Origin of the sequence: Palleniella muris (genome assembly GCF_004792655.1) — a bacterium.
Classification (GTDB): domain Bacteria; phylum Bacteroidota; class Bacteroidia; order Bacteroidales; family Bacteroidaceae; genus Prevotella; species Prevotella muris_A.
In genome coordinates, this window is the sequence record NZ_SRZC01000012.1 from 1 (window position 1) to 57,671 (window position 57,671).

Annotated in this window: 55 protein-coding genes and 1 pseudogene (1 of these 56 running past the window's edge); 18 read left to right on the forward strand and 38 right to left on the reverse strand. The window is 45.9% G+C overall.

The window, feature by feature from the left end:
• Positions 1–723: 723 nt before the first annotated feature.
• From E5358_RS08110 to E5358_RS08140, 7 genes are all read right to left on the reverse strand, one after another.
• Positions 724–2,148, reverse strand: coding sequence for an OmpA family protein (locus tag E5358_RS08110; protein WP_123482758.1), 1,425 nt, complete (start codon positions 2,146–2,148; stop codon positions 724–726).
• Positions 2,149–2,176: 28 nt separating this feature from the next.
• On the reverse strand, positions 2,177–3,652 hold the full coding sequence (gene mobV / locus E5358_RS08115) for a MobV family relaxase (RefSeq protein WP_123482813.1): 1,476 nt from the start codon (positions 3,650–3,652) through the stop codon (positions 2,177–2,179).
• A gap of 228 nt (positions 3,653–3,880) precedes the next feature.
• Complete coding sequence (locus E5358_RS08120) at positions 3,881–4,747, reverse strand: hypothetical protein (RefSeq protein ID WP_135939735.1); 867 nt, start codon at positions 4,745–4,747, stop codon at positions 3,881–3,883.
• Between the two features lie 16 nt (positions 4,748–4,763).
• Positions 4,764–5,378, reverse strand: a complete 615-nt coding sequence (locus E5358_RS08125) for a hypothetical protein (protein WP_123482756.1) — start codon at positions 5,376–5,378, stop codon at positions 4,764–4,766.
• A gap of 23 nt (positions 5,379–5,401) precedes the next feature.
• Positions 5,402–5,755, reverse strand: coding sequence for a hypothetical protein (locus E5358_RS08130; RefSeq protein WP_123482755.1), 354 nt, complete (start codon positions 5,753–5,755; stop codon positions 5,402–5,404).
• An 18-nt stretch (positions 5,756–5,773) separates the two neighbouring features.
• Positions 5,774–6,223 carry a hypothetical protein gene (locus E5358_RS08135; protein ID WP_123482754.1) on the reverse strand — a complete coding sequence of 150 codons (450 nt, stop codon included), beginning with the start codon at positions 6,221–6,223 and terminating at the stop codon, positions 5,774–5,776.
• 20 nt (positions 6,224–6,243) lie between these two features.
• Positions 6,244–7,296, reverse strand: coding sequence for a hypothetical protein (locus tag E5358_RS08140; protein ID WP_123482753.1), 1,053 nt, complete (start codon positions 7,294–7,296; stop codon positions 6,244–6,246).
• 397 nt (positions 7,297–7,693) lie between these two features.
• Between E5358_RS08140 and E5358_RS08145 the strand changes: the two genes are divergently transcribed.
• The gene (locus E5358_RS08145; RefSeq protein ID WP_123482752.1) at positions 7,694–8,320 is read left to right on the forward strand and encodes a recombinase family protein; all 627 of its coding nucleotides are present in this window, start codon (positions 7,694–7,696) and stop codon (positions 8,318–8,320) included.
• Positions 8,321–8,389: 69 nt separating this feature from the next.
• Positions 8,390–9,697 (forward strand): hypothetical protein, encoded by a 1,308-nt coding sequence (locus E5358_RS08150; protein WP_123482751.1) that lies wholly within the window; start codon positions 8,390–8,392, stop codon positions 9,695–9,697.
• A gap of 96 nt (positions 9,698–9,793) precedes the next feature.
• Here the strand turns inward: E5358_RS08150 and E5358_RS08155 are convergent, their stop codons facing one another.
• The 9 genes from E5358_RS08155 to E5358_RS08200 all read right to left on the reverse strand — a co-directional run bounded on the left by E5358_RS08155 (position 9,794) and on the right by E5358_RS08200 (position 15,966).
• Positions 9,794–10,159, reverse strand: a complete 366-nt coding sequence (locus E5358_RS08155; protein ID WP_123482812.1) for a hypothetical protein — start codon at positions 10,157–10,159, stop codon at positions 9,794–9,796.
• A 455-nt stretch (positions 10,160–10,614) separates the two neighbouring features.
• The gene (locus E5358_RS08160) at positions 10,615–12,327 is read right to left on the reverse strand and encodes a ParB/RepB/Spo0J family partition protein (RefSeq protein ID WP_123482750.1); all 1,713 of its coding nucleotides are present in this window, start codon (positions 12,325–12,327) and stop codon (positions 10,615–10,617) included.
• Positions 12,328–12,758: 431 nt separating this feature from the next.
• Positions 12,759–13,274 (reverse strand): SLOG family protein, encoded by a 516-nt coding sequence (locus E5358_RS08170; RefSeq protein WP_123482749.1) that lies wholly within the window; start codon positions 13,272–13,274, stop codon positions 12,759–12,761.
• Entirely contained in the window at positions 13,264–13,836 is a 573-nt protein-coding gene (locus tag E5358_RS08175) for a phosphoribosyltransferase (RefSeq protein ID WP_123482748.1), read from the reverse strand. Before E5358_RS08175 ends, E5358_RS08170 begins: the two co-directional genes overlap by 11 nt.
• A gap of 392 nt (positions 13,837–14,228) precedes the next feature.
• Positions 14,229–14,702, reverse strand: a complete 474-nt coding sequence (locus tag E5358_RS08180) for a hypothetical protein (RefSeq protein ID WP_135939736.1) — start codon at positions 14,700–14,702, stop codon at positions 14,229–14,231.
• Between the two features lie 37 nt (positions 14,703–14,739).
• Entirely contained in the window at positions 14,740–15,021 is a 282-nt protein-coding gene (locus tag E5358_RS08185; RefSeq protein WP_123482746.1) for an LPD28 domain-containing protein, read from the reverse strand.
• A gap of 22 nt (positions 15,022–15,043) precedes the next feature.
• A complete protein-coding gene (locus E5358_RS08190; protein ID WP_185155197.1) occupies positions 15,044–15,439 on the reverse strand; it encodes a hypothetical protein in 396 nt (131 codons plus the stop codon).
• Positions 15,436–15,681, reverse strand: a complete 246-nt coding sequence (locus E5358_RS08195) for a hypothetical protein (RefSeq protein WP_123482811.1) — start codon at positions 15,679–15,681, stop codon at positions 15,436–15,438. Before E5358_RS08195 ends, E5358_RS08190 begins: the two co-directional genes overlap by 4 nt.
• A gap of 12 nt (positions 15,682–15,693) precedes the next feature.
• Positions 15,694–15,966 (reverse strand): hypothetical protein, encoded by a 273-nt coding sequence (locus E5358_RS08200; RefSeq protein ID WP_094401825.1) that lies wholly within the window; start codon positions 15,964–15,966, stop codon positions 15,694–15,696.
• Between the two features lie 658 nt (positions 15,967–16,624).
• Between E5358_RS08200 and E5358_RS08205 the strand changes: the two genes are divergently transcribed.
• The 5 genes from E5358_RS08205 to E5358_RS08225 are packed head-to-tail and all read left to right on the forward strand — an operon-like array spanning position 16,625 to position 20,211.
• Complete coding sequence (locus E5358_RS08205; RefSeq protein ID WP_123482745.1) at positions 16,625–16,969, forward strand: DUF3795 domain-containing protein; 345 nt, start codon at positions 16,625–16,627, stop codon at positions 16,967–16,969.
• 10 nt (positions 16,970–16,979) lie between these two features.
• Positions 16,980–17,639, forward strand: coding sequence for a hypothetical protein (locus tag E5358_RS08210; protein ID WP_260403679.1), 660 nt, complete (start codon positions 16,980–16,982; stop codon positions 17,637–17,639).
• A gap of 57 nt (positions 17,640–17,696) precedes the next feature.
• Positions 17,697–18,710, forward strand: coding sequence for an alpha/beta hydrolase (locus tag E5358_RS08215; protein ID WP_123482744.1), 1,014 nt, complete (start codon positions 17,697–17,699; stop codon positions 18,708–18,710).
• 35 nt (positions 18,711–18,745) lie between these two features.
• Positions 18,746–19,528, forward strand: coding sequence for a helix-turn-helix transcriptional regulator (locus E5358_RS08220; RefSeq protein WP_123482743.1), 783 nt, complete (start codon positions 18,746–18,748; stop codon positions 19,526–19,528).
• Positions 19,529–19,587: 59 nt separating this feature from the next.
• Positions 19,588–20,211, forward strand: a complete 624-nt coding sequence (locus E5358_RS08225; protein WP_123482810.1) for a CatA-like O-acetyltransferase, family 2 — start codon at positions 19,588–19,590, stop codon at positions 20,209–20,211.
• Positions 20,212–20,615: 404 nt separating this feature from the next.
• Here the strand turns inward: E5358_RS08225 and E5358_RS08230 are convergent, their stop codons facing one another.
• The 16 genes and pseudogenes from E5358_RS08230 to E5358_RS08305 all read right to left on the reverse strand — a co-directional run bounded on the left by E5358_RS08230 (position 20,616) and on the right by E5358_RS08305 (position 40,023).
• The gene (locus tag E5358_RS08230; protein ID WP_123482742.1) at positions 20,616–21,149 is read right to left on the reverse strand and encodes a hypothetical protein; all 534 of its coding nucleotides are present in this window, start codon (positions 21,147–21,149) and stop codon (positions 20,616–20,618) included.
• A 12-nt stretch (positions 21,150–21,161) separates the two neighbouring features.
• Positions 21,162–21,356, reverse strand: a complete 195-nt coding sequence (locus E5358_RS08235; RefSeq protein WP_123482741.1) for a hypothetical protein — start codon at positions 21,354–21,356, stop codon at positions 21,162–21,164.
• A 475-nt stretch (positions 21,357–21,831) separates the two neighbouring features.
• Positions 21,832–26,844, reverse strand: a complete 5,013-nt coding sequence (locus tag E5358_RS08240; RefSeq protein WP_135939737.1) for an N-6 DNA methylase — start codon at positions 26,842–26,844, stop codon at positions 21,832–21,834.
• 913 nt (positions 26,845–27,757) lie between these two features.
• Entirely contained in the window at positions 27,758–27,925 is a 168-nt protein-coding gene (locus E5358_RS15100) for a hypothetical protein (RefSeq protein ID WP_160246875.1), read from the reverse strand.
• Between the two features lie 26 nt (positions 27,926–27,951).
• Positions 27,952–28,221, reverse strand: a complete 270-nt coding sequence (locus tag E5358_RS08245) for a DUF7688 family protein (protein WP_123482809.1) — start codon at positions 28,219–28,221, stop codon at positions 27,952–27,954.
• A gap of 4 nt (positions 28,222–28,225) precedes the next feature.
• Positions 28,226–28,474, reverse strand: a complete 249-nt coding sequence (locus tag E5358_RS08250) for a DUF6926 domain-containing protein (protein ID WP_094401911.1) — start codon at positions 28,472–28,474, stop codon at positions 28,226–28,228.
• 342 nt (positions 28,475–28,816) lie between these two features.
• A complete protein-coding gene (locus E5358_RS08255) occupies positions 28,817–29,215 on the reverse strand; it encodes a single-stranded DNA-binding protein (protein WP_094401813.1) in 399 nt (132 codons plus the stop codon).
• Positions 29,216–30,007: 792 nt separating this feature from the next.
• On the reverse strand, positions 30,008–30,184 hold the full coding sequence (locus E5358_RS08260; protein WP_094401811.1) for a ribonuclease P: 177 nt from the start codon (positions 30,182–30,184) through the stop codon (positions 30,008–30,010).
• A gap of 413 nt (positions 30,185–30,597) precedes the next feature.
• Positions 30,598–31,293 (reverse strand): hypothetical protein, encoded by a 696-nt coding sequence (locus E5358_RS08265; protein WP_260403680.1) that lies wholly within the window; start codon positions 31,291–31,293, stop codon positions 30,598–30,600.
• Between the two features lie 4 nt (positions 31,294–31,297).
• Positions 31,298–31,726: a hypothetical protein gene (locus E5358_RS08270; RefSeq protein WP_246863805.1), complete on the reverse strand. Its 429-nt coding sequence runs from the start codon at positions 31,724–31,726 to the stop codon at positions 31,298–31,300.
• A gap of 390 nt (positions 31,727–32,116) precedes the next feature.
• Positions 32,117–32,593 (reverse strand): hypothetical protein, encoded by a 477-nt coding sequence (locus tag E5358_RS08280; protein WP_123408028.1) that lies wholly within the window; start codon positions 32,591–32,593, stop codon positions 32,117–32,119.
• Positions 32,594–33,034: 441 nt separating this feature from the next.
• Positions 33,035–33,616 (reverse strand): hypothetical protein, encoded by a 582-nt coding sequence (locus E5358_RS08285; protein ID WP_123482737.1) that lies wholly within the window; start codon positions 33,614–33,616, stop codon positions 33,035–33,037.
• Between the two features lie 772 nt (positions 33,617–34,388).
• A pseudogene (locus tag E5358_RS08290) lies at positions 34,389–35,459 on the reverse strand (site-specific integrase); the annotation flags it as partial.
• 343 nt (positions 35,460–35,802) lie between these two features.
• On the reverse strand, positions 35,803–37,203 hold the full coding sequence (locus tag E5358_RS08295; protein WP_135939739.1) for a restriction endonuclease subunit S: 1,401 nt from the start codon (positions 37,201–37,203) through the stop codon (positions 35,803–35,805).
• A complete protein-coding gene (locus tag E5358_RS08300) occupies positions 37,200–38,006 on the reverse strand; it encodes a short-chain dehydrogenase (RefSeq protein WP_135939740.1) in 807 nt (268 codons plus the stop codon). Before E5358_RS08300 ends, E5358_RS08295 begins: the two co-directional genes overlap by 4 nt.
• Positions 38,007–38,010: 4 nt before the next feature.
• A complete protein-coding gene (locus tag E5358_RS08305; RefSeq protein WP_135939741.1) occupies positions 38,011–40,023 on the reverse strand; it encodes a type I restriction-modification system subunit M in 2,013 nt (670 codons plus the stop codon).
• Between the two features lie 1,376 nt (positions 40,024–41,399).
• On the opposite strand from E5358_RS08305, the gene E5358_RS08310 reads away from it, so the two are divergent.
• From E5358_RS08310 to E5358_RS08355, 10 genes are all read left to right on the forward strand, one after another.
• Positions 41,400–42,209 carry an electron transfer flavoprotein subunit beta/FixA family protein gene (locus E5358_RS08310; RefSeq protein ID WP_135939742.1) on the forward strand — a complete coding sequence of 270 codons (810 nt, stop codon included), beginning with the start codon at positions 41,400–41,402 and terminating at the stop codon, positions 42,207–42,209.
• Between the two features lie 15 nt (positions 42,210–42,224).
• Positions 42,225–43,265 (forward strand): electron transfer flavoprotein subunit alpha/FixB family protein, encoded by a 1,041-nt coding sequence (locus E5358_RS08315; protein ID WP_135939743.1) that lies wholly within the window; start codon positions 42,225–42,227, stop codon positions 43,263–43,265.
• A 115-nt stretch (positions 43,266–43,380) separates the two neighbouring features.
• Positions 43,381–45,135, forward strand: coding sequence for an acyl-CoA dehydrogenase family protein (locus E5358_RS08320; protein ID WP_135939744.1), 1,755 nt, complete (start codon positions 43,381–43,383; stop codon positions 45,133–45,135).
• A gap of 182 nt (positions 45,136–45,317) precedes the next feature.
• Complete coding sequence (locus E5358_RS08325) at positions 45,318–46,178, forward strand: enoyl-ACP reductase FabI (protein ID WP_135939745.1); 861 nt, start codon at positions 45,318–45,320, stop codon at positions 46,176–46,178.
• A 166-nt stretch (positions 46,179–46,344) separates the two neighbouring features.
• A complete protein-coding gene (locus tag E5358_RS08330) occupies positions 46,345–47,175 on the forward strand; it encodes a metallophosphoesterase family protein (protein WP_277821226.1) in 831 nt (276 codons plus the stop codon).
• A complete protein-coding gene (locus E5358_RS08335) occupies positions 47,156–47,869 on the forward strand; it encodes a hypothetical protein (protein ID WP_135939746.1) in 714 nt (237 codons plus the stop codon). The genes E5358_RS08330 and E5358_RS08335 overlap by 20 nt, the downstream gene beginning before the upstream one ends.
• A gap of 14 nt (positions 47,870–47,883) precedes the next feature.
• Entirely contained in the window at positions 47,884–48,264 is a 381-nt protein-coding gene (locus E5358_RS08340; protein WP_135939747.1) for an MmcQ/YjbR family DNA-binding protein, read from the forward strand.
• Positions 48,265–48,341: 77 nt separating this feature from the next.
• Positions 48,342–48,920: a Crp/Fnr family transcriptional regulator gene (locus E5358_RS08345; RefSeq protein ID WP_135939748.1), complete on the forward strand. Its 579-nt coding sequence runs from the start codon at positions 48,342–48,344 to the stop codon at positions 48,918–48,920.
• Positions 48,921–49,060: 140 nt separating this feature from the next.
• Positions 49,061–49,744, forward strand: a complete 684-nt coding sequence (locus E5358_RS08350; RefSeq protein WP_135939749.1) for a hypothetical protein — start codon at positions 49,061–49,063, stop codon at positions 49,742–49,744.
• A complete protein-coding gene (locus tag E5358_RS08355; protein ID WP_135939750.1) occupies positions 49,741–50,385 on the forward strand; it encodes a hypothetical protein in 645 nt (214 codons plus the stop codon). Before E5358_RS08350 ends, E5358_RS08355 begins: the two co-directional genes overlap by 4 nt.
• A 342-nt stretch (positions 50,386–50,727) precedes the next feature.
• On the opposite strand, the gene E5358_RS08360 is transcribed toward E5358_RS08355, so the two are convergent.
• The 6 genes from E5358_RS08360 to E5358_RS08385 all read right to left on the reverse strand — a co-directional run bounded on the left by E5358_RS08360 (position 50,728) and on the right by E5358_RS08385 (position 56,255).
• The gene (locus E5358_RS08360) at positions 50,728–51,255 is read right to left on the reverse strand and encodes a 3'-5' exonuclease (RefSeq protein ID WP_135939751.1); all 528 of its coding nucleotides are present in this window, start codon (positions 51,253–51,255) and stop codon (positions 50,728–50,730) included.
• A gap of 319 nt (positions 51,256–51,574) precedes the next feature.
• A complete protein-coding gene (locus E5358_RS08365) occupies positions 51,575–52,159 on the reverse strand; it encodes a hypothetical protein (RefSeq protein WP_135939752.1) in 585 nt (194 codons plus the stop codon).
• Positions 52,160–52,180: 21 nt separating this feature from the next.
• Entirely contained in the window at positions 52,181–52,675 is a 495-nt protein-coding gene (locus E5358_RS08370; RefSeq protein WP_135939753.1) for an RNA polymerase sigma factor, read from the reverse strand.
• A 326-nt stretch (positions 52,676–53,001) separates the two neighbouring features.
• Positions 53,002–53,661, reverse strand: a complete 660-nt coding sequence (aat, locus tag E5358_RS08375) for a leucyl/phenylalanyl-tRNA--protein transferase (protein WP_135939806.1) — start codon at positions 53,659–53,661, stop codon at positions 53,002–53,004.
• Between the two features lie 50 nt (positions 53,662–53,711).
• On the reverse strand, positions 53,712–55,937 hold the full coding sequence (locus tag E5358_RS08380; protein WP_135939754.1) for an AAA family ATPase: 2,226 nt from the start codon (positions 55,935–55,937) through the stop codon (positions 53,712–53,714).
• Positions 55,938–55,940: 3 nt separating this feature from the next.
• Positions 55,941–56,255, reverse strand: coding sequence for an ATP-dependent Clp protease adaptor ClpS (locus E5358_RS08385; RefSeq protein WP_135939755.1), 315 nt, complete (start codon positions 56,253–56,255; stop codon positions 55,941–55,943).
• Between the two features lie 389 nt (positions 56,256–56,644).
• Here E5358_RS08385 and E5358_RS08390 point away from each other — a divergent pair, with 389 nt between their 5' ends.
• Positions 56,645–57,671, forward strand: the 5' portion of a protein-coding gene (locus E5358_RS08390) for a site-specific integrase (RefSeq protein WP_135939756.1). Its footprint extends 461 nt past the window's final position; the window shows 1,027 of its 1,488 coding nt (coding positions 1–1,027); it begins with the start codon at positions 56,645–56,647; its stop codon lies off the right edge, out of view.

Below are 57,671 nucleotides of genomic sequence, written 5' to 3' on the forward strand. Positions count from 1 at the left end.
TTGACACAACTGTGGATAGCTGGAAAGGGTGGAACTATCTGGCATTCATAGTCATATTTGTTAAAAAATGTCTTAAATCCAATTAGTTTAAACAACTTCCATATTAAAGATACAAAATAATCCGCACATACACAAGTTTTTAGCGGATTATTTTCAATTTATTTTTCATGTGCTCGGATGCGAGCTGAATAAAAAACGCCTCGAAATTGTCCGAAACGACATAAATCTTTTGCAGATAGAAAAGACTATTACCTTTACACCCAATAGAAGCAACCAAGCCTCTTCGCAATGCTCAAATCGGCATATATTAGGTTATTTCAGGTTGTCCGCATACTTTTTCCCTTACTTTAATTTCCTAAAACCGAACATCAATATAAATCCTATGTCTCTTTCCAAAATTCGATGGACATGTATCGTTTTGACCGTAAACTCAGATTGATTCTATTATTTCCTGACGACAGGGAACAGGATGATTTAACCTTTGAAATTTTGATGATTTTTCAAGTGTAAAGCCGCCTTTGTTTATTGAAACGACCACAAGACATAGTAGTATCTAAACTCATTTTTTTTGTAAAATCAGGCGTTTTAAGCGCAAATATTTGTACCTCGACGTTCTCTTAATAGTCATTTTTTGTATGTCTGTTTATGCAAAAGACAGCCCTAACCTCACGGTCGGGACTGCCTGCAAAAAAATGAAAAAGTTAGCTTCTTAGTGCTCGTCTATTATGGCAAGAAAAGTCTGACGATGGTGTTTCTGTTTGCTTTTCCCGGTGTATAATCATCAATACCGCCCCTTGAGATTTTCTTGATATTGTTCTCCAGAATGCCTCGTTCTTTCAGGCATCCGGCGATAAAGGTGGCTCTTTGAGAACCGAGATTTGAATTGATCATTTCCGTACCAGTAGCTTTGTCGGCCGAACCTGTAATTTCAATTCTAAGGTTGTATTTCTTAGCGATACGTGCAATCTCGTCGATGTTCACCAGTTGTGATTCCTCTACAAGATTGTCGGTGCCGAGTTCAAAGAAGAAATATATGGGTGCACCGAGTGCGGCATTGCCGTTAATGACATCATCCGCATAACTGTTATTGTTCCCGTCACTGCCGACTTCTGCCTTGCTTCCGTTGCTTTCCCCGGACACTGCATTTTCTGACCGGTTATCCTTTTCGGGACTGCCGTTTTTGCCATCACGGAGGCGTTTTCTAAGTGAGTTAAGCCCGTTGTAGTCGTTCATGGTATAGCCTCCTGCCGAGGTATTACCGTGGTCATCGACACGTTCAAAACATCCGGCATATTTGTCAAGCAGTCCCTCGATTTCAAGAATCTTTCGGAGTTCGGCAATCAGCCTGGCTTTTGCTTCATTCTCTTTGGCAAGCCTTTCATTCTCTTTTTCTTGTTCGTATGCTGCAGCCTTCAGTCGCTCATTGAGGATGACATAAGGCCGTGCGTCAATGACCTTTTTCCATCCACGGTTCTTTCCGAAAGTCCATGAGACACCAGCCGAAAGCGTCAGTAGGTGGTCTCCGATTTCTCGTGCAGAACCAAGACCGTCGGCATCCTTGAACGTGGTCGCGTCACCGATTTCAGCGGTGATATGCAGTCCATCGGCAATGCGAAAACGCCCTTGGACACCATAATTGAAAGCGAAAGGATTGCGCCCGGCATCACGGTTGTCAATCAATCCGACACCGACAAAGGGAATAATATCCCACCGACATTCCTTATCACCCTTAGCTATCGACGGCATCAGGTTCACAAGGAGGTCGGCATGATAATGACGGTATTGTTGGTTCGTCAAAGCCCCGCTTTTCCACTCGAAGCCTTGAAATACGAGACGGTTTCCCACCGATGGTGTATGCCATTTGCCTAATGATATTTGTAAGGCAGGTTTGATGCGTCCGAACAGATCATCGCACCCCAACGGCGAACCGATAAAGGATGATGCGCCTCCCGAGACGCTTATAAACCAGTTGTCTGTCCATGAAGGAATGATTGCACCGGAGAGATATTTCGGCTTTTTGCGGAGCGTAATTTCCTTTTGTGCGGCTTCGATTTCCTTCAATTTCATCTCCGCATGGCTGACCGCATGGGCATTCGCGTCAAGCAGTGCCACAAAGGTCACAAGCATTGAAAATAAGATTTTCTTCATCGTTTGAATTATTTGAATTAGTGTTATATCATTTACGTTTTACAGATTTTCCGCCTGACGGACGCATCATTTTTGCCGCACGGAAGAGACAACGCCGTGCCCAAAGAAGGTCGTCCTCGTCATCTTTCCGTCCCCAGGGCAGGTCGCTTCCGCCTCCTCCGCCACCGTGTCCCTCGGCAAAAGTTGTGGCACCATCAACATATCCGGCGAACAACAGTCCGGCGCATTTTAGAATCTCCTCTCCACGTTCCGCAAGGTCTCCAAGCAGCGTGTTGTTAAATACTGAACCTGCATCGCCGAGCGTTGGCAAAGTGCTTTTAAGGCTGTCAATGACATTATTCACGAAAGCATCCGCAATGCGAAAACGAACCTGTTGGGCAAGGTCACCGGATGCCTCTCGGACATCTTTCTTGTAGTCCTCTGCCTGTTGCCGGTATTCGTTGGCTTTCTCTTTGGATTCTTCCTCCAGCTCCCGGTATTCAGATAATTTCCGACTTGCCTCGGTCAGTTTCTGACGCTTGTCCGTAAGGGAATCCAGCACTTTCTCATAGTCCTTGCTAAGCCTGTCAATGTTCTTTTGCAACTCGTCAGCATTTCCTTTTCCGGCTTGCAAATCGGTAGAGAGCTGTACCATTTCCTGCTCCAGTTCTGCTTTGCGGTTCTCCAGATTGGCTATCATTGTGGTCAGTCCTTTTACCCTTCTTTCAGCATGAGATACTTCAAGTTTCAACTGTTGCAGCAACGATTTGTCCGATTCGATTTGCGTCTCAAGGTCTGCACATTCCCTGCTCAACAGTCGTCTGTATTCATACGGAGGGATATTTCTTGCCCCGGTCTTAGTTATGTCGGATCCTCGCACCAATCCCCATTTCTCATTCACTTTGGCAAATTCATCGTGGAGCGACCGCATATAGTCCTTGTAGTCGTACAAGTCTTTCCCTCCGAATATTTTCTTGAAAGCGAAGCGTCCATCCCTTATCGGAAGCAGGGTGCAATGGCAATGTGGGTTCGTCTCATCGAGATGCACGACAAATCCGGCAATGTTCTCTTCGCCCCATTTGTCGGCGACAAAACGATACACATCCAGTGCCCATTTCTCAATGTCCGGACAGCGTTTTATATGGGAATTGTCGGCATCCTTATTCAGATTTACAGTCTGAGTTCCGAAAGCTAACTCGTGCATCCTTGCTCGTGAACCACCGAAAATAAAGTTCACCACCGTGCGGAATTTCGGCTCCGGCAATCCCTCGTTAGGGTCTTTGATTCCACGCGCCGACAGTATCTCACGGATGCGTTCAGGGATGGATTTTGTCTTATCAAGAGGAACGATTTTTCCCTTCACGATTTCAAAATTCAGGCCGTCGCGTGTGCGGTCGTAGGCTCCATATCCCGATGCCCGGCCCCATTTTTTATCGTCCCAGTTACGTTTATGCTCATCGCTTTGAGCTTCGGTGAAGCCCTTTGCAACCTTGAGATCCATGACTTGTTTTTGTGAATTTGCCATGATTTTTTCGTCGTTTTTTTGATTTTCCGAAGGCTTTTTGGGAGCCATCCGACTTCATTTTTTTTGAATTTTGCGAAGAAAATTCTTCCATAACTTCACAGCTTGCTGCCGCTTTTGGCGGTCTGTCCCGGTTTTCTGCTGAAAATCCGGGGTATTATGCTTCCCAACAGCCGCAAAGCGGCCTTTTTGGGCGTAGCCCGTCCGATAATGAGGCGGCAAGCCGCCGTGTTATCCCGTATGCGGAGTCGTATCGGTTCCTGTTTCGGGCGCAGCCCGTCCCTGATAGCCAAAGACGGTCGGATTGGTGAGGACACCGTGCCTTATAAAAGGAGAATAATATTCGAGGACCGCAGCGAGCCGTTGCATCGTAGTGTCCGGTAACGACGGCGGGAACTCCGTGTTGTCGCAGCGGTCATCTATCAGTTTGAGTCCACCGATAGTAAGCAAGGTGAAGAACCTTGCAAAATCGGAATCGCAATCATCAATGAACAGACAACGCAAGGCATCCGCCACACGGTCGTCTTTTGGAAAGAAACCGGAAGGATGCAACACAAGATGATTGACCAACCGGTGCAGCCGTCGTCCGATTTTAATGTCGTGCGGGTCGTCCGCATCCAACTTCTCGACATCATGTTCGGTCTTTGAAATCACAGAGTCGAACATGTCCGCCAGTTCCTCGATGGACATCGTGCCGAAGATGAAACGCAGACGGTCACGTTCTTCACGGGACGGAAGCCGTGTAAGTGTCGGAGTGCCGGACATGCATACGGGAATGGATATGACCGTCGCCTTCCCCCGGCGTTCAACCGAAATGGCCCCAGTCTTGGTCATCTCAAGAAAGAAATTGCGCACGTTGTCGCGTGACCATCCCCAAACGACAGCAAGCTCGCTATATGAAGTCACAAGCTGGCCAACGGAAAGATGAAATTCCTGTCCGAAGGATATTGCTGTGCTCGGCTCTTTGTTCGCACGTTCCAACAAATAGACAAACGCACTGTAACGTGACAGCCGTCCGCCATCAGCAGGCCTGTCTTCCTGAAGGCTGCGGAGCAGGGCCATATTTGTCGTGAGACTAAAAGTATCTTCTGATTTCATATTGTCTGGTTTATGATTACACTTCGTCCTGTTCATGTCCGATCTCTTCAAACTCTGCATCCTCTATCTCTTCGTTAAACACATGCTTCCGTTCTCGCTCGGATTCCTGCAACATAGAGTTTCCTGATTCATCCCAACGGAAATATAATTCGGAAAGCTCCAGCAGGTCTTCGTAGCAATCCGGGCGGTACGCACATTCCGTCAGGAGCATTAAGTCTCTGAGCAGACGGGACGGATAGAATACTGTTCCGCAGAGCAGTACACCGATGGAGAAGCCAAGAGGCATGAAGTGCGGAATGAAGAGGCACGTCAAGGAGAGAACCATGCCGACCCACAGGACACGGCAATCCTGAAGGAAGTAGATAAATCTTTCACAGAGACTGTGGGAGAACATCGCAAAGCACAGCACCGATGACGGGATGAGGTCATAATGGTTCTGGAAAATCGTCAGGTGATAGAAATGGAATGCCAGCAGAAAAAGCAGCAACATTTTGGTGTACACTTTCCTGAAAGCGAAACTCATCGCCATGTTACGGTAGAAGACGAGCATGGCAGGCCGTTTGTTTTTATACAGGAACGGTACGACAAGGAATGTCGGAAACATCAGTGAATAGAGAATCTTTATCAGCATGGTTGTGTTATTTGAGTTGTTAGTTATAAATCGGAAAGTTCGAGCCGGATGAATCCATAGGATGCACGGTTTATAATCTCTTCAATGTCATCAGGACTTATTGTTTCTTTGTTCCACCGCTCCTTGAAACGAGAACCGCGTTTGAGTGAGCGCACTGCCTTTTCAAGATTGTACTCCGGAATGTCCCACACATGGCCTTGCTCATACAGCCCGTGTTTACGCAGGGCGACAAGTGTAAGCACACGGCAACGTACTTCCCGAAGTTCACGTCCTACCTGAACCATCATGTTACGTTCCCTGTCGGCATGAAGCACGGTTATCCAGGTGCGCCTTGCACGGATTATCTCGACAATTCTGTTGTATGCGGTCTCTTTCATCCTATAAGTGGCTCTGGTTTATTTCATGAAGTCGCGCAGGAGATCTTCCTCCTTGCGGGCAAAGACGACCTTGCTTTTCGCCGTCTGGTCGTTAAGCTCGGCCTGCAAGTCAAGCCCGAAATTCTCAAGCGAATCATAAAGCGAGGCGTACAGGGTATCGCAGATGCCATTGTCATCACTGATACCGTTGACCTTGTACAGATAATCGAATGACGGATTGGAATAGGCACAGCACTGGTGTCCCATGACTGTTGCTTCAGACGGAATGATATGGTAAAGGATAATCAGTTCCATCTGGTCGTCGAACTCGTCAAGCAGGTCGCTTATGTTACAGGGCTTCGGTAACTTGAACTCAAGGATGGCCATACCGTCGAAGATTTCTGCACCGGCATAGTTCGCGCGTGACATCAGTGACGGCATCTGCATGGAGATGTATGTGAGGAATCTCTCAATTTTGTGTTTCAGCATAATTGTATTCGTTTTTCGTGTCAGAGATTTGTGATGGTGGTTTTGATGAGCAGCGAAGGAAGCTCATCCGTATCAATGGGGAACTGCGGTTTCCCAAGTTTGACCACGCACTTTGGCGTTTCTGTTGCCAATATCTTCAGTGTGCCTATTTGTGCTTCGCTCATAAGCGAGAGGGCGAAGCCGTCAAATGAAATCCATGGCTGTAACAGCATCCACAGATAGGCTGCCGCCTGATCTCCGCCCTTGACTTTGCGGTTGTTGATGTCGTTCACGCATTGCAGGGCATTCTGCAACAGACGTCGGTTATTGCGCATCGTAAGCAGTATGACAACTTCGGAAGTGGTAAATGCCGGATTATCTCCTTGGCACAACTCGACCATCTCTTTCATCAGGGCAGACGAGCTGTCGCGGACTTTGGCGAGAGGGATGCCACCGAGTGTCGGCAGATGAACGAGAAAAGAGCGGAAGGCTCTGTCCTCATTCCGAAGGAACAAGAACAGGTCTCGTTTTGTATGAATCCCACGGCGGGTTGCATCATCGAGGATGTCTTCATACCTGTGAATGGTAGAAACATTGTCCATGTTGAAAACAGGGACGGAATCCATCGAGGCATAGAATCTGTGTGCTGACATCATCAACTGGTTTGAGAGCGAGTCAAGTCTCGGTCTGTTGACGGCCAGCGAGAAGTCAAGATAATCCTGAAACGACCGCTTACGGCTGTCAACAAGCGAAGTCAGTTTATCGGTAATGGAATCGCGCAGGGAAAAATATGTCGAATCAACAACTGCACGGTTCGTATGTACGCTGTCACGGAACATGGCAGCTGTCACTGAATCATCGAGAGCTTTCCATTCCAAAACGGAAGATACAAGCTCTGAGTTTGAAAGTGTCTTCTGTTTAGATACAGAGCGCAGGAAGGCTTCGTAATCTTCCAACGCAGCATTGGCGTCAGAAAAACTTTTTGCTTCTGAATCACTGCCGTTGCAGGCGGAAACCAACATTCCCAGCAAGAACATTGGTAACAAGGCGGCAATCTGCCGCGCCATTGTCTTTTTTGACGGATAATCAGTCATATCAATATCTGTTTTTGTCGCACAAGCGATTGTTTGATGCTGCGAAAGTAGAGTATAATTTCGAGATATAAGTACAATCGTAATTATATTTATATTAAATTGAAATATCATACTCTAAATGCGATTTTTGCAAATGGCTGTAACTTTTGGGGTTGCAAAGGAAAGACATTGAAAGACAATCTGTAAATGAGTGTAATCATACTCATTTTTTGCTGTGAAAAATCTGTTGCTAACAGCATATAATAATCTGTGAATATGACTAACTTTATAACGTTTAGCAGTTATATCCGATAAATAATCATAGAAATGGCGTCAGAATGGCTGATTTTGGGAAGAGTCTGATAAGTTGTCGGATTATTTAGCTAACTTTGCAGACAAAATCATACTCTTATACACGATGGCAAAAATAGGATATATAATGACGGCTCCCGGTTACGAGGACTTCTCTGCGGACAGCGGATGGATGGAAGACTTCGGTTGTGTGGAGATTGTAAGAGAGGAACTGTTGTCTGCGGACAAGGCAAGGACAATGTGGGACAGCCTTATGGGGCGTGTCCAGTTCGGGGATACTGTTGTCATACCCAAACTGTCGAATGCTTTGCGTGGTGCGAGGCAGCTCGTCTTCTTTCTGGAGTTCTGCCGGGTGAAGAACATCAGACTGGTGTCCATCCGTGACAGGATTGATTCGGGCAACGAGCTTTTTCCCGGAACGCAGACAAGTGACGTGCTTACCGCCATTGCCCTGCTGCCGCAGGAAGCAAACGCTATCCGTAAGTCCTCGCACCATATAAGCAGGATAAAGAAGCATATTGAGAGCATTAGCGACAAAGCGATGGGGCGTGCCGAGCGTAACAAGCGTATTGTCAACATGTATCTCGAAGGATTCTCCATTGATGAAATTTTCAAGGAGTCTGGATTTAGTAGTCGGAGCAGCGTGTTCCGCATCCTGAACGAAGCCAATGTGCAGCTTGATCGCGGTCGCTGGAAAGGACCACTCGGCCCTCGAAAGAAGAAGGAGGACTGAGAGGGGAAGCATTGTCATACTGGACAATGTTGTGTCATATATCTCGAATGAAAATTTAGAAAAGGAAATATGGATTACAGACAAAAAGCTAATAGAGGTGAATATATACCCGCTTTCTTTGAAATGTATCTAAAGATTGATGGAGAAATTGATTTGAACAAGCTTTCGGAAAGAGACTTTTCTCTTTTCTTTCATGAATATATCCATTTTTTACAAGATATAACTACCACCTATGGACTAACCACATGCTACGCCTATGGAGAGTATGTTCAAAGTGTGGTCAATGATATATATGCAAAAGGTAAACAAGCCTTTGAAGTTCCGTATATATATGATGATAACAAAGATAATATCAGACTTAATGAACAGGTTCAAGATGTTACATTGGGAGACTGGGATACCAATATAAAAACCTTGGACAATGTAAGGGTTTCTGTAGAGAATTTTGAATTGAAATTCGGAAAAGAACAAAACTTACCAAGTATCCCGGCCGTTTGTATTCAAGCAAATGAAGATGATATAATATCTTTTGGCGCATCGGCAATAAAAGAGAGCATTGCCTATATAATGGAAAGACATTGTTGTAGAGAATATGAAGAATCTGATGATTTTCCATATTCTTCAGCGGAAAAAGTTGCAAGTGCCATATTCCCTGAGTTTGGGCAAAGGATATTAAATGTATTAGCATTGGCTGATTGCTCATTGATGTTTTCTAATCCTGGTCACGTTTTTGTTGATATGCTGTATCAGTTTAGAGATAAAAAATACAATCCAGAAAAGGCTCAAGATATATATTCTCAATTAGGAAACGCCAAGGTTAATACAGACATTAAACTATTTGATTTTTTTGAAGGTATTGCTAATGAGGCAAGAAAAAAACTGAAATCCTATTATAGGGTTCCTGAACATCCGGAATTACACGAAGCATATCAGGGATGGGTTGATACAGTTATTGATAAAGCATTGTATTTACGAAAACATAATCCATCATATTTATTAGATATTATTGCTGATTCACCTGCTTCAACCAGTGGATTATTTACTCAGATAGTAAATGATTTAGGTACTCCCATGATGAAGAATAAGCAGAAAGATTACTATACCGTTAAACCACAAGGGATAGCTGGTTGGAATGTGGAAGTTTTGAAATCTGTGCATCAAATATACAAGATCCTCCATGATGGGAATTTTCAATGTTCATTATATCCCTGGTGTGTACGAAGTTTCAATGAGCACCCTGAAGAAGGATTAAACCCAACAGAAGATAAATGTCTTCATACGCCATGGGTAAGAGCAAGTGAAGCTGAATTGTGTCCGCTTGGACTATTATGGAAAAACTGGAATTTAGCATCTTATTATCCGCAAAAGAAACAGTGATATAAAATGCTCTTATAAGTGGTATCATCAATCTGTAGCATATAAGGCGGTGGGACATCCTCGGACATCTCACCGCCTTGTATTTGTCATAAGCCATTAACCCGTCACGAGCTTCATCAGTTGGATGTTACAAAACTTATCGTATTCTTCTTGATTGTCTCCACGCTCGATATGGCGGTCAATCAGTTCTCCAAGTTCGTCAAAGCAGACTTCATCGCTGACAAGTCTCGTCTCGGTATCATTTGTGAGATAGACCTCGTAATAGTCGCTTCCGTTCAGGGCTATTACTACAAACCCCTTGAACAATCTTCCATTGACTTTAAGTTTCAATGCCGGCATGTCCTTGAACTCTGTGGCATATAAACCACTTATGCCCCATGACATAAGAACAGAAGTCCGGGTCATGCCAAATAGTTGTTGCTTTGCCGTTTCAGCAACAGACATCACATAATCTTTTTCCATATAGACGCTCATGTTTAAGTGTTTATGAATAATTTTTATTTCCCCTCACATCAGGAGCTTCGTTCCGTCCGGTCGGGATTTGATTTTTACTTGCGCCCATCACTGCGAAGACAGGAGAATATGCACAAGAAATCCGGACTTTATTTTATGGAACACCCGATTTGGCTACAAATCGAGGAAGGCTTCCGCAAAATAAAGTCTGGATAGTATGGCGGTACTTGGGCCAAATTCACCTCGCAGTAACTTTGCAAGAGAAAAACAGAGCCGACAGGACGGTTGATATGATACAACACCAGCGTGTATAAATGGAGGAAGCCCAAAAGGATTAGTATAAAAGTTTATAACTGGAGGATGAATCGAGAATTAGTATAACAGGAAGTGTCGCCGCCCGTTGTTGTCTGACGGTATGTTAAGCATACAGGCAGGACGGATTTCTCCACCCTGCCTGTTGCTCATTATGCCGCAGCTTCTTCCGGCTTCGCATCTTCGGAGGATGCCTCTGCTGCATCGTCATTTTCGTCCGTTGGCTTTTCCTTAGCCACGATAGCGGCTTTCCTTTCCTCAATGCGTTGGTGTCGCTTCTCATAGATTTGGTTATAGCCGTCCTCAATTTCAGCAAGTTCATTCGGCATGTGCTTACGTGCGAAGTCAAGCATAAGGTCTGCTGTGGCATTGTTCCTGTATGCGTCTTTGAACTGCGCTATCAGATAATCCCTGCGGATAACAGCCTTTGTCTTTGCCGTCAGATTGGCGATGATGTTCATCTTGTCCTCGTCATTGAGGTATGGGGAGTGTTCTTCGGATATACCTAACAGGGCAAAGTTCTCTCTCCGTAGGCTTGACAGCAAAAAGAAATAAACCATTCTGTCCTCGTCCGCTCCGAACTTGGCTTCTGCCACATCTATGTTAAGGATTTGCTTCTTGGTGTCCTCGATAGTCTTTTCAAGGGCGATTTCCTTGTTTCGCTTGTCCTGTTTCTCCAACTTTTCCACAGGAGAAAGTGGCTGTCCTTGTGTCGTATCGTCTGCGGTGTTGTTCTTCTTTACATAGCACAGCGTTATGTTGTTGCTTCCTATTTTCACGTAGAGCGATATTTCGCCGTTCTCGCTTTGGCGGTGTATTTCAGCGCATCTTTCCCTATAGTCGCTCTGTTCCTGCTCGTAATCACTGCATGCCGTTTCATAGGCTTCCTCGTTGTCGTAGTCCTCTTTTTCAGGTGCTTCGGGCTGTCGGGGATAAGCCGTACCGTATGGCATGGCACTCTCCACCTCATGTCCCATAGCCATAAGACGCTCCACAGCGATAAGGTTGTAGTCATAGTCGGTATGTCCGAGCGTTGCGGTGGGGTTCTCCGCCAATACCTGCAGGGTTTTTTCCACAAGGTACGATGCGTTCATTTCGGCAAGGCATGTGCGATTTGCACATTTTCCACAACCCTCACAGAAAAGCGACATGTTGTTTGTGTTGTGGGGGCATGACAGGCACAGGGTCTTGTCAAAAGAATAACGGTCAAGGTCTGCGGTGTACTGCCGTTCAATGCTCCTTGCGATTTCAGAGGCTTTCTGCCCTCGCCAACTGCTATATGTCACATCTTCTTTCAGGTGCTGTTCGTACACCTCACGCTGTATGTCCTCACCGTAACGGCAGATTTCGCTTGCCACGCTGACCGTGATTTCGTCCGTTTCCAACAAGGCGGCGATTTCGGGAATAAGCGATGCGAATTTCAGTCTTGTACGGATATAAGCCTCACTCTTGCCGAACTGCACAGCAAGGGAAGAAAGGTCGTGCCGTCCGCTTTCCATGAGCCGTTGGTAGGCATTGGCTTCTTCCATGGGTGTCACATCTTTGCGCTGGAGGTTCTCGGTAATGGCGATTTCCTCGGCTTCTTCATCGGAAAGGTCATTGATTATGGCAGGGATTTCCTGCATGCCGACAATCGTTGCAGCACGGTATCTGCGCTCACCGAACACAAGTTCATAGTCGTTGCTGTCTGCTATGGGGCGCACGGTGACAGGCTGTAGTATTCCTTGCTGACGAATACTTTCTGCGAGTTCGTTCAAACTCACTTCATCAAAGTGCTTGCGTGGGTTGAAACCATTAGGACGGATTGCAGAGATTGCAACCATTGTGATGTCCTTTACTGCTGTCTGATTTAATGTTGCTTCCATTTTTTTGAATTTATGGGTTATTATTGAATGTTTATTTTCCCCTTTCTTCAGTCCCTTTTTCCCGGAACCGCTTTGGAGTTTTACAGATGCAACACACGGCTGTCTTATCAGCTTCATACGACGGCTTTTCTTGCCAAATACTCTCCACTGGAGGAAGATTTTGCAAGAAATGCACTTCAAGCCGCCGGATCAAGCGGGACGGCCGAACTTCGCATCTGATAAAACCAAACCGGTGACGAAGGGAAAGAACCAGGGCAAGACCAGAGAATGTGAATGATATAAGCAGGAGAACACCGAGAGGTTGTAAACAAGGTAAATGCGGTAAAACAGGTTAAGACGACCTGCATGACCGGCCGGGATATAAGAGGGCAGCCTTGCGCTTTCCGTGAAGAGGTTTATTCCCTCTCCACGGACGGACAATCCTTAGTGTGTCATCCCGACAAATGGTCATACAAGTTAAGGACAGGAATGTTCATGACTCCAGCCTTGTTGCAGGTATAGTATGTGCCACCACGACGTCGCCCGTCATAGTAGGCAACAATACGGCTCGCATGTTTGAGCATGAAATCATTTCGCACAAGCAAACAGCCTTTGTAATACACCTCGCTCAGTAATATGTGAAAATCCGCCTGTTGTAAAATGGCATGGTAGCGTTGGCGGTCACTCCAATTCCACATCCCGCACTGGTCGCGGAATGGTATAACGGCTGTAAGCGTGATGTCGTTGAAATCCGCTTTTGCCTGCAGCACACATTCTGCCGCCATAAGGTCGAAGCCCAATGCCATGCCGCACATATAATTGGTGATACCTTCTCCGTGCCAATCTCTGATAAGCTCCGTCAAGGCAGCCTTTACGTTTGCCGTTCCTCCATGGGGAAATGAGCGGTGTCCCGTAAAGGCTGCGGAACACCGCCTGTTAATGGCAGTTGGATTTATGTTATTTCCCATATCGGTAATGTGTGCGTCCAAGGAAGATGCCGCCCAATACGTTTGCCCCGAACACTTCAAGTTGGTTGGCGAACAATGCGTAACTCATGCCGGTGGTGATGATGTCATCCATGACCACGACATCCTTTCCGTAGAAATAATCATCATCAAACTCTATCACTTGAGCCATGCGGACAGTCTTGTCGTGGCGGTGCTCATGCACTGCAAGTCTGTCACACGATATTCTCACGTGCGGAAAGCCGTTGCGGATGCCTGTCATTTCGTTGACCCTCTCACAGAACTTTCGGTAGCGGTTTTCGTTCTGCTCCTGCGTGCTTGCAGGAACACAGACAAATACGATGTCTTTGGCTCTACCTCCATACTCCTTGTTTATGTAGTCGGAAGTCATTCGTGCCACTTTCTCACATGCTCCGTCTTCCGCATCCTTGAACGCCCAGACCAATTTGCGTGCTTCCACAGCGTCCTCGCCCACGTTCTTTATGCGCACGGGGAAGTATTTAAGGAAGAACGTAGTCTTTTTCTCCAGCTGTCTCTTGACTTTTTCATCAGTTACCTTTGCCATAATATGATATGTTTAATTTTTGTCATTTCCCTTTTTTCGGAAGCTGTCCGGCTTGCCGCGAGGGATTTTTCTGCCGGCAAAGGGGCATGGCGGCAAAAAGGCAAATCAAGGATGAGAAATACGCTCCATGCAAATGGAGGAAGATTTCCCATAAGGCTTGCCGTCCGGGATTTGCCGTTTGACAAAGCCTGCCGCTACCTTTGCAGAAATAATCCGTAGAGGTAAGGCGGTATGTATGAAATCATGGCAGAGAACTATAACTGGCAGGTACGACGGATAAAACCGGAAGATAAAACAGGTATGGACTGTTACGCATTAAAAAGGGGTTGCGCTTCAGCGTTATAAAAAAGCAGGCTCCCTTTGCCTCGGTGGGGAAGGCAAAGGGAAAAAGGTCAAAGTTGGTAATTGCGGATAAGCAGGGCGATATTATCTCCTTCGGCGATAACACCCTTTATGTCGAAATGCCGTTGCAGTTTCTCAAGGTCACAGAGCCACAGCATACCGCCGCCGATGTTGCACCGTACCGTGTCAAACTCGGTACGGTCAACCAAAGAGTCACACTCCATTATCTCATCGACAATATCCTTTATCTCAATCAGCGTGAGGTTTTTCCTGACGTTTTCGGAATTGTCGGGCAACAACATATTGGCGATGATGATATTGTCATTGTTTCTGCGGAGCGATAAGACAGGTGCTTTCTCCACAACCTTGTCGCCGTCGAAGTCAAAGACAGATATGTGGGCGGCTTCAGACTGACCGCTTAAGATTCTTCGTGTCGCCTCGTTCTCCATAGCGTGTATGCTTCCGCTGTCTATAATTTCGCCGTCAACAAACAGCCCGAATGTCGCAAAATTCTTTACTTTCATATATCCATGATTTTAAGTTATATACAGGGGCGGTCATTTACCAACCCCATTCTGTTATCTCCAGTTCGTCACCGTCTTTCATTTCGTCTATCGGGTCGCAGATGAAAGTGCCGAAGAAGTTTACAACCACGCACCCCCTTTTTAGCGATGCGGGTTCTGAGCCATCATCGTCACTGTGACGTATCTGATACCACTGCTTCCCTTTTGGCAGGGTATCGACTGTTATTCTGAGGTCGATAAACTCGCCCTCTACTGAAATACCGTTCTCAAGCACCAGCGACATGGATGTCTTGTGTTCCTTGTTGTAATCGAATGTCATAATACTTTTTGTTTGATGGTTATCACTTGTTGAACCGTTTTACAGGCGGCTTGTCCCAATCTGTTTCGTCATACTCATAGGTCGTATCCTCGTCCTCATACTCGTATTCATCGTATGATATGCGAATAGTCCGGGGAGTATAAAAATGTCTGAAAGCATAGATGATGCTTTCCGTTAGAGCCTTTCCTACTGTGCTGATAAAATGCAGTTCAAGCGTCCAATAGTCGAAACTGAAATCTGCGAGTTCTCCACCATATCTGTCATCTGTTTTGTACAGTGTCACAGAAACATAGCCTCTTGTACCGCTTTGCAGTTCCACAAGATGCCCGTAATAGGTAAAACTGTCATTATTTGATTGACCGGACTTGGTTATCCGGTCAATCAGTCTGTAGATGTAGTTGTATTTTGGCTTTTTCATAGCAGTGTCATTTCTTCGACTGTCACCGTATAGCCGTAACCGTCCTCTGTCCTCCATTCCTTGCACCGTGGCAGGTCTATCAGAGTGCTACCGTGTTGCACGTTGAAGTTTTCTTGGCAATCAGCGATTTCATCTTCAAATGCTTTCATCGCATCGTCAAGTGAACGATATGGGGCGTGTCCGTCAGAAACGCTGTCCTGCATTTCAATGAGGGTTGTAAGTAGATAGAATGTCTGTTCCATATCCATAAGATTTTATACGAACGGAATGTGCCGTCCATGTTTGTTTAAGTATTCAAGCATCTCCTTGGCTTCAAGATGTGACGCCATGTTGCGGTCATCGTGTCCTGTCTTATCGTCAGCGATAACCTTAATGCACTCCTTTATGAGCCGCCAAAGCGACTGCTGTAACGTGCGGTGCATTGTCGGGATAACTGCTGCAAACAGTTTGGGGCTGAAGCTGAAGGAGTTTAGAGCCATTTCCACCTGTTTTGCAAGTTCCTGTTCCTTGTTGGGTCTGTTGTCCATAACTGATATTTTTTAAGTTTACTTTTCCCTTTCTTCCGGTGTGTTCCGGACTTAGAGGAATTTTTTACTGCAAACACGAAGCTAACGGCAGGCATAAAGGCAAGGCTGACACGAAAATACGCTCCGCAGGAGGAAGATTTTCGGAAGTCACCGACAGGTATGGCCTTGACGGTTGCCGGACGGACTTAACTTCGCGGTAAAACAATCATCTGAGGCCGGCCAACCGAACGAACACAAAAAAGACAATATAGAAGAGGTGTTTCAGAACATAGCGTGTTCTGATTTCATATAACTGGATTTTGGGGAGTGCGAGAATACGATGTGAGGCAAAATCTTACAGCCCAAACGCAGAAAGCCATTAAATTATAAGAGATTGCCGCAAAAAATGAGTAACTTTGCACCCGGATAGAGGCAACTCTTGTCCGAAACATACGAAAAGATAAGAAGCGTTATGCTCATCAAGTATTTGGAAACGTAGGAAATTTTCAAATTGCATACTAAGATGGCATGGTGGTTCTCACGCTATAGCGTGGGCTGCTATTACTACATCTGTATGCAAGGTTTCCTACGACCTCCAAATTAGAAGTGGTATTGCGGTCCGCGCTTTTGCATTTAATAATCAGCCTTATTGGACTATGGGGCGCACATGTGAATAGTAGTGAAAAAGATTGAAGCAAACAAACAACTGATAGCTGCGTGCGGGCTGTACTGTGGCGCATGTCGTAAGTATCTTACGGAACAATGCCCCGGTTGCCACCTTAATGAGAAAACTTCATGGTGCAAAATCAGGACATGTGCCAAAGGCTGCGGTTTTCACACCTGTGCTGAGTGCGATAAGGATGTTACAGATTGCAGGATCTTCTCCAATCCTATAGGAAATGTTTTAGGTCTCTTGTTCGGGTCAGACCGTCCTGCATGTATCAACTATATCCGTGAACGTGGTGAACAGGCATTTGCCGATGAGATGACCTTACGCAAATGTCATGCAATAAAAAAGCAGTAAAGTAGAATATATGGAAAATAAATTCAATTCCAATACTGGAAAGACTAATAATTGTTTAGATATGAAAGATAAAATTATTCACTTTTTAGAGAATCACCTTATTGGCAAGAAATTGGCTACTGATGAGGTTGTCTATACACTTGGAGATGGGAATTTGGAAGGTATATACAGCGACCAAATGGTGTTTTCCAATCTGGAAAGAACAGTAAATGGCTTTAAGTTTAATCTCACTACCATAACCCATGAACAGATTTTTAATTTAGATGAGAACGGTGTGAGAACTACCATCGCTAAAGACTATACAGGTACAAGTGTGTTTTGTTATGAATTGGCAATGAGGAAAAGTACAAATCAATTAACAGGGTATATGCATTGTGTTTCCACGACAGTTCAAAACCAAACGATGGATGCAGTTGTATGTGGTATATTTGATGTCGTCTTTGATGGAAAGGAACTCTGTTGGCAGGAAAACCAATTACTGTATAGGGATAATCCTATTGATGAGGATAAATATAAGCCTGTAGCTTTTGATTCCAGAATCCGTGTTTATCTTAATGAAGGAAAAGTTGTATATGAGTATCTTCCTACACTTTGGGATGTCAATCCGAAAACATTGGAAAAAAGATTATCAAAAGACGATTATCCTCCATATATATCAAAAGAAGTATAGACAACATAAAGGACTCTTTTTTCTATAAAGATAATTCCATTTAGATCAATGTTTTTGATGTCAAAATTCAACAGGTTGCTTATTGTTGCACTTGTAATATGGTGCGCATGCTCACTATATTCCGCAAATACCGACTGCGACAAGAATACGGAACGTATTGAAGCCGATTCATTTCTTGCCAATATGCCGGACAAACTTCAGGAATACCAGACAGAAGCGATCCGCAAGGCGATTGCCGGCGATGACGACTTGCTTTTTAACGTAAGAAATGCAAGAAACCTGGCAGCTGAATTACCCATTGGAGTGACCCGCACTGACATAGGCAACAACCTGACATTCTTCCGTAGCGATCGCTATGATAACGACACGATACCACTACTTGTCTATTTCCACGGTGGCGGTTGGGTGATTGGCAGTGTAAACAGTTGTTCCCGATATTGCGCAGCAATGGCTGAGAAGGGCATTGCTGTGCTTGCCGTAGATTACAGGCTTGCGCCTGAGCATCCTTTTCCCGAAGGTTTGAACGATTGCATTGATGCCATAAAATTTGCTCAAAGCAAGATGACGGAGTGGAAATGTGACAGCATCTCTGTTGGTGGAGACAGTTCAGGCGGAAATCTTGCCATAGCCGTGGCACTGAGTTTCCCCGAGAATACTTTCAACAGTCTGATTACCTTCTATCCTGTCACAAAAGCTTATGCAGACGACTCTGAATCATGGAAACAATTCGGGAAAGGGTTCGGACTTGACAGTGAACTAATGAACGCTTTCAACGATGCTTATACCTCAGAACCACACCATCCGTTGGTATCTCCTGCAGAAGCGGCTGATTCGGCTCTTGCCAAACTGCCACCAACATTGCTTGTGGCGGCTGAACGAGACATACTCCGGTGTCAAGGGGCAGGCTTCGCAGACAGGCTGACGCAACTTGGGGTGGAACTGAAATATGTTCTGATTCCCGGATCAGTCCATCTGTTTATAACGGTTGCCGGACAGCCGACGGCATTCTGCCGTTCCGTGAAAGAATCTGTTGAGTTCATCTCCAGACATTCAGATCAGACTGCAAAATAAAGGGAAACAGTATTCACATACAAAACACGTATGTCATGAGGATTATCCAACCGAAACAAGAGTTACGCCCGTATGTGCGTTATTACTGGATGCTGGAGGACGATGAGCCGTTCAGTGTCCTGACATTTCCCATTGGTTGTCCTCAGATTATATTCCACCGCAAATCACCACTATATGTTCCCGAACTAAATAGTCTCCAGAACAGGTTTACTATAAGTGGGCAAGTGAATTTCCCGTCACATATTCAATCGGATGGAAATTTGGACATGATTGTGGCTGTGTTTTATCCGCATACTATAGGGATGTTCATAGACACACCGCCATCTGCCTTTTACAACCGGGAGATTTCGGGATATGATATTGATAACCGACAGCTCAGCGAGATTGCCACAAAGATATTCGATTGCCAAAGTAGTGACGAATCCCTTGGCATCCTTGAACGGTGGCTGCTGGGTAAAGTAAAACCGACATTGAATATTCAAAGAATAGGCAATTCGATAAGGGAACTATTGAACACCTCGGCCATTCCAATCAATATCCTTGCCGACAACGCTTGTCTGAGCAAGAAACAATACGAACGTGTGTTTCGTGAACAGGTGGGCATGAATCCGAAGGAATATGCCCGGATTGTCAGATTTCAAAAATCGCTCAGGATGTTGCAATGCGGTTCACGGGATTATGCCTATATAGCTTACCACTGCGGTTTTACCGACCAGTCGCATTTTATCCGGGACTTCAAGGTTATGAGTGGCTACACACCCAAATCACTATTGAACCATTGTGAGCCATATTCCGATTTGTTCACCCATCCTGTGTGAATGTCTCTTTTCTTCTATCCCATGCAAAAATGTCAGCGTAACTTTGCATCAAAAAAATGATGCAAGAAGTCAATCCTGCGGAGACAACCCGCGCATACGCATTTGAAATGTGGATGAAAGCCCCAATGCCTATGGTTACATTGTTTCGTACCATAGATGTCAGCAAATTGCGAAAAATCAGTAAACGAAGCGGTTTGAAATTCAATATGCTGCTTTGCTGGTGTATCGGCAAAGCGGCAAGCCAGGTAAAAGAGTTCTTTATGCTTCCTGTGGGCGACAGACTTGTCCGCTATGATTCGATAGCGGTCAATACCATTGTTGCCAACAAGACCGGAGAAGTAAGTTCATGCGACATTCCATATTCTCCGGATGTGGCTAAATTCAATGCCAATTATCTCCGTCTGACGCAACAAGTGGCGGAGACTTGCGAGAATCATGATATAACCGACAGCATGGTGATCGGCACATCCGCATTGGTCCAATATGCAATCGACGGAGCCGTGGGGATGTATAGTGGTATCTTCAACAATCCGTTTATGATATGGGGGCGATACCGTAAGAGTTGGTTCAAAACAAAGTTGACTTTATCTTTCCAATTCCACCACACTCAGATGGACGGTGCCCATGCCGCAAAATTCCTCGATATACTGCAGACCGAGATAAATAAGGTGGCTATTGACTAAAGGCAAGTTCTTACCATGAAATCTGTTGGCTAAAAACAGGAATCGGCCGCATGGACGACTTGAAAGGCATAGGCACGGGTGGGTAATAAGATGGTCTGCCAGGCAAACTGAAGAATGACTCTTGCCGTTTGTGTCAGCATACGGCATGTGTCATGTTTGCCGATAAGATTTCCTGCAAAAAAAGAAAGAAGCGTGATGCCGGCCATTCGGTCCTCGCTCCTGATGTTTTGCTGGAAATTTACAGACATTCCGCTATTACAGGGCGGGGAGCCTATGTCACAAAAGGGAATATTCCGTATAAATAGGTCGGATGGCAGACGGAGATATAAAGGGAAAGGACGGCACGCCGTTCCACCATAAAGAATTTTTTACAACCCCTCATGGAGAAATCAGCGTGTCATCGGTCACACCGCTTTTTGAAAAGCCCTTCTGAAACGTCCTGTTTTCCACCCATAAATCTCCGCTACATACGGATAAAGCGAGCGTGTTTTTTTGCGGAAGCCGGCTTCGTCTATTTCACGGTTGTAAATCATTTCACCTATACGTTCCGCCTCGTCAATGTCTTTCGCCACACGGTAAAGTACATAATGGGTGCCGTCATGATGTGAGAGGCTGCCACGGATGTTGAAGCCGTCACCATACCATTCGTTTTCATCTTCCGACACGTTGAATATGCCGTTGATGTTATGTCCGAGTATCTTGTACCCTTGCCGTCTGCCGTTCCATAAACCGAGGTCGGCAAATGCTATGACAACACCTTCTATCTGTTTGTCAAGGTTCATGCGCTCGTCCGTCAGATTATCGTTGGTAACCTCTGTCCATTCCGCATCGCTGACTTTGTAATCGTCATCATCGAGTAGGTAACGCTGTGAGTTCTCGTATTCCTTTCTCGCTTTATCATCTAAAAGATAGTCACTTGTCCATATTATCTGTTTCATGTCCGTATGAAATTATATTGTTGCTTGATTGTATATTGACGGCTCGCTTGTCACATTATAGACATACTGCCCACACCTTACGAGAAGCGCATCATTTCCGTAATAGAGTTTCTTCATGCCCTTTATTGAGCCAGTGCAATGGAAGTTTGGGAAGCGGCTGATGCCACATCTTCTGCCTTGTTCTGCTGTCATTCTTTTTGTTCGCATCGCTGAATTTTGTTTTAATTTTTATTTCCCTATCTTGGAATCTTCCTTCCGAAGCCTTCCGCAAGAGGTTTATCTGCGCATAACAATGGCATCGTCAAGGGGCGAAAGGCAAGGTTTTCAAGATGATTTTTCACCATGCTGCAAAATCTCGCTGAAACAAAGCCTGACCTTGCACATCGCTCCCGGATGCCGAACTTCGCGCCGTAAACCACGGTCGGACGGCTTTCAAGGAAAGATACTCTAAAAAGATGAGTATAACAGGTGCTTCTACATACAAAAGGCAAGTAGGATCAGGTGGTTCCCACTATGTAAAAAAGGGACCGGTGGACAGTGGATAAGAGGGTATCTGATATGTATAATAGGTATGCCGGTTATAGTCCGAGAAGCATCCGAGACAATCTTTTTCTATACAGAAGAAACCCTCTGCCCGGTTATCACAACCAAACAGAGGGAAAGGTCAGAAATTATATTGTAATCAGGCAGCGTAATCAGTCGCTCTTCTGCCGGGTATCGGAGGCATGTCTGTTTCCGCCTCTTCCTGTTCCGGTCTGTTGTCCTTAAGACTCTCGTCAATCCGCTTTTTCAACTCGTCACATTCCTGTTTGAGTGCGGTCAGTTCATCCTGTCTGCCCCATGTGCGGCTGACGATAGCCTGTAATGTGGGAAGCTCGCTTTCCAGTTTGGCTATGCGCTCACGCTGCTGCTTTATGATAGAGGGCAGTTTGTCAAGCGTGGTCTGCGGATAGAGTGCCGTGTCTGCAAAGCCCAATGGCAATGCACCGGAAATTCCGTAACGGTATTTCAGACCGCTTTTGCCCTCGACAAAGAAAGTGTTGCGGTCAAATGAGCCGTCAAGGTTGTACTCGCTCTTTACCAAGAGGTCAAGCCCCATGTATGAGCCTATGACGGTATAGGCGTTCCCCCGATATGCCTTTGCTATCCTGTGAAGCTCACGGCCTGTCTTTTCCGCCGTGTCCTCGCCGGTCGAGAGCAGGGAAGCGATTTTGTCGCCGCTGTATGATGCCACATACTCAAGGTCATCTTCCATACGCTGAATAAAGGATGCCGCTTTTTCCGTGTCCTGTCCGTTCTGCGCAATCTTGCGCTCCGCACGTCCGCGCTCTTTCTTGAATATGGCAAACTCCTTTTCAAGCTGCATGATTTTATTGTCGAGCTTCGCCTTGTTCAGCAGGTCGGTATTTCCCGAAAGGATTGCCACGAACTCCGCAAAGTTCATGCCGTTGTCCTCGTCCATGCTGTCCTCGTCGATGCGGCGCACGGCTATCGTGCCATTGTTTATCTGATTGATAAACATTTGCTTGTTCTTTAAGAGGTTGAACTTGTAGGCATCAAGTGTCTTTTCTGTACCATAGATTACCACATCCACGGTATTGTTTCCCCACAGCTTCACGGTGTTGCCCTTGCGTACCGCCCGACCGTTGCGCTGTTCCATGTCGGCAGGTCGCCAAGGTATCTCAAGGTGATGCACCGCAACAGCCCTCTGCTGGGCGTTTACACCTGTACCCAACATGGATGTAGAGCCGAAAAGCACACGTACCCTGCCTGTGTTCATATCGTCAAACAGCCGTTTCCTCGCCCTCTCGGTGGTGGCGCACTGGATAAACTGTATCTCACCTGCAGGGATGCCGAGCATTATCAGTTTCTCCTTTATGTCGCAATAGATGTTCCACTCATTAGGCTTGTAGGTGGAAAGGTCGCTGAAAACGAACTGTGTGCCACGGTTTGCGTTTGAGCGCACATAGTAGTCATAGACCGTCCTTGCGCAGATGGAAGCCTTGTTGTTTTCATCGTCAAGGAATTTGTCGCCGAGCAGCCTCATGTCAAGAGCCATTTTTCTTGCCACGTTGGTAGCGATAAGCATTTTCGCCTTGTCGAGATTGTCCGGTTCGGGAATGTCAAGCCCCAGATCCGTCCAATTTCCGGAACTGGCGAATGATACAAGACGCCCTATCATTTCTTCCTGTGCCATGGTCGGGGCATGGGAAAGGAAGCGCACGTTCTTCTCCGGCACATCGAGGTTAATCATGTCGGCTGTGCGGTAGTCCGTTATCTCACGCAGGAAAGCGGCGAGTTCCGGCACTTTGATGTAGGTGCGGAAACGCTCTTTGCGTTTGATGTTTCCTGTCACGTTCAGCTCGTAGTCGGCGCATTTCTTGGTGAATATTGCCGCCCATGCGTCAAAGCAGCTTATCCTCTGCCGTTTCAGTTCATCAGGACGCAGATACTTGAACATCACATAAAGCTCTGTAAGGGCATTGACTACGACAGTACCCGACAGGAATGTCGCACCCAAATCGTGCCCTGTCCGCTTCTGTATGTCACGAATTGCGAAAAGCAGGTTCGCTGCCCTTTGTGAGCCTTTCGTGTTTCCGATGCCTGCAACCCTCGTGTGGCGTGTCTGAAACATTAAGTTCTTGAACATGTGGCACTCGTCCACGAAAATATGGTCTATTCCCATGGAGTGGAAATCGACCGTATCATCCTTGCGGCTGTTGATGCTCATGCGCAGGTTGGCGAGTTTCGCCTGTAGGTTCTGTTGGCGTTTCTCCAATCCGCTCTGCATCCTGCCACTTCGGTAGCGCATGGTGCTTTCCTCCAATACCTCAAGGCTACGCTCGACATCCTGCAGTTCTTCCGAAAATATCTCAAACATCGTTTCATCTGACTGCGGTATCTTGGCAAACTGGTCGTGTGTGAGAATGATGCAGTCCCAGTTATTGTTTTGGATTTTTGAGAACACCTCTTTACGGTTGGCTGGAGTGAAATCCTCTTTGCCCGGATAGAGTATCTTCGCTGACGGATAAGCCTTTCTGAAAGTGTCGGCTATTTCATGCACGTTGGCTTTCAACCCTATAATGATAGGCTTGCGAACAAGTCCGAGACGTTTCATTTCGTATGCGGCTACGCACATTATCATGGTCTTTCCTGTACCGACCTCATGCCAGCAGATGCCGCCGCCGTTCTGCTTAATCATCCAGATAGCATCCTTTTGTGAGGAATAGAGGTCATCGTAAGGGAACTGTTCAAACGAGAGACCGGGGAATGTCTGCGCCGAGCCGTCATAATGCGGACGGACATAACAGTTAAACCGCTCGTTGTAGGCTCTCACAAGGTTATCACGCACCTCTATGGGCTGGCTGTCAAGCCATGCATTGAACTTGCTGCGGATTTCCTGTATCTTGGTAGCCGCTTCCTGTATGGCTTCCTCGTCCGGCACACGCACCTTGTCACCTTTGCGGTACACCTCTTTTGTGATTTCGGGCACGGTGTCCTGCAGGGCATGGACAAACAAGTCTTCACCGTTATAGTTGCGGACAGAATAGGTGTGATAGGCTACAGCTGAATATCCCTGCAAGGAAACAACATAGGTGTCGTTCACATCGAAATACATAACCGTTGTATCGGTCTCGAAAAGTTCTTTTGCGAAAGCGGCATACAGGCTTGAGTCAATCCAACGCTCACCCATATTTATATCCAGTTCCTCATAGGGGATTGCTTCGGGGGTCGCTTCCTCCAATGCTTTCAGCGAGGTTTCCGCATACTCCTTTTCGTTTCCGTCAAGTTCCTGCAGCAATGACATGATTTCCTTGTGTTTTGCAATCACATTCCCGGCAATGAATTTCCCTTTGTTCTCCCATTCTCCCGATATGGGGTTATAGAATATCTCGCCCTTTAGGTCATTTATGGCATCCGTCTCGCTTCTGTCCGAGCTTCGGGCGATAAACGGCATATCCACCTTGCCGTAAAAATTGAGGCTTGTCGCCAACGCTTCCATGGGGGAAAGCACGGTCATGGCATCTATCTTCTTGAATGCCACAGGCTCACGCATGATGTCAGCCTTGCCGATGGTGTCACCCGACTGCATTTCAATGGTGAATACCTCGATGCCGAGGCTGTCAAGCATGATAAATTCCTTGTTGTCGTTGTCGTGAAACAGCCCCCACTTGGCTGTGAACTTGTCATATAGCGCATTAAGACGTTCCCTCAATTCGGGGTATTCCTGTTCTTTCTCACGCTCTTTGTATGACAGTTCAAAATAGGTTTCACGGATGGGGAAATAGTCATTTGCCCTTTCTTTCGCCGCTTCAATGTCAGCCATAGGCACAAAATCCACCGCAACATCAGCATAACGGCTTGACTTGCGCATCTTGAGGTTGCCGAGCTGTTCCTCAAACATCACCATTGCTCCGTCTTTCATCCACCATGCCACTTTGTCGGTATATGCACGTTTGCCCCTGTCTTTCGGTTGCGGTGTGATTTCCTCACCGAAAAGGTCAAAAAGCGACATTTGCCCCTGTGCGTCCTGTCCGTCATTAAGGAAAAGGCTCTTATGGAAGAAACGGTCGAAATCCATTTTGAGCAATGCGGAGAAGTATTGCCGCATCATCGCTTCCTCGCCCTGCCACTGGTATTTCCTTACATATTTCCCAAACTGGTTCATGGCGATACGGCTGTCAGTGGCGAGTGCGGTCTTGGGCTGTGCGAAAAGTTTGTTGGCATATTCCGTTACTATGCCGTCCGCTCCGTTTTCTTTGGCGGTCTGAACAAACAGCCTCTCACGCTGTGACAGGGTTGTTTTCCTTGTGTGCTTCTGGAATACCAACAGGTCTGTGCCTACCTCGATGCCGCCTGTTTCCATGAAGATATTGTCGGGAAGCCGTAATGCCGTGATTAGGTCGGCATGGTTCACAAGATACTCACGAACAAATTTGTTGCCCGGAGTGTCAGCTATGCCCCTTGAGGTCACAAAGGCAAGTATGCCGCCCTCATTGAGCAGTTCCATTGACTTTATAAAAAAGTAGTTGTGTATGGTCTTGGTGGATTGCTCGTATATGCCGCCCTTTTTCCACATGTCGGCATCGAACACACGGAAATTGCCAAACGGAATGTTGGAGGCAATGACATCAAAGCCCTTGTCCTGTAGGTCTTGCTCCCCGATAGTCTCAAACCCTGCCGTGACGGTAGTTGTCTTGTCATTGAGAAGCGACAGGATAAGTCCTGTCATGGGGTCTTTCTCAAAAGCGTATGTGTTTGCTCCCTGCATGGCTGTTTTCAAAAAGCCACCAATCCCTGCGCTTGGCTCAAGAAAAGAACGCATCCGCATACCGTTGTCGCTGAAGATGGTGTGTATCTGCGCTGCCACGGTGTCAATGATGAATTGCGGAGTGTAAAAAGCAGTCAGCACGGATGCCTTTATTCCGTCAACCAATGCCTTATATTCCGCTTCCTTGCCGTCTGCGAATTTCTGCAAGAGTTCCTGTAACCGCATCATAGGCTCTGCCATGCCGTCGGGCATGGGTTTATCCGTGCCGATGTTCAGCACCTCTTTGATACCTCCGAAACCCGAATAAAGGGCTAATGTCTTTTTCTCGCTGTCAGTGGCTTGTCTGCCCTGACTGTGTACCGCCAACGCTGTCTCAATGGCGTTCACATTGTCGGCTAATGCCTTTTTCTTGTTGTATCTCATATCTGACCTTAATGTTGAAGATTTATTTCTTCCCTTACTTCCTGCTCCTTCAGGAGCCGTCCGCAAGGTGGTTATCTGCGCAACACAGGGGCATCTAAGAGGCTTTAGGGACAAGGTTTTCAAGATGATTTTACCGCACGGCAGTAAAATCTCGCAGAAACTCCGTACAACCTTGGCATATAAGCCCGGATGCCGAACTTCGCGCCGATAACCACAGGTAGTGACGGTTCCGAACAGAAAAGAATTTTCTAAAAATGGCGGTGAGTATTTATAAAGGGTGGCGGCGGAAATCGCGGGACCTGCTGCAACATAGGCACGCATCCCGAAATGAAGGTAAAGTTGGGGCAAAGAGCGAACTGTGGGTGTCATTGACAGGCTGTGTGTGGAAGCATGACACACTCTGCCGGCCCACACTCGCCCTGTGACGGAGACCGCCCGGACTTGAACGTAATACAGGGTGTCGGCGTGACTGGCAGCATCGGGTGTCCCTGCGATCCGCCAGCGTTACCAAAGATTATAAAGGGAGTATCGGCCATGTCGGACAAGCGTCATTATAAAAGGCTCCTAAATTGCTATAAGAGTAAGCAGGCGAAGGTCACGGGACTGGCCGTAGCACAGGCACGACAGCCCGGAGTGGAGGGTAAGTCGGGGTGAAGAGCGAACCGTGGGTGTCACCGACAGGCTGTGTGTGGAAGCATGACACACTCTGCCGGCCCACGCTCGCCCTGTGCCGGAGGCCGCTCGGACTTGAACGTAATGCAGGGTGTCAGCGTGACTGGCAGCGTCGGATGTCCCAGTGGCTCGCCAGCGTTGACGAAACCTTATAAAAGGCAAGTTCAAGGACATCATGTCTGCTATAAATGGATTTCGCATGGAAAAGGACTGCCGGATGTCAGCAGTCCCTCTGTCATGCTCAATCTTCCCAATCCACATCGGCATCTTCCATGATGTGCCGTAGGACTATACGGCATCGTTCTGTATCAGCTTCCCGTATCATCGTGCGGATGCTGCTGCGGTAGGTCGTGGAGTATGCGAGTTCTATCAGTTCCTCGTCATGGGCTGTCAGTTTTTCTTTTTCCATAATCAACAATTTTAGAGGTTTGATTGTCAGTATGCCGGTTTCTCCAGTACAGCTTCCGCTGTCAGAATCCCGCCATGCCACAACGTGATTGTGCCGGGAACGAAACCCATATCACCGTATGCCACGTGTTTGAGGTAGTCCAGGTATTCCGCTCTCGAAAAGTTCTTACCGCTAAGATTTCGGAATATCATCGGAATAGAAACACCGTCACTGCTTGACAGGACGGTTTGCCCATCCTGCCTTATCTCATCCAGCGTGGCTTTGCTGAACACGATGTTGCGGTCATCTGTATTCATGGCACTAATCATTATTTTTATAGATAATGATGCAATCCTCCACTTCGGTCGGCTGCCCGAACAAAGGGACGCTGCTGAAATACGGTTCTGCGCCTCCTTCTTCGCTTTCTGTGATGGGGACGACGACTTCGATGCCCTGTTCGCGGCAGATGTCGTCAATCTGCTTAATCTCGTCAGCGTTCAGGTTACTTGCATCGCCATTCACCAGATAAGGCAATGCGTAGGTCGGGATTTTTTCGATGCTCTTTTCCATTTTCTTTTGAATTTAACTGTTAGACTTGTGGGATGACCTTTTCCCTGCCTTAGCCCGGCTTGCGGATCGGCCATTCCTGTTTTCTTGCGGCATTGAGGGGATGGTGGCCATAAGGGGAATTAGGCAAGGCCTTCAGAACGGAGTGTGCCTTGATGTTTGCCCTGCCACCTCCAAATTCGCCGCAGAAAACGGATGACCGGCCGCCGGATGAACAATGAGATATAACTGGTGATTGGGATTTACAACCGGTGACAGCCAGAATATATAAAGGGCTTGACCGCAGCCGGTGAGCAAAAGAAAAGACGGCCGTAGCCGTCTTTTGAGAAGAGAGGTTTGGAAGCGTCACGCAGCCTTCTTCTTGGAAGTCTTGCCTTTCGCCGGCTTTTTGCCATCGGTTTTCTTTTCGGTGGACAGTTCGCTGACGGATGTGGCGACGAAGACGATGCGGCTGTGCTTGGTTCCGTCTTCCGATGTCCATTCTTCCGGACGGATGAAGCCTGAAACCTGGACGAGCTTGCCTTTCTTGAGAAGCTCGAAGGTCGATGCCTCTTCGGACTTGCGCCAGCACTCGCAGTTTACAAGGGCCGACTTGCGGGTGGTCTCGTCACCGTTGGTTTCCGTGCGGCTGATGGAGAGGGGGAAACGGGCAACCGAGTTCTTCTCGAAGTTGCGGATGTTTGCGTTGACGGCTACGAAGCCACTGAGGTTGAAAGAGTTGGTGTTGTTTGTTGAAGTTGCCATAACTTTAAGTATTAAAGAGTTAAACATTTAATTTTTACGATGCAAAAAGATGACATGGGCATAGGGTAGCACCAGCGGAAGGTTCGGCAAATACTCTTTTTGTTGAGCCTGTGAAAAGAAAAAGGAAGATTTGTTGAAAGCCGTTGGTCAAAGGCAATGTCCGTCCCGTAGGAGCCAAAGCTCCGCCATGATCATAACTTCGCATCAGGAAAAATAAGTGTGTATGACTCGCCGTAACACTGTTGTGGTGACTTGGCGACACCATACTTTACCGGTTGGCTGTACGTCATGGCGACTTCCGCATAAACTCGGAAACCGAATATTGCACGTTCCTTTCATTTTGACGCAGTACCGACAGCAAAGAGACCGCCTCGTGGCTGTGTATGTGAGTGCGGCTGTACGTGGACGTATTGACCGCTTCTCAAGAATGGCTGGCCCATGGTCGATGTCCATACGGATAATGGATGATTGGAAAGATGACGGATGAAGTGCCGCAGTCTTTGCCGCATCCGGCTAACCGCTGACAGAATAAATCCGGCAAAAGCAGAAAGAGCAAGCCCAAAAAGGAAATGCACGCTCCAGGCGTGTCTCCAAGGAGGGCACGGACTGACTGCATCGGCGAAACAGTCTGCCATTAACAAAGGGATTGTAAGATAAAAAAGGAAATCTTACAGTAACCGTATCTGGTGGAATATAAAGGGAGGCCTTCAAAAAAGAAATATAACAGGAAATACCAGGACGGTACAATCCGAGCATGTTGCCCGGATTGCCGCATCCATACATTGGCACGTGTCAATCGAAAACAATCACTTCGTCCCGATGGGTTGCCATCTCTATGCCGTTTGAAAGCCGTACTACGACCTCTGTGCCGTAATCTCCAACAATCTGACCGTCACAGATGCCTTGATAGTCCTCTATAAGCGTGCAGTATGCGCCGATGATGTCCGATGTTTCTTCTGTCTCATACATGGTTTTGTCTGTGTTAAAGTTATTGGTTTTTATCCCTGCCTTTTCGCTTGTGCGTCGGGATTTTGAATATTACAGTGCCTGTAAAGGTGGCGCATGGCAGACAAGGCAAGGTTTTGGAGGGAAAGATAGAGCGGAGTCTCCATCTTGCAGTGACAAACACCGTGTGCCAGACCTTGACGATCTGACAGCGGCTTCTACCTTTGCACCGTAATATTCTGTAACCCCGACCGACAAGCAGGAATTGATAAATCCAAAATAGAAAAGGACGGAGTTGACTATATAAATGGACTGTCATGTATGGCTATAACAGGAAATCGTAGATATAACCACAGGTGAACTCCGTGGAATACAAGAGAAATGGCAACGGATGATTTAAGAAAACAGGCAGGGGCTTCCCTGCCTGTCCGTCATTGTCACCCCAAATAGCAAGAGGCGTCTTTGCTGTCCTTGTTTATGGTGGTATAGTGTAGGATTTCATCGACGCTGCTTAATCTCCGCCAGCCGTTGTAAATCCTTTCTCCGTTAAAGTCTATAACCTCCAGATGGCAGTTGCCCACTCCGTCATGGTTCCGTTCGGAATCAAATGTAATGCTGATGCCGTTGGCATAAGTCAGGTATAGCGAAGTGTAGTTTACCTTTACCGATGGCTTTTCCACAGGGTCGCTTCCGTTGAAATATCCTGCGGCAAGCAAAAGTTGTTCGGCGAATTTCACAGCTTCGGCAGAGTATTTCACCATGGCGGATTTGACAGGGATTTCATCATGGCTGTTTCCGATGAAGTTATATGGCAATACCCTGTTACGATACGAGAGCAAGAATGGTTCGTGACGCTTCTCCTTTATTGGGAGGTTTGTTGCCATATACTCCTCTTTCGTGATGATGTAGCTGTCAGTCATCTCTTCGTTCATATAGATGCAGTAGGCTCGCTTCGCACGTTTGCGCTTTTCCTCATAGGCTCTTTGCTCCACTGCGTCCATGCAGTTGTATTTGTGCCGTGGAACTCTTTTTACTGCATTGACAAAAGTAGGGGTCTTGCAGTACCCGAACTTTTCTGCAAATTCGGGTACTGTCCCTATAAAATCATAGCCTTTCCAGTTGTACTTATTCATCTTGTTATAATTCATTGGTTAAATAGTTGCAGGATGTAATGACGAAATCTTCCACTCCAAATACAGCGAGAGATTTAAGGTCTTCGATACCATCGCAATAGAAGAATATCTTTTCATCAGTGGCATCGTCCGCATCTGAGGACAACTTTACGGTTACAGGGGACGGCTCAATAAATTTTTCATCTTTCCACACGATTTCACACATCGCATAAAGCGGCTCTGTTCCATGCTCGGCACAAAAATTTGCATAGAGTTTGTCAATATCCTCTTTGATTTCATCGACATCAGAGAGGACAACACCGTTGCCGCAGTCATCACACCATCCGTAAATAAATGCTTCGTCCGTATAATTACGGAAAGATTTGTCATTGGGGTTAATCATGGCTTCACACGCCACATTCATACCTCCGCATTTCGTACATATCACTTTCATATTTCAATTATTTAATTTCCCTGCCTTTGAAGCCTTCTGACTTCACCGTAAGGGTTTGTTTTACGTGCGGCTCAAACGGGGGAGGCAAGAACAGAGGGCAAGGAACCGGGAATGAAATTTTATGAAAAGCCGGAATCTGTGATTGCGGAAAGTTTCCGTCAAATTTCATCAGAGGTAGCACGGCGATACTTGAACGGTGTTCGTCCACCGTAACTTTGCACAGGAAAACAAACCGTGGCGATGTCACGGCAAGCAGATCCGGCTTTATACAGGGATATTGGATGGATAAAATAGGATAAGCATGAAGCGGAACTATAAAAGGTATAGCCCGATATGGTCTTGAGGTATAAGACCACCCGTATTGTAGCGGATGGTCTATGCTTAGGTCTGTTATTCTGAAGTCCCCTTGCTCATCAGTGTGAGTTGGTTCGGACGGTCTGCAAACCAATAGGCATCACTGTCAAGGTACACACATCTGTCACCGTTCCAAGGTTTGCCGAAAGCGAGTATTTCATACGGACCGAATACAACGCCGTAATCATTTGTGAACGCCACCATGTCGCCGACTTCCAAATCAATCTCGGTAGCAATAACTTCTGAAAGCCTATTGTAAAACGCAGTACCGTCCGCTTCTTGTTTCTCTCTCCATTTCAGAAATTCCTCCTTATGGCTTCTTGTCGGGGGTATCGGTGATAATTCGGAAGCCAGTACCTCCGCTTCAGAGTGGTCGCTTGCAATCAAAATGATGCTGTCCTCATACACTTCTTCAGGAACGGAAATAACTTTGTAGCCCCCACTGGATATGCCGTTGTCGGGGTCATTCCAATAAAGCAGGTTGCCTGTCTTGATAAAATCGTATTTGCCCATTGTCTTTTTATTTGGTTGTTATTATTTCCCTTTATTCGGCCTGTTTGCGACCGTTGGGATTTATTTTTCTGCAATAAAGAAGGAGGCTGGGGCAATCCTGCAAGGCTGATACGAAAAATACGCTCGACGGAGAAGAGGAAGATTTTACGGTTCACTCGCGACTACAGTCGGCATTGACATGATTGGGAAAGCCGATTTACCTTCGTAGAAAAATAGAATCCTCCACAGGGCGCAGAGAAAAAGCTGCTGGAAGCCTTATAAAAGAAAAAAAGATTATAACCGGATAACTTGCAAAGGTTTTGAACAAATCCTTGTACCTTATAACAGGGCGCAACTGTCGGCAGACTGAATTTTAAAAATCCGTATCGGAATTAAGCCAATACGGATTTCAGCATTATAAATTAGGAATTTTCAGCCTTATCTATGCCTTTGAAAAATCGGTCAAGCGGAAATTTTGTACTCGTGGATATAGCAGTGGGCATGTGCATATTTTTTTCTCCATTGTCCTACAATCGCATCCACATCCAGCTTTGACTGGACTTGCATATCGCAGATTTCCTCCAACCACTCATATACACTCTGTAAATCTGTAAAATACTCGGTGTAGTATTCCTTTTTTGAAATGCACACTTCGACAACAAATCTATCAGGAAAGTATCTGCCTTCATCGTCATTGGTATAATACAGAGCCATTCCTGGTTCCTCCGACCGATATAGATAGTTTAATGCCGGATATTTCCTACATACCACATCGAGCGTCTCATTGCATGGAGCCCATGCTGTTTCTGTATTGAAAGTAAGCACTCTGCCGTCAAACTCCAAATCGTTCCAGCTTCCACGGCAAGATACATCTTCCCATTTTTCGCCAAGGGCATCAACAAGACATCCCAACCAAGTAGTCCCAAATCCATTCGGAACAGAAGGGTCTTTTGACTCCTGTAGCTTGTTCATCAAATCATAGAGGCTTTGTAATTCCTTTGCGTCGCCCTCTATCGCATACGCTGTGCAGCACCAGTTAGGCATATTCTTAAACTTTAATTTGTTAAACTTGTTCCCCTTTACTCAAGGTCTTTCGACTTCTCCTGAAAGGATTGTTTTCATGTGCCGTTTCAGACGGAGAGTGAAAGGACGATAGACAAGAAATCAAGGATAAAATTTTATGAAATGCCGGAATCTGTGATTGCGGAAAGTTTCCGTCAAATTTTGCTGAAGATAGGGAACGCTTCTTGGTGGACGTTCTCTCTCCGTAACTTTGCACACGAAAACAAACTTTCGTGGGAATCGTAAATGCTGAAAGCTCTATAAATGGAACATCATTAACACAACGTGGAACAAAAAAAGAAGAGGCCTTCAAAAAAAGAAAAAAGACCTTATACGAAACAAGTCAGAAAGTCGTGTTATATATACACGAACTGACTGACTAATATTCTGACTTGATTAAAGACGGGTCTCTACGATGACAATGAAATCGGATTCGGTCTAAAGACAAAACAAGTCAGAAGTCATGTACTATATATACATGAACTGACTGACATATTTATTGACCTGTTCATGTATATCTTTGAACAAGGTCGAAAGCAAAGACGATTTTGAATGGGTATAAAAAAGAGGGAAGCGGATAATTGGGCTTGTTTTTTTCTTTGAAGGCAAAAAATAATTCCAACGAAAAGGTAAAAGTAGTATATTTGCAACTGTCTTTCAATTATAAATCAGGCTAATTTTTTTCGACGAATATGTTACCTTCGTGTTAGTCGTAAATTTATGTAAGTTTGAATTGTGTTGATATTTAGATAGTTATAATCATAGTTTTAGAGAAGTATAAAGTATGACGTGCTGAATGGTAGGAGATTGACTTCTCGATACCACATTCCTTGATAACCTTTTTCAACTGCTTGCACATCGTCCAGTAGTTGATTTCACCGAATACCGACTTACCGTCTGAACGGTTCTTGTGTCGTTCGATAATTTGAAGAGGAATGTCGAGCAGCTTTACCTGAAAAGGCACATCCGTCTTGTGGCGTTTGCCGATTATCCATTTCTCGCCGTTCACCTCCACTATCTCATCCGTCGTCAGCTCCTTCATGTCCACGAAGCTCAGCGCAGTGAAACAGGCGAAGATGAACAAGTCCCGGACAAGCGTTAGCGTGGGGCTTTCAAACTCATGCATCATTACGGTCTTTATCTCATCTTCCGTCAGATACTCCCGTTCCTTTACATTCGGGCTGATATGGAACTGTGCAAACGGATTTCTCGGTATCAACCCGTTGTAATGCGCCCGCATCACGACACCTTTCAGCCACATACAATTAAGCCAGATGGTAGCATTCTTCAATCCCCGTTCTGCCGTCAGGTAGGCGGCAAACTCCTTGATAAATTCGGGTGTCAGCTCCAACATCGACATATCGTTTCGCTTATAGAACGACTTGATAAAGGCAGCCACATAGTTTCTTGCCCTTACCATCACCTTGTATGTGCCGATACTGCGGTCTTTTCCGACACGTTTCAGAAAGTTGGCGCAATCCTTATCGAATGCTTTTATCAGTGTTTCATATTCGCTTCCTATCCCTTGATAGGCGTTACGCACCATTTCAGCCGTAACGTATGCCTCACGGTCGGAAATGCGCTGGTAGTGCTTGATGATTTGCGCCTTGATGTTGTCAAGCGCGAGGTTGATGTCCCGTGCCTCGCGGCTCTTTCCTTTCGCCTTGTTGCCTTTAACGTCCCAAAGCGTCTTGGGGACGCTCTGCTTGCAGCTGAACTGCGCTACAGTCCCGTTGATTGTAACCCGTCCCATGATGGGGACAATGCCGTTTTTCTCCTTGCTGCCGTTCACATAGAACAGCACTTTGAATGTGCTTCTTGCCATACTCGTTTTTTTGATTGCAAAGTTAAATATCAACGAGTTAGACCATGTAAGCCAACCGAAGCCACAAGCTGCCAGTTTCGGTGACAAGTGTTAAAAATCACTTTCCGGCGGGTAACGATTTGAAAACCGTTCTGCTTCATAATTCCGCTTTCCTTTGCGTTACCCGATTTTTGCCGCTGTCACCGTCTGGCTTCGCAAATGCCTTTCCACTAAGCCATTCAGTGCCATTTCTTCCGTTTTATTCGGTTATTCCAGAGATTATCTATAATTTTGTTATGAGAAACTTTTATTTGTTTATTTATAATGGTCTGGCATTGACATGCAATGCAATAGATGTCTTCTTTCATAAATTACCTAATATTATGTTTTCTATTTCCTGCTTTGTTTTTTCAAGTAATTCAACTCCTTCTTTTTGAAGTCGTTTTGCTTGTTGCCGTATCGAAACAATATTTTTTACTATCTTATTTTGGATTTCTATTTCGGGTACGGGAATAAGCATTGAGGATATTTCTTCAAGATTTATATTCGCTCTGGCTACTGGTCGTTTAAGGCGATCAAGATTTAGCTGACCTATTGAAGATTTGATTACCTCCTTAATATATTCCGGATTATACCCATCTTTCAATCGTACTAATGCTATTGCCTGATTTATATTTGCTTCACGAGACGAATGGTAAATTCCCACTTGTCCTATTGTTGCGCCAACAATAGCAATCATTATATCACCATTTTGTACTTTAGACGACTTCATTCGAGTATCATGAACTTCTCGTTTTATGTATAATAAATTATCAAAATCTACTTCACCCATAATGTCAATGTTGCCGCTTCTGATAAATGCTACACCATGTTCAGAATCAGTATAATCATCACCACCTGATTTTGGAGTGATGCCACTTGTTATCAATACGGTAATATCACTTAATCTTCGCAATTTATAATTAGATGTTTCTGACAATTGCTTAAACGCTTGATCAAAATACTCTTGATGATAATATGGGTCAAACCGTTTGTTTATCAATTGAGATACAGAAATGATATTGCATTTGTTCTCAAAGGAATCTTTAGAAGGCAATATTACCCCTAATTGATTCAATATATATGTATCAACCCTACTTTGAATATTTTTAGATTCTTGTTCTTTTTGTTGTTTAGCTTGCAATGCTTGCTTATGCGCATCAATAATTTTCTTCTGGATATGAAAAGGAGGAAGGGGGACAAGCATATTTCCATATTCTTCTGCATTAATATTAGGCTGTCCTGTCGTTCTTTGTGTAGCCTTAACCCATTCTTTATAAATGGAAGTTTGGGTGAATGCAAACAGATAATCAGGCAGAACCAAATCTTGATTGACAACAAACCTAATCATATAGCCAGCAAAAAGGCATGGATATGTCACTTTTGCTGTTTTATGAATATACGATTTGCCTACAGTATTTCCACTCCGAGCTATAAGAATGTCGTCATCATTGAGAATATATTTGTGCTCCACGTTATTTACTGTTGCGCCCCAATTATCCAACAACAAACCGTTATCGTCAATGTCTGTTATTCGCACATATCTTATTGTTTCATTATTTTCTCGAATAATCCCAGCTTCCCCTGATCCATATTGTGGTTTTTCTGTCAGCAATTTCCTCAAAGGGACTGTTGGATATCTATAACAGTGACCTATGTAGTGCAGATAAGTAAAATCAAATCTGCACCCTATAATGTCTTTTATTTTTATCTTTTCGAGAATCATATTGATTTCTTTATTTGTGCTTGTATTGCATTTAATGCATTAGACGCCTTTTTTATTTTCTCAGCTTTTTGAATAGCATCAAGACGCTCATCCAGAATTAGCTCAATGCTATTTCGCATAATATCAAAATAAGCGAGGCATTTTTCTTCGGATAATTCATGGATTCCTTTGCTTAGGATTCCATAAAGAGATTTATTTTCTACAAGAAAAGACGGTAACAGTTCTTTTAAAACGTATACACGCTCATCCATTCTCTTCTGTTCAAAATCCTCTTTCTTTATTACCCCATTTGTTATGGCTTTATTTGCGATTTCATAAATAAGTGACTCAAAAATTCGTCTTAAGTAAATAAATGAGCCCACTCCAATTCCATTTGCTGCTAATCCAATAGCACGAGTGAATTCCTTCAACTTATCATTGGATAGAACTTTCTTATATTGCTTTATTTGGCCAATATGCACATCTGCCACTGAAGGATATTGTCCGATTTTTGTAATGGTTCGTTCTTCTGGATTCCAACGTACCAATAAATGCATTTTATCATTATACCGACAACATCTTAAAACTATTTGACGTATTCCTATTTTTTCTGTATACGAACTATGCCAATAACCTTCTATACAATCATTACCTATTCCTTGTATCAAAAGGAATGTTGATTCTTTTTTTTGGAAAGGATTATAACCATCAAATGTATTTTTAGAAAAGTGACTATACAATTTTTTTGCAAAAGGCTCAGCCTCATCGGCAAAAGAAACTTCGTGATATAGTGGAGTGTCAAAAATAAATTCTTCCGCTGTCATAAATTCAAATTTTATGTATATGGTTATAAATATTCAATGAAGCATCAGGTAACTCGTTTCCGTCCATCGGTTTGTTTGTTGCATCATAACCAATGTTTCCTACGTTAATCATCAATATATCATAATTTTCTGAATATTGATAGATCTTTTTTTTGTAAAGTTCCAATATTCGTTCTTGCCGCTGTTCCTTACCCAATCCTTTTTCTACCTTAACAATCGCTTTCACATTGTTCAATGTTTGTTCAAACTTCTTTGTAAGAGTTTGTGGATGTTTTTTCAAGAACAGGACGGAGGACTTTACACCTGCGTTTACATGTGCAAATGTGTGTTGTGGAAGCGAAACAATAGCTAATATTCTGAATTTTTCAACCAACCAATCACGTACATATTGACTTGTTGAATTTGTCAGAATGCCGTCAGGTACAACGATTGCCAAATATCCGTTTTCCTCATTCAGATATTTATAGCAACGTTCCAAGAAAAGGATTTCTGTACTTTGAGATGCACGCCATTTCTTTTTATTGTTATCATCTGCAATCCGGTCTTTTATCTCCGTAATACCAAGATTTTTTTCAAACAACTCATATTCTTTATAATAGTTTACTTCGTCTGCCTTAATAGTGGAACCAAATGGAGGATTTGTCATAATCAAATCAAACGTCCCATCTTGGAACTTAAGATTGCGATTTTCAATTTCCAATGTTTTATTGTTCTTAAGACCGTCATTGGTAATGATGTTCGTGTGGCCGTCATCGTGAATTATCATGTTCATTTTGGCAACGCGCGATATTTGCTCGTTGATTTCAATGCCGAATAAATGTTTTTCTGCAAACTCATGCCAATAATTACGCCAAGAAGAACTATTAACATCCTCGCCATAAATTTCATTTGCTTCATCCCGAACAGCTTTTAGGGCATGGAGCAAGAAACCGCCACTGCCACACGAAGTATCAAGAATCTTCCAATCACGTTCTATTCCAATGGAATTTACGATAAACTCAACAATCGGATTAGGTGTGAAAAATTGTCCGAAGTCTCCACGGAAGAATTCTCCCATGAAACTTTGAAAGGCAACCCCTTTTGCATCAAGATCTGTTCTGGAAAGGTTAATGTCTTGTAGATACTGAACAACAGTATATATCTTATGTTTGTCAAGTTTAATGTCGTCTTTGAAGACTTCAGGATCTTTCTTGCGCCCATGCTCATACAATTCTCGAACACGTTTTTCAAGTTCTGTTTTTGCTTTCAGATTTTGTTTGTCATCTTTGTCCTCATGATAAGAGATGATTTGAAAGGCAAATGGTTCCCCTTTTGTCTTTGGCGCATTATCTCTCCATTTCTCATCCCATATTTTACAGAAAATAAGCTTGTCCAATTCATCGAAAGCTGTAGTAGGAGCTAAAGCTCCGCCACCCCACAAAGCATCGTGAGCTGATTTGAACTTTTGTCGCAATTCTGCTTGTGTCCCAGCCTGAGGTTCTTTTGAACCTTTTACATATTTATACCTTTCGACTTTCCCCGCTCGTTTGGGAATATCTGAGATGCTAATTCGTTCTACAGGATATAGTTCAACTAACTCAAAGTACTCATCTTTAATCCCTGACGTAACCCAGATATACTGACTTGCCAAAGAATGGGCATAGCTATATGCTTGATCAACTGCAATCTGAAATTGTCTTTCGTTTATTTGTTCTTCTTTACATTCAACTACAATCAAAATTTTGGAATTTGTCTCATTATAGACAAGAATATCCGCTTCTTTTGTTGAAGAACCTATTTGAACATTTTCATTGACAGATATATTAAGGGGTGAATAATTATATTCAAATATGAGTTCAAGAAAAGTTGCCGCCTGTACAAACTCTTCTGGATTAGAGAGTTTACGTTTAGTCTTATTCTTACAATGGTATGTTATATAACTATTATCGCTGTTGATAGTAATATAATTATTTGCTATTCCTTTTTTTAATGAATTTGTGGAAAGCAGTTCTTTTATTTCATCTTGAGTCTTAGCCATAATATATCATATTTGCGATTCATGGTTTTATCCATTTTATTATTTCTTACATAAATATCTATATCAAATCCATCATCGATGCAGTTATTGTGATACCATGCTTGCTTCATCATTTTTGATGGATGAATTTCACCACGGAGGAAATGAAACAGATTGTCAAATGCTGTATTTTATTGACAGGACTATCTTCTGATTTGTTGTTAAGATAACTTGTAGCAAGTAAAAGTATTTCGCCATTATCAGTATTGTCCATAGATACCTGTATATTCATTACAGAGTACAAAGTTAATCATTATTTTTGTAGCATCCAACAAATTTGAACAAAAAAAACATAGAAATGTTTTGAGACGCAAGCAAAATGGTATTGCACTTTTCAACGTACGCCATAGGAGTAGAACAATCTTTTCAGTTTTAACATTTCCACGGAAATCTGAAAGACAGACAACGGAATATTACAAAAACACATTGTATATAACATACTGTATATTAATTAATTAGCTACCAAACATCTATTTCGTCACCTAATCAACACAAAAAAAACATCAAAATATACTGTTTTGCTGTATAAAAGGTGCTGCTTTTCCACTCCAAAAGTAATACTTTTCAATACAAACAGTATCGGATTAGGCATAAAACTGCCAAATACGCTATCTTTTGCGTTATTTTCCGGCTTCAGAAGTGCATAGGGAGTAAAAATAAAGCAACCTGCATTGTCAAGAAATTTCCCACTTTTAACCATTGTGAAGTTTTGCAAACTCACAATACAAACCGACAAGCAAGTGAACTTTTGAAAGCCATTCTGCGTTTCTCCTGATACAGATGCGAAAGACAGGCATGACTCAAAGAAAACAAAGAAGCCAAAAAAACACTGACATTGCACCACACATGCTTTGAACTCTCATATTTCATAGAGCAACAGGAAACAACAAATCTGTACAGTAAACACATCTTCTTAGTCCCCATGAATCAACATGCGGATCACATCTGCACGAGTCATCAGCAGTTTCTTTGTTCAGATTTTCTCATACAGATTCACGCGGACGAAGAAGATACTCGTAAAAACCGAGACTTGGACAATGTTTTGACATATTGGGAGAATAGGGCGATTACTTTAAAAACTTGATTTACCATCAGCCATGATTGCAGCACCGACACATTTTTTTTATCGTTTTTTTTGCAATTTCGGAAATATTTTGTACTTTTGCATAAGATAAGCTGCACCTCAGCAATAGTGAAAAATTCATATTGCATTCAGTTTGCATTATCTTTACAAAGCAAGACTGTGCGTGACAGAAGGGGCACCAGCCACTGGAACCGTGCAGGAATCTGCTGAGAAACAAAAAGAAAACAAGAAAATAACTAAAACTGCATCTCTTATGAGCTTAAAGATTGTTGTGCTTGCCAAGCAAGTACCTGACACAAGAAATGTCGGCCCTGACGCTATGACAGCCGAGGGTACCGTCAACCGTGCCGCGTTGCCTGCCGTCTTCAACCCTGACGACCTCAACGCTCTGGAGCAGGCTCTTATCCTCAAGGACAAGTTCCCTGGCTCTACCATCACAGTCATCACCATGGGCCTGCCAAAGGCTTCCGCAATCATCCGCGAGGCACTCTTCCGTGGCGCAGACAAGGGGTATGTCATTACAGACCGTCCTCTCGGTGGCGCGGACACCCTCGCCACTTCCTACACCCTCGCCCAGGCGATAAAGAAAATCGGTGAGGTGGACATTATCCTTGGCGGCCGTCAGGCTATCGACGGTGATACAGCACAGGTCGGTCCGCAGATTGCGGAGAAGCTTGGGCTTACCCAGGTTACTTATGCAGAGGAGATTCTCTCCCTTGACGAGGCGACAAAGAAGATTGTCATCAAGCGTCATATCGACGGCGGTGTGGAGACTGTCGAGGCACAGTTCCCGCTTGTCATCACCGTGAACGGTTCCGCTGCGCCATGCCGTCCGGCTAATGCGAAACGCATAATGGCGTACAAGAGAGCAGCCATCCCAGAGTGGAACGCACAGGACATCGAGTGCGACCCTAAGCAGATAGGCAAAGCTGGCTCACCAACGAATGTTAAAGCCGTGAAGAACATTGTATTCAAGGCAAAGGAATCACGCACGCTCACCGGTTCGGACGAGGACATCAACGGACTTATTGTAGAACTTCTCGATGAGAAAATCATCGGATAACAAGGCGCATTTTCTATGAACAACGTATTTGTATATTGCGAAATAGAGGGAACGACCGTCAAGGATGTCGCTCTCGAACTTCTCACAAAGGGCCGTAAGCTCGCCAACACTCTCGGCGTGCAGTTAGAGTGTATCATCGCAGGCAGCGGTCTTGACGGGGTGGAAAACCAAGTAATGAAATATGGCGTGGACAAAGTCCACATCTTCGACGCTGAGGGACTGTTCCCGTACACCACAAACCCTCACACCTCACTTGTGGTCAATCTCTTCAAGGAGGAGCAGCCACAGATATGCCTCCTCGGTGCCACTGTCATCGGACGCGACCTCGGTCCGCGTGTCTCTTCAGCACTGTTCAGCGGTCTGACAGCCGACTGCACAGAGCTTGAGATTGGTGATTTCGACATGAAGGTAAAGAATGAGGACGGCGAACTTGTGACAAAGCACTATGAGCAGCAGCTCTATCAGATTCGCCCTGCCTTTGGCGGAAACATCGTTGCGACAATCGTCAACCCTGAGCACCGTCCACAGATGGCTACTGTGCGTGAGGGTGTGATGAAGAAAGAGGTGCTCGACGAGAACTACAAGGGTGAGGTCATACGCCATGATGTTGCAAAGTATGTTCCTGAGACAGAGTATGTCGTGAAGGTTCTCGACCGTCATGTGGAGGAAGCGAAGCACAACCTGAAAGGCGCGCCTATCGTCGTTGCCGGAGGCTATGGCATGGGGTCAAAGGAAGGATTCGACCTTCTCTTCCAGCTTGCCAAAGAGCTTCATGCCGAAGTTGGTGCGTCACGCGCCGCTGTCGATGCCGGTTGGGTGGACAATGACCGCCAGATCGGACAGACAGGTGTGACAGTGCGTCCGAAGGTTTATATCGCATGTGGTATCTCAGGACAGATTCAGCACATCGCAGGTATGCAGGATTCAGGCATCATCATTTCCGTAAACTGCGACCCGGATGCACCTATCAATACTATCGCTGACTATGTCATCACAGGCACTGTCGAGGAAGTGCTACCTAAACTCATAAAGTATTACAAGCAGAACAACAAGTAACTTTGGTTTTGGGTTTTAGGTTTTGGAGGTTATGATGCAACATGATAACACATGATGCAATATGATACATCACAAAAACCTACAACCCACAACCTACAACCAAAGAAAACAAACAATGGCAAATTTCTTTCAAGATAATCCTGAGATAAAGTTTCATCTCAGCCACCCTTTGCTGAAAAGAATCGTGGAGCTTAAGGAGCGCAACTATTCCGATTTCGGCAAGTATGACTATGCACCTGAGAATTTCGAGGATGCACTGGACTCTTACGAGCGTGTCCTTGACCTCGCAGGCGACGTGACAGCAAACATCATCGCTCCTAACGCCGAGGCTGTCGATGCCGAAGGCCCTCATGTGGAGAACAACCGCATGGTCTATGCGTCAAAGACTTACGAGAATCTTGACGCTACAATCAAGGCAGGACTCAACGGTGTGACAATGCCACGCCGCTACGGAGGCTTGAATTTTCCAATGGCAATCTACTCTGCCATCAACGAAATGATAGCATGCGCAGATACAGGTTTTGAGAACATCTGGTCACTGCAGGACTGCATAGAGACTCTCTATGAGTTTGGCGACGAGGATCAGCGCAAGCGTTATGTGCCACGCGTATGCAATGGCGAGACAATGTCCATGGACCTCACAGAGCCGGACGCAGGTTCTGACCTGCAGAGCGTTATGCTCAAGGCGACATTCGATGAGGAGAACAACTGCTGGCGACTGAACGGCTGCAAGCGTTTCATCACCAACGGCGACTCTGACATCCACCTTGTGCTCGCACGTTCAGAGGACGGCACACGCGACGGACGCGGTCTTTCAATGTTCATCTATGACAAGCGCGACGGCGGTGTTGACGTGCGACGCATCGAGAACAAGCTTGGCATCCACGGTTCCCCTACATGTGAGCTTGTCTACAAGAACGCCAAGGCAGAGCTTTGCGGTTCACGCAAACTCGGACTCATCAAGTATGTCATGGGACTTATGAACGGTGCGCGCCTCGGAATCGCAGGCCAGTCAACCGGAACATCGCAGATGGCTTACAACGAAGCCCTCGCTTACGCAAAGGACCGCAAGCAGTTTGGCAAGGCTATCATCGAGTTCCCTGCCGTTTACGACATGCTTGCCACCATGAAGGCTAAGCTTGACGCAAGCCGCACATTATATTATACTACCTCACGCTACGTAGATATGTACAAGACTCTTGAGGACATCGAGCGTGAGCGCAAGGAGAATGGTGAGCGTCTCACCGCTGAGGAGAAGGCTGAATGCAAGACATTCTCACGCCTTGCCGATGCTTTCACACCAATGGCAAAGGGCATGACCTCCGAGTATGCCAACCAGATAGCATACGACGGCATACAGGTGCACGGCGGTTCCGGCTTCATGCTTGAGTACGCTTGCCAGCGTCTGTACCGTGACGCACGTATCCTCACTATCTACGAGGGCACGACACAGCTTCAGACTGTTGCCGCTGGACGCTACATTACAAATGGGTTCTATGGTCAGGTCATTGCCGAAATGCTTGAAGCAGGTCAGGCTCCGGCATCCGTAGGCTCTGCAGACTGGTGCGCAGAGGAGTTCCTTCCACTGAAGGAGCGTGTGGCAAAGATGGCTGAGAAGTACAACGCTGCTGTCGCTTACACCAACAATCAGAAGAACGATGAGTTCAAAGACCTCGTCATCCGCCACCTCTACGAAATGGCAGGCGACTGCATCATGGCAATCCTCCTTATCGCCGATGCGTCAAAAGCTCCCGAACTCTTCGGCAAATCGGCACGTGTCTATGCACGCCATGCTGCTTCCGAGGTTGAGAAGCATTACGATTTCGTGATGTCCGCAACAGCCGAAGACCTCGCAGACTACCGCAGATAAACGAAAGAACAAATACTGCACAAAAGCTGTATTAATACTTTCACAGACATGATTTAAACCACCATAATCTTCTCAAAAACGGAGATTATGGTGGTTTTTCTTACAATTATTTGTCTGTTAATGAAAAAGTTTGTACCTTTGCCGAAATTTTTTAAGATAACAAACTCATAAGAAAAGAAAATATGTACAACTTACTTAAAGGAAAGAAAGGCATCATCTTCGGTGCCCTCAATGACCAGTCCATAGCTTGGAAAGTAGCAGAACGTGCCGTAGAGGAAGGTGCAGAGATTGTGCTCACCAACACTGCTGTGGCTATCCGCATGGGAACACTTGACGAACTCGCCAAGACAACTCACGCAGCAGCCGTCATCCCTGCCGACGCAACAAGCGTTGAAGACCTCGAGAACCTTTTCACTGAGGCACAGAAAGCTCTCGGTGGCAAGATAGATTTCGTACTGCACTCATGCGCAATGTCTGTAAATATGCGCAAGAAGCGCACCTACGATGACCTCGACTATGGCTTCCTGGACAAGACTCTTGACATCTCCGCAGTGTCTTTCCACAAGATGATGCAGGTGGCAAAGAAACTTGACGCCATCGCAGAAGGCGGTTCTATCCTCGCACTGACCTACGTTGCATCCCACCGCACATTCTTCGGTTATAACGACATGGCTGACGCAAAGGCTCTCCTTGAGTCCATCACACGCTCTTTCGGCTACATCTACGGCCGCGAGAAGCAGGTGCGCGTCAACTGTATCTCACAGTCCCCTACCCTCACCACAGCAGGTGGCGGCATCAAGGGCTTCGACGGTATGCTTGATTTCGCTGACCGTATGTCACCACTCGGCAACGCATCAGCAGACGATTGTGCAGACTACTGCATCACACTCTTCTCCGACCTCACAAAGAAGGTTACCATGCAGACACTCTTCCATGACGGCGGATTCTCCAACATGGGTATGTCTCTCCGCGGAATGGAGCAGTACAACAAGTCATTCATCCCTGAAAACACTGACGAGAACGGCAAGATTATCTACGGATAATCGTCTCTTCTCCGTAAATATTTTTACGTTTTGGAGCATACACAGCACCGCATCGGGAACTATTCCCCTATGCGGTGCTATTGTTTTTTGCAAATAAACACTAAAAAAGTTGTGGTGTTGGAACAAATGAAATACCTTTGTAACAATTTTACAGACCAATAAAAGAATGAACAGACATACCATAAAACATACTGTCATTGGGATGCTCACTGTTTTCTTCATGTCGGGATGTGACATGTTTGAATACCACCCATACAGCACAAAGTTTGAGGGAAGGACAAACATACACGCTACCAGCATTGAGCAGATTGAGCGTCTGTGCAAGGATAAGGAAGAGATAACCTTCGCATTCATCACCGACACGCAGGGCAGCAACACAAACATGCAGGACGCCATAAGGCTGATACGGGAGCGTGGCGACATTGATTTCATTGTCCATGGCGGCGACCAGACCGACTTCGGGCTGCCGAAAGAGTTCATGTGGTGCAGAGACCAGCTTGAAGCCTCAGGACTGCCTTATGTCTCAGTGATAGGCAACCACGACTGCCTTGGCAACGGCGAGCACACTTTCGAGTACATCTACGGTACTCCGAATTTCACATTCAACGCCGGTTACATCCATTTCGTATGCCTCAACACCGTTGCCTTAGAATACGACTACTCACATCCTGTGCCGGACTTCAACTTCATCGAGCAGGACATCGAGACCCTCAAAGGTCTCAATGCCGAGAAAGATTCCATAAAACGCACGATAGCCGTGATGCACTCACGCCCCGGCGACGAGCAGTTCAACAATAATGTGGCAAAGGTCTTCAACCTATATATGACGCAATATCCCGGACTTTTCTGCGTCAACGGCCACAACCACTGCGATGATGTCAGCGACATCTTCAGCAACGGCATCATCTATTACGGCTGCACAAACATCAAGGAGCGTGCCTATTATGTATTTAAAATAAGGAAAGACGGATATGACTTTGAGAAGATTGATTTCTAAACTGCTGCCCGCAATACTGCTTTTCACATCCTTAGGGACAGCAAACGCACAGACAGACACTCTGGCCATAACGGCTGATTCTGCACAAACAGCTTGCGGTGACAGCATAACAGACGTCCAAAGGAAATACCGGAATTACGAGAAACGCACGAATTGGTATAAGAAACAATGGGCAGCATTGATTCCAAACAGATTCTCCCTGCAGTATGCAGGAGACATCGGCATGGTTTCCGCCGGCATCGGCTGGTGCTACGGCAAGCGCGGACAATGGGGAACGCATGTTTTCCTTGGCTATCTCCCGAAAAACCACACTCCCTCATCCTATTGGTCATTCACCGTCAAGCAGGTGTACACCCCATGGAGCCTGCCGATAGGCAAGAAATGGACTATCGAGCCACTCTACGGAACACTGTTCCTGAACTCCATACTCAGTGACGAATTCTGGACAAAGGAACCCGACCGCTACCCTAAAGGCTATTACGGATTCTCAAGCAGGATACGCTTCCACCTCGGCATAGGACAGAAAGTGACATTCCTTGTACCTGCACACAAGCGGTTTCTTGCAAAGAAAATATCCCTCTACTATGAAGTGTCCACCTGCGACCTCTATGTCCGCCAGAGAATCCTGAGCAAGACAATACCACTCAAAGACATAATATGCCTTGCAGTAGGCGTACAATACACAATCCTGTAACCCCATCAACAACCATGGACATCGAACAAATAAGGAATTACTGCCTCTCTCTCCCACAGACTTACGAAGACTTTCCATTCGACGAGGATGCGCTTGCCTTCCGCGTCATGGACAAGATTTTCGCAATGATAAGCCTCAGCAATCCGGAATGGTTCGTACTGAAATGCCACCCTGACCTGGCACTCCAACTGCGTGAGAACCACCACGAGATACAGGCAGCATGGCACATGAACAAGAAATACTGGAATCAGATTAACATCTTCGGCACACTTCCCGACAGCCTCATCACCGACATGATACGCCACAGCTATGCGGAGGTCGTGAAGAAAATGCCTAAGAAAATACAGACTGAATATCCGGAGCTACTGACCGTAACGTCACCACTCCGGCCATAACGCGCCACAGACCGCATGCCCCGTCTGACATCCACACCGTCTCAACACACACCCTATCCACCCCATAACCCGCAGCCATGGCAAACTTCAACTCCTACATTGATGCCATAGACATGAGTTTCTGGCAACAGATATGCGCGGAACACGGCACTCTCCACCGCCTGCGCAAAGGTGAGTCCCTCACCATTCCGAGAGCCGATGCCAAGCGGCTGAAATATGCCGGCATTGTAAAGAAAGGATATTTCAAATACACCGTGGCAGACACTGACGGCAACGAGCGCATCACAGGATTCTCATTCAGCGGTACACTCGTGGGAGATTTCCTCAACATCATTGACAAGACTCCGGTCAGGACAAACATCATTGCCGCCGTGGATACGGAAGCTGTCCTTGTCCCCATAGAGATTGTAAGGAAAATGCTCCTCTCCATGCCGGCCATGAGGCATGCCATGGCAGAGGCGCTGTTCAAGCAGGCATACACCACCTACACTGACATCGTCCGCCTCACACCAGAGGAACGCTACCGGGAACTGCTGAAACGGCATCCCGACATCCTGCAGAACATATCGCTGAAGGAGATGGCATCATACCTGCAGATAACGCCGACACACCTCAGCCGCATACGCAAGTCGCTGACATTCAATGAGGGGGGGTGATTTTTCCTATATCAAAGCCCTGTCGCTCTGAGCAACATACATCATAAACTTTTTCTCCCATAACGTGCAACTCTCAACATTTGTTGAGAGTTGTTTTGTTTTCAGGCAATAACTTTGCCACTGAGAAAAAATCCAACAGTATGAAAGCAAAAACAACATTCCTCTCAGCACTTGCCGCCATTGCCGCATTGTGCCTCACCACTCTACCGTCATGCCAGATAGCGGAGGCTGTCATTGCCGGCACAACATTCTACGAAACGGAAATAACCACCGTGGATAACCGCATCATATCAGGGCAGATAGGCGGACAGAGATCGTCAAATCTTCCTTCCGGCGCCAAGACAATAAGCATAAAGACCGCCGAGGGAAGGCAGAAGATAAAGAGTGAGACCATCAGATACATGACACTCTCACGCAAGGGGAAGCCGGAGAAACAGCAGACTCTCGTCTATACCGACTACAAAATCCCTTACACGAAGAAAGGCGAGCTTAAGTTCCGCACCTACAAGAGCTGGCAGATACTCAACAGCGTGGGCGACAACCTCATCGTGACAGCCTACGGCAACACCTACAGTCTGGCAAAAGACGGCGCGCTCATCATCACCTACAGCAGAGATACCGGCATACAGTATTGCCTGCAGAGGAAGGGAGACGACTGTCCCATACATTTCGGACGCAACACCTCAAGCCGCTCCCACATGCGCAAGCAATGGCAGAAATTCCTCGCCGACGACCCTGCTCTCTGTGAGAAAATAAAGACAAAGGAGATTGACGCCTTCGACTTCAAGACCATAACCGAGCAATATACCCCTCAAGGAAAATGACCCAACACGGCATACATACCGGCATACGGCACCTGCTGCTGACAGCCTTCCTGTCACTCTCCTCACTGAACGCCGTGGCGCAGGAGACATCATGGAAAGACGGCGGCATGCTCTTCACCATAGGAGCCGGCTATGAACACATGCCTGACGCCTACTCTCCGCAGGGCATAGCCTTTGACATCAGCGCGCGTTTCTACACTTCCGAACGCCTGTTCTGGGAAATAAACGGCCATTGGGGCTCGCACAGCGGCAATAAGGATGTCATGCAGAAAGGACGCCCGTTCAGTATCCATGACGAGCGCAACTGTCTCCTTGCCGCCACGGGACCGGGTTATGAAGTGTTGCAGACCGGGAACCGCTTCTTTGACGTCTATGTCAAGGCTCTCATAGGCTATGGCGCAAAGAAGGCGGAGTATGACAGATACGAGCCTCTCCCGCCATACGAAAGCAGCGGGATTATCGTGGAAGACGGCAGAATAACCCTTGGAAGCAGCGACAGCCGTAAAGGCATAGCCGCCGTATTTGGCATCGGGGCAGACCTGCGCTCCAAGCGCTGGACACTCACCCCGTCAGTAAATGCCATATATGTCGGCCGGAAATGGAATATCGCCCCTATGATTGCCGTAGGCTATTTTTATTGAGACACGGTTAGAGAAGGACAGCATCGGCGGCGGCAAAAGAGAAGCCTTTCACTTGCAGCAAACAGGTGAAAGGCTTTTTTCATCCCACAAACTTCAGATACGGAGAGACACATCGGCAGGCCATTCCCAACAGAAAGGAATGCCCGCAGAATTATTCTCCATATTCTTTTCCAAAATGTCAAGGCATGTGCCATCCATGTCCCACCATTATGAATCGCAATAGTAAGGAAAGCATCACCGACCGGCAGCATCACCGACCCGTAACCGGCAATATCTCTGTCACCACATTGCAATGAATCGATAAAGACACCCTGTCATGTGCGGCAATCCCACCATTCACCATCAAGGCCGGAACAAACCGCCATCTTCCATTTCCCTCAAATACAAGCGTGCGCACATCTCCGCGTCATCTCCGGCACGGTGGTGAGTACCTTCAGGAATACCGAACTGCTCACAAAGATAGCCCAGCGTATTGCAACCAAAGGCGTACATCTGCCTGGCTGTTTTCAGTGAGCAGTGCCATTTCAGGTCAGGCAAATGGAGGTGGTAAAGCCTGGCGGAATGCTCCAGACAGCTGCGATCGAAGGGAGCATTGTGCGCCACAAACGTGTCAAACTCGTCAAGGTACAGACGCTCGATCTCTTCCCAAACCTCCGGGAAAGAAGGGCTGTCGGCGGTGTCTTCCGGACGAATGCCGTGACACTTAATGTTCCAATAACTGTATTGGTTGTCCTCCGGCTGCACAAGCCATGAGCGCGTTTCTGCAACCTCGCCGTCACGCACAACACAGATGCCCACCTCGCACACCGAAGCGCGCTTGCCTGTCGCCGTCTCAAAATCTATCGCTATGAAGTTCAATCCTTTAGTCATTTTTTTCGTTTTTTCATAATAGTTTCACTACAAAGGTATATATTAATCCGTGAAAAACCGTGCCTTCTGTCCGGTATTTTCTTCCTCCTGTCCATTCTTAACGTTTTTTGTATTTTAGCGGAAGCTATCAGCCTATTATTCAGCAAGATACGATGAGCAAGGCAAAAGGTAACGCTTTACCGTGCAAAGCGTTACCTTTTACACTATAAAGCGTTACCCCTCACAACACGAAGTGTTACCTTTCGTTTCACCACTCCCGGCATGCGCTGTCCGGAGTCCTTTCCGTGCGCAAGACCAAGTGTTTCCAGGAAATGCGGAATCATTGTTCCGTGAACTCCTCTACCTCCTTGACAGTCTCGTTGATGAGCCGCATTTCCTTGCGGAACATCCATGCAAAAAACACTAAGCCGAGGGCGAAACCTACCAACATCACATAGATGTTTGAGAGCATCTGCGCATTGCCGGAATGGTTCCGGAACATGGTGGAAGTCAGCAAAGCCAGCCAAAGAAGCAGTGCCGGCACCTCTATCGCCATGGCAAGTTTCTCGTTGCGCTTGAAGCGGAGCATGCGGCGGCTTGTGGCAAGGAGGTCACCCGTCGAAAGGTCTTTCATCCCACGCGTGTTAATCACATTGTAGACGGCTTCGGCTATCGCACCAATGCAGAGGGTCGTCGTCAGGAACAGTGAATGAGAAAATGAATAGACGGCTGCTGCAACCAATGGAAGCATGAGGAGCCCTGCCACGGTGATGTAGACATTGCAATTGCGTATCCACATGATTTTCGAGTGCATCGCCTTGCGCAGCATCTTGTCGCCCACGGTCACCTGCTTGTCAAGTTTTTCCTTGAATGCGGAAAGTTCCTTGCGCATCATCTCCAGTTCGTCAGTTGTATTGGTATTCATAATCATTTGTCTTTTAGTTGTTTAACATTCATTACCCTGTGAATTCATCCTTTTCAACTCCTCCTTTATGCGGAAAAGCCTTACCGACACATTCTTGGCTGTGATACCCACGACATCGCCAATCTCTTCGTAGCTCATGTTTTCAAGCCAAAGGAGGATTATGGCACGGTCAAACGGACCGAGCTTGGCGATTCTCTTGCGCAGCATTTCCATCTGCCGGGCGTTGCTGTCAGTGTCATCGAAAGGGCTTACACCACTAAGCACACCCTCCACGGCGCGCTTCCGCTTTTTCTTCTTGTCGAGGGTGATGCAGACATTCAGGCTGACACGGTAGACCCAAGTCTTGATGTTGCTTCTCCCTTCGAAGCGCGAATAGCCCTGCCAGAGATTGACGAGAATCTCCTGAAAGAGGTCGTCCACCTCGTCGCTGTCTTTGGAGAACATATAGCAGACGGTGTAGATGGTGCTTTTGTTCGCCCTGACCATCTGCATGAACTCTTTTTCGTTCTGTTTCATTTTTCTGTTGTTTTTTTGTTCAGCTTTCAATCGTTAGTATTCGTTTCAGGCGAAAAACTACACGATAAGGTGATTTTTTTTACGAACAAAGAGACAATGCCTGTTTTGGCAAAGTCTCTTTGTTGGCATAAAAGAATATTGATGCCCGCTAAAAAACAAAGATAGGCAGTGAAGCTCTTATATATTATATCTTATGAGTTTTTTCCTTCAAGAGAGACTTGTCTTGAGAACCGCTAACGCGGTTCTCTGCACAGAAGCATCCTGATAGTCATGTACACAATCAGAGAAGCATTGTGTTTTGCCGGACACCAGGAATAAAAGAAAGGTTATCTCCACAAAATGTCCATATACTCTTCGTAGGAGATGTGCCGTCCGCCCATGGATTTCAGGTGCGGTGTCTCAAACTGGCAGTCTATCAGTTTGCCGCCATGCTCCTTTAGATGCTCCGCCAAGTGAACCAGTGCTATCTTCGATGCACTCGGCACAAGGGAGAACATGCTCTCGCCAAAGAATCCGCCGTTAAGGTAAACGCCATACAGCCCGCCTGCAAGTTTGCCGTCCATGTCCCACACTTCCACACTGTGCGTGACACCCTGCTCATGCAATTTCGTGTATGCCTCAACCATTTGTGGTCCCAACCAGGCTCCCTCCTCATCTATACGGAGCTGCGAACAATGCTCGATGACCTCGCGGAAACACTTGTCCATTGTGACAGTGTACTTGCCCTTGTTCAGCAATGTGCGCATGGAGTGCGAGACATGAATCTCCTCCGGAAAGATGACAAACCTGTCCATAGGGCAGTACCAATGCAGTTCGTTGAGACGGAATGCCGCCCATGGGAATATTCCTTGTGAATAAGCCTCGACAAGACGCTCTGGGCTGAGGTCACTGCCCACAGCGAACAATCCGTCCGGAAGTCTGTCCTTCATAGGAACGGACAATGGGTCCGGGAAGGATTTGTCGTCATCATCCAGCAGAAAGACTATCTTTCCCTGCACTTCTACATAATAGTATTCTGTCGCCGCCATGTCAGGAATTACGCTTTTATTTTAAGATTTGAGTCTTCGACAATGACCTCCACGACATTGCCATTCATGGTTTCTCCCCTCAGAATGCTGCGCATGAGCAACGGTTTCAGCATCGAAGTGATGACGCGGTCTATCTCCCTGCCGCCATATTCTGCCGAGAATCCTTTTTCAAGCAACAGCTGTTTCGCTTCGTCGGACAATCGCAGAGTGATGTTTTTCGCCTTCAGTTTGTCGGACAAGTGCTGCAGCTTCTTTTCAAGGATGCGCTCCGCCATACTTCTGTCCATGTCGTTGAAGACGGTTATTGCTGTCAGACGGTTGAGGAATTCAGGCTTGAAAGTCCTCTTCACGCTCTTCATCATCACGCTGCCGGCGGTGGATGTGTTGGCAAAACCTATCGACTGCTTGGCAAACTGCGCACCGGCATTGGTGGTCATGATGATTACGGCGTGTCGGAAATCTGCTTTCTGACCTTTGTTGTTGGTAAGCATGGCGTAGTCCATGACCTGCAGGAGTATGTTGTAAATGTTCTGATGAGCCTTCTCCAGCTCGTCAAGGAGCAGGACACAGTGGGGAGTCTTGCGTATGGCGTCTGTCAGCAGACCGCCGTCATCGTAGCCGACATATCCTGCAGGCGAACCGATTAGTTTGGCGACAGTATGCTTTTCGGCATACTCACTCATGTCAAAGCGGATAAGCGGCACACCCAATTCTGCTGCAAGAACCTTGGCAACCTCTGTTTTTCCGACACCGGTAGGTCCGACAAAGAGCAGGCTTCCCATTGGTTTGTTGTCGTCAATCAGTCCCGTGCCTGCCATCTGCACCGCCTCGGAAACCTCCCGGACAGCCTTGTCCTGACCGAATATCTGCGCCTTGATTCTCTTATCCAAATCGACAAGGCGTTGCAAATCGTCCTTGTCCTCGGCAAGTATGTCCACCTTGCATATCTTTGCCAGCACCTCCGCAACAAGCTTTTTGTCAACGGTTTGGACAGCATCCTGCGTAGGATGCAGCTTTCTCCATGCGCCGGCTTCGTCCAAAAGGTCGACAGCTTTGTCAGGAAGATAGCGTCCTGTGATGAACTTTGCAGACGCCGTGACGGCATACTTTATAGCCTCGTCTGTGAACGCCACATGGTGGAAATCCTCGTATCTGCCCTTTATGCCGTTAAGGATTTCCACGCAATCGTCAATGGACGGCTCAAGGATTGGCACCATTTCAAACCTTCGACTGAAAGCCTTGTCACGGATAAAGTTCTTGTTGTATTCCTCGTAAGTCGTCGCACCGATGACACGCACAGTGCCGTCGGCAAGATAAGGTTTCATGATGTTCCCCGCGTCCAGCGAACCTTGGTCCATCCTTCCGGCACCGATGATGTTGTGAATCTCGTCAATGTACAGTATGGCATTGCCGGTTTCCTCAACACCGTCAAGCACACTCTTCAAACGTTTCTCGAACTCTCCACGATAGCTTGTGCCGGCAATGAGCGCGCCTAAGTCAAGGGCGTAAACCCTGCTGCCGGCTATGCATTCCGGCACTTCCTCGTTTTCTATCATTGCAGCAAGACCATAGGCGATTGCCGTCTTGCCTACTCCGGGTTCGCCCACATGCAGAGGGTTGTTCTTATCCTTACGGCTGAGAATCTGGACAGTGCGCTCCAGTTCTTCCTTGCGCCCCACCAAAGGATTGTAACAATCAACGTTGTCATTCAGGCAAGTGACATATTTCTCCCATTCGCCTTTCTTTTCCGGTGTGTCTGCTCCTTCTTCATGCTTTTCCTCTATGCCCTCTGACTCGTATTCCGTCACAAGGTGCGACATGAAAAGCCCTTTGTTGCCGCCATGAATCTGTGCAAGAATCTTGCTGCAATAAGAGTCTTCTTGCATCATCATCACTTGAATGACATGCGTAACATCAAGAAGCCTTCCGTAAGCACCTTCAAGAGCCACGAAGGCGGCATTCACCACTTTGCCAAGGTGCTGCGAAGGAGCAACCTGACAGTCCATATCGTCAGGAACAACCGGCAAATATTTCTCCAGATATTCTTGCAGACTATCCTGTGCCCTTTTGCATTCTTCACTGTCAGGGCATGCCTTTTGGAACTGTTCCTGCTGCGCAACAGCCCACAGCAGATGCTCTGGAGTAAGGAATTCATGGCGTGATTCCTGCGCAAAAGCTTCTGCTTCGCTCAGGGCTTCCTGAAGCAGTTCTGTGGAATTTTCTATGATTAGCATCTTCTATCCTTTATGAGGTTGTACCTTAACGCGCAGCGGAAAACCCTCCGCCTGCGCCATTTGCATGGCCTTATGCTGCTTTGACTCTGCAATGTCAAGAGTGTATGTGCCGACAACGCTCTGTCCTTTCTTATGTATGGCAAGCATTATCCGCTCCGCAGCAGGCTGGTTGTGGAAGAAAACCGTCCGCAACACTTCCACGACAAAATCCATTGTCGTGAAGTCGTCGTTAAGCATCACGACATCATACATATCCGGTTCCTCATCCTTCACTCTTGTCTTTGAGCCTGTCCCCTCCTGTTCTTTATACTGTGGCATATCACTTTCGTTTTATCGATTATAAACTATCAGGTGCAAAATTATAAATTTTTTTTGTAAAATCCTCCTTTTTTATGGCGAAAAGCAAACATATTCCCATATAAAACGAAAGAGTCCTCACCGTACAAATGTACTGCAAGGACTCTTCTTTGTGCGCCTGATAGGCACACAATATATGAAAACGTATAAAATCGGGTAAAATACGCACACGGTTATAAGATACTGATATTTAATGCTTTGTTTTTATATTTTGTTTTTGCTCGTTTTCTTGAAATAACGTTTGTTTTTAATTAGGTCACCAAAAAGTCACCAAAAAGTCACCAAAATTTTTGTTTCGGTCACATTTTTTTGATACCTTTGCAAATAGATAAAACATTAAATATTCAAATATGAAAATAACGAAAAGGTTACAGGCAAAAGCAGATGCCGAGGGCAGAAAACAAATTTATCTTTCCGCGTACACAAAAGTTGATGGCAAGTCGTTCCACCTAACCGCTAAAAGTGAGGTTTACACGTTGCCGGTGTTTTTTGACAATGATAAGGGTATAGACCTAAGCAAGAAACGTATCATAGCCCCCGATGTACGCAAGTATCACACCGAGCAGCTGGAAAAACTCAATGGAATAATAACAGCGATAAGCAAAGCTGAAACAGAGGTCGGCAATGATAAATCTGTTATGGTTGGTGATTGGCTGAAAAATGTTGTGGATAAACACCTGCATCCCGAAAACTACCTGACAAAGGAGCAAAAAGAAAAGAATAAGACTTTTTACGAGCTTGCCGAGGACTATTTGGTAAAGAAACAATTCAGCTATGACCATACCAAGGGCTTCCGCGTGCTGGTGCGTGCCGTGGCAAGGTATGAGTATTTTATCCGCGAGACAGACAAAAAACGCAAGGACTTTTCTTTCAATGTGCATACCGTGACACGTGACGATATAGAAGATTTTCGCGACTATTTGCGAGCAGAGAAAGATTTGGCCGAGGAATATCCAAAAATATTTGAGAATATTCTGAAAAACTATCCGGCAAACATAAAGGCCGGTTATGGTCTGATAGAGGGCAGGGGTGAAAACGCTACAATAAAGCTGATGAAGAAACTAAAAGCGTTTTTTCATTGGCTGGTGGAGACTGAACGCACTAAAAACAGACCGTTTGAGGGTATAAAGATAGGCTGTGAGAAATACGGCACGCCGTTTTATATAACGCTGGAGGAACGCAATATAATTGCCTCAACGCCGATGCCTACAAAACATTTGGAACATCAGAGGGATATTTTTATTTTTCATTGCTTTGTGGGGTGTCGTGTTGGTGACCTTGTAAAACTTACGGCAAGCAATATCCACGATGATGTACTGACTTACGCGCCGCACAAAACAAAGGATGAGGGTGAGCAAAGCAAAGTGGCAAAGATAC

Excerpts from the sequence above, each read along its gene's own strand:
- E5358_RS08110 (WP_123482758.1), bottom strand. The coding sequence starts at position 2,148 with ATGAAGAAAATCTTATTTTCAATGCTTGTGACCTTTGTGGCACTGCTT.
- mobV (WP_123482813.1), bottom strand. The coding sequence starts at position 3,652 with ATGGCAAATTCACAAAAACAAGTCATGGATCTCAAGGTTGCAAAGGGC.
- E5358_RS08120 (WP_135939735.1), bottom strand. The coding sequence starts at position 4,747 with ATGAAATCAGAAGATACTTTTAGTCTCACGACAAATATGGCCCTGCTC.
- E5358_RS08125 (WP_123482756.1), bottom strand. The coding sequence starts at position 5,378 with ATGCTGATAAAGATTCTCTATTCACTGATGTTTCCGACATTCCTTGTC.
- E5358_RS08130 (WP_123482755.1), bottom strand. The coding sequence starts at position 5,755 with ATGAAAGAGACCGCATACAACAGAATTGTCGAGATAATCCGTGCAAGG.
- E5358_RS08135 (WP_123482754.1), bottom strand. The coding sequence starts at position 6,223 with ATGCTGAAACACAAAATTGAGAGATTCCTCACATACATCTCCATGCAG.
- E5358_RS08140 (WP_123482753.1), bottom strand. The coding sequence starts at position 7,296 with ATGACTGATTATCCGTCAAAAAAGACAATGGCGCGGCAGATTGCCGCC.
- E5358_RS08145 (WP_123482752.1), top strand. The coding sequence starts at position 7,694 with ATGGCAAAAATAGGATATATAATGACGGCTCCCGGTTACGAGGACTTC.
- E5358_RS08150 (WP_123482751.1), top strand. The coding sequence starts at position 8,390 with ATGGATTACAGACAAAAAGCTAATAGAGGTGAATATATACCCGCTTTC.
- E5358_RS08155 (WP_123482812.1), bottom strand. The coding sequence starts at position 10,159 with ATGGAAAAAGATTATGTGATGTCTGTTGCTGAAACGGCAAAGCAACAA.
- E5358_RS08160 (WP_123482750.1), bottom strand. The coding sequence starts at position 12,327 with ATGGAAGCAACATTAAATCAGACAGCAGTAAAGGACATCACAATGGTT.
- E5358_RS08170 (WP_123482749.1), bottom strand. The coding sequence starts at position 13,274 with ATGGGAAATAACATAAATCCAACTGCCATTAACAGGCGGTGTTCCGCA.
- E5358_RS08175 (WP_123482748.1), bottom strand. The coding sequence starts at position 13,836 with ATGGCAAAGGTAACTGATGAAAAAGTCAAGAGACAGCTGGAGAAAAAG.
- E5358_RS08180 (WP_135939736.1), bottom strand. The coding sequence starts at position 14,702 with ATGAAAGTAAAGAATTTTGCGACATTCGGGCTGTTTGTTGACGGCGAA.
- E5358_RS08185 (WP_123482746.1), bottom strand. The coding sequence starts at position 15,021 with ATGACATTCGATTACAACAAGGAACACAAGACATCCATGTCGCTGGTG.
- E5358_RS08190 (WP_185155197.1), bottom strand. The coding sequence starts at position 15,439 with ATGAAAAAGCCAAAATACAACTACATCTACAGACTGATTGACCGGATA.
- E5358_RS08195 (WP_123482811.1), bottom strand. The coding sequence starts at position 15,681 with ATGGAACAGACATTCTATCTACTTACAACCCTCATTGAAATGCAGGAC.
- E5358_RS08200 (WP_094401825.1), bottom strand. The coding sequence starts at position 15,966 with ATGGACAACAGACCCAACAAGGAACAGGAACTTGCAAAACAGGTGGAA.
- E5358_RS08210 (WP_260403679.1), top strand. The coding sequence starts at position 16,980 with ATGGAAAATAAATTCAATTCCAATACTGGAAAGACTAATAATTGTTTA.
- E5358_RS08215 (WP_123482744.1), top strand. The coding sequence starts at position 17,697 with ATGTCAAAATTCAACAGGTTGCTTATTGTTGCACTTGTAATATGGTGC.
- E5358_RS08220 (WP_123482743.1), top strand. The coding sequence starts at position 18,746 with ATGAGGATTATCCAACCGAAACAAGAGTTACGCCCGTATGTGCGTTAT.
- E5358_RS08225 (WP_123482810.1), top strand. The coding sequence starts at position 19,588 with ATGCAAGAAGTCAATCCTGCGGAGACAACCCGCGCATACGCATTTGAA.
- E5358_RS08230 (WP_123482742.1), bottom strand. The coding sequence starts at position 21,149 with ATGAAACAGATAATATGGACAAGTGACTATCTTTTAGATGATAAAGCG.
- E5358_RS08235 (WP_123482741.1), bottom strand. The coding sequence starts at position 21,356 with ATGCGAACAAAAAGAATGACAGCAGAACAAGGCAGAAGATGTGGCATC.
- E5358_RS08240 (WP_135939737.1), bottom strand. The coding sequence starts at position 26,844 with ATGAGATACAACAAGAAAAAGGCATTAGCCGACAATGTGAACGCCATT.
- E5358_RS15100 (WP_160246875.1), bottom strand. The coding sequence starts at position 27,925 with ATGGAAAAAGAAAAACTGACAGCCCATGACGAGGAACTGATAGAACTC.
- E5358_RS08245 (WP_123482809.1), bottom strand. The coding sequence starts at position 28,221 with ATGAATACAGATGACCGCAACATCGTGTTCAGCAAAGCCACGCTGGAT.
- E5358_RS08250 (WP_094401911.1), bottom strand. The coding sequence starts at position 28,474 with ATGGAAAAGAGCATCGAAAAAATCCCGACCTACGCATTGCCTTATCTG.
- E5358_RS08255 (WP_094401813.1), bottom strand. The coding sequence starts at position 29,215 with ATGGCAACTTCAACAAACAACACCAACTCTTTCAACCTCAGTGGCTTC.
- E5358_RS08260 (WP_094401811.1), bottom strand. The coding sequence starts at position 30,184 with ATGTATGAGACAGAAGAAACATCGGACATCATCGGCGCATACTGCACG.
- E5358_RS08265 (WP_260403680.1), bottom strand. The coding sequence starts at position 31,293 with ATGAATAAGTACAACTGGAAAGGCTATGATTTTATAGGGACAGTACCC.
- E5358_RS08270 (WP_246863805.1), bottom strand. The coding sequence starts at position 31,726 with ATGAAAGTGATATGTACGAAATGCGGAGGTATGAATGTGGCGTGTGAA.
- E5358_RS08280 (WP_123408028.1), bottom strand. The coding sequence starts at position 32,593 with ATGGGCAAATACGATTTTATCAAGACAGGCAACCTGCTTTATTGGAAT.
- E5358_RS08285 (WP_123482737.1), bottom strand. The coding sequence starts at position 33,616 with ATGCCTAACTGGTGCTGCACAGCGTATGCGATAGAGGGCGACGCAAAG.
- E5358_RS08295 (WP_135939739.1), bottom strand. The coding sequence starts at position 37,203 with ATGATTCTCGAAAAGATAAAAATAAAAGACATTATAGGGTGCAGATTT.
- E5358_RS08300 (WP_135939740.1), bottom strand. The coding sequence starts at position 38,006 with ATGACAGCGGAAGAATTTATTTTTGACACTCCACTATATCACGAAGTT.
- E5358_RS08305 (WP_135939741.1), bottom strand. The coding sequence starts at position 40,023 with ATGGCTAAGACTCAAGATGAAATAAAAGAACTGCTTTCCACAAATTCA.
- E5358_RS08310 (WP_135939742.1), top strand. The coding sequence starts at position 41,400 with ATGAGCTTAAAGATTGTTGTGCTTGCCAAGCAAGTACCTGACACAAGA.
- E5358_RS08315 (WP_135939743.1), top strand. The coding sequence starts at position 42,225 with ATGAACAACGTATTTGTATATTGCGAAATAGAGGGAACGACCGTCAAG.
- E5358_RS08320 (WP_135939744.1), top strand. The coding sequence starts at position 43,381 with ATGGCAAATTTCTTTCAAGATAATCCTGAGATAAAGTTTCATCTCAGC.
- E5358_RS08325 (WP_135939745.1), top strand. The coding sequence starts at position 45,318 with ATGTACAACTTACTTAAAGGAAAGAAAGGCATCATCTTCGGTGCCCTC.
- E5358_RS08330 (WP_277821226.1), top strand. The coding sequence starts at position 46,345 with ATGAACAGACATACCATAAAACATACTGTCATTGGGATGCTCACTGTT.
- E5358_RS08340 (WP_135939747.1), top strand. The coding sequence starts at position 47,884 with ATGGACATCGAACAAATAAGGAATTACTGCCTCTCTCTCCCACAGACT.
- E5358_RS08345 (WP_135939748.1), top strand. The coding sequence starts at position 48,342 with ATGGCAAACTTCAACTCCTACATTGATGCCATAGACATGAGTTTCTGG.
- E5358_RS08350 (WP_135939749.1), top strand. The coding sequence starts at position 49,061 with ATGAAAGCAAAAACAACATTCCTCTCAGCACTTGCCGCCATTGCCGCA.
- E5358_RS08355 (WP_135939750.1), top strand. The coding sequence starts at position 49,741 with ATGACCCAACACGGCATACATACCGGCATACGGCACCTGCTGCTGACA.
- E5358_RS08360 (WP_135939751.1), bottom strand. The coding sequence starts at position 51,255 with ATGACTAAAGGATTGAACTTCATAGCGATAGATTTTGAGACGGCGACA.
- E5358_RS08365 (WP_135939752.1), bottom strand. The coding sequence starts at position 52,159 with ATGAATACCAATACAACTGACGAACTGGAGATGATGCGCAAGGAACTT.
- E5358_RS08370 (WP_135939753.1), bottom strand. The coding sequence starts at position 52,675 with ATGAAACAGAACGAAAAAGAGTTCATGCAGATGGTCAGGGCGAACAAA.
- E5358_RS08380 (WP_135939754.1), bottom strand. The coding sequence starts at position 55,937 with ATGCTAATCATAGAAAATTCCACAGAACTGCTTCAGGAAGCCCTGAGC.
- E5358_RS08385 (WP_135939755.1), bottom strand. The coding sequence starts at position 56,255 with ATGCCACAGTATAAAGAACAGGAGGGGACAGGCTCAAAGACAAGAGTG.